At 69.2% G+C, this 43,187-nt stretch carries 45 protein-coding genes; 15 read left to right on the top strand and 30 right to left on the bottom strand.

Annotation, left to right across the window (positions count from 1 at the left end):
* A partial coding sequence (locus tag Q7T09_RS05945) for an ATP-binding cassette domain-containing protein (protein WP_304698427.1) occupies positions 1-1,130 on the bottom strand: 1,130 nt, incomplete at its 3' end.
* Positions 1,131-1,295: 165 nt separating this feature from the next.
* Between Q7T09_RS05945 and Q7T09_RS05940 the strand changes: the two genes are divergently transcribed.
* From Q7T09_RS05940 to Q7T09_RS05930, 3 genes are read left to right on the top strand one after another with little or no spacing between them, the layout of a single operon-like run.
* Entirely contained in the window at positions 1,296-1,970 is a 675-nt protein-coding gene (locus Q7T09_RS05940; protein WP_304698426.1) for a 2OG-Fe(II) oxygenase, read from the top strand.
* Between the two features lie 15 nt (positions 1,971-1,985).
* Positions 1,986-2,456 (top strand): DUF1203 domain-containing protein, encoded by a 471-nt coding sequence (locus Q7T09_RS05935; RefSeq protein WP_304698424.1) that lies wholly within the window; start codon positions 1,986-1,988, stop codon positions 2,454-2,456.
* Between the two features lie 59 nt (positions 2,457-2,515).
* Complete coding sequence (locus Q7T09_RS05930) at positions 2,516-3,733, top strand: dipeptidase (protein WP_304698422.1); 1,218 nt, start codon at positions 2,516-2,518, stop codon at positions 3,731-3,733.
* On the opposite strand, the gene Q7T09_RS05925 is transcribed toward Q7T09_RS05930, so the two are convergent.
* Both Q7T09_RS05925 and Q7T09_RS05920 read right to left on the bottom strand, forming a co-directional pair.
* Positions 3,730-4,986: an acyl-CoA dehydrogenase gene (locus tag Q7T09_RS05925; RefSeq protein WP_304698419.1), complete on the bottom strand. Its 1,257-nt coding sequence runs from the start codon at positions 4,984-4,986 to the stop codon at positions 3,730-3,732. The genes Q7T09_RS05930 and Q7T09_RS05925 overlap by 4 nt on opposite strands.
* A gap of 12 nt (positions 4,987-4,998) precedes the next feature.
* Entirely contained in the window at positions 4,999-6,123 is a 1,125-nt protein-coding gene (locus tag Q7T09_RS05920; RefSeq protein ID WP_304698417.1) for an acyl-CoA dehydrogenase family protein, read from the bottom strand.
* Positions 6,124-6,245: 122 nt separating this feature from the next.
* On the opposite strand from Q7T09_RS05920, the gene Q7T09_RS05915 reads away from it, so the two are divergent.
* The 4 genes from Q7T09_RS05915 to Q7T09_RS05900 all read left to right on the top strand — a co-directional run bounded on the left by Q7T09_RS05915 (position 6,246) and on the right by Q7T09_RS05900 (position 11,329).
* Positions 6,246-7,052 (top strand): enoyl-CoA hydratase/isomerase family protein, encoded by an 807-nt coding sequence (locus tag Q7T09_RS05915; protein WP_304698415.1) that lies wholly within the window; start codon positions 6,246-6,248, stop codon positions 7,050-7,052.
* 195 nt (positions 7,053-7,247) lie between these two features.
* Positions 7,248-10,148, top strand: a complete 2,901-nt coding sequence (gene uvrA / locus Q7T09_RS05910) for an excinuclease ABC subunit UvrA (protein WP_304698413.1) — start codon at positions 7,248-7,250, stop codon at positions 10,146-10,148.
* 64 nt (positions 10,149-10,212) lie between these two features.
* Complete coding sequence (locus Q7T09_RS05905) at positions 10,213-10,572, top strand: endonuclease domain-containing protein (protein WP_304698411.1); 360 nt, start codon at positions 10,213-10,215, stop codon at positions 10,570-10,572.
* A gap of 145 nt (positions 10,573-10,717) precedes the next feature.
* The gene (locus tag Q7T09_RS05900) at positions 10,718-11,329 is read left to right on the top strand and encodes a glutathione S-transferase family protein (RefSeq protein ID WP_304698409.1); all 612 of its coding nucleotides are present in this window, start codon (positions 10,718-10,720) and stop codon (positions 11,327-11,329) included.
* A 22-nt stretch (positions 11,330-11,351) separates the two neighbouring features.
* On the opposite strand, the gene Q7T09_RS05895 is transcribed toward Q7T09_RS05900, so the two are convergent.
* Positions 11,352-12,203: a hypothetical protein gene (locus tag Q7T09_RS05895; protein ID WP_304698407.1), complete on the bottom strand. Its 852-nt coding sequence runs from the start codon at positions 12,201-12,203 to the stop codon at positions 11,352-11,354.
* 133 nt (positions 12,204-12,336) lie between these two features.
* On the opposite strand from Q7T09_RS05895, the gene trmFO reads away from it, so the two are divergent.
* Positions 12,337-13,746 carry a methylenetetrahydrofolate--tRNA-(uracil(54)-C(5))-methyltransferase (FADH(2)-oxidizing) TrmFO gene (trmFO, locus tag Q7T09_RS05890; protein ID WP_304698405.1) on the top strand — a complete coding sequence of 470 codons (1,410 nt, stop codon included), beginning with the start codon at positions 12,337-12,339 and terminating at the stop codon, positions 13,744-13,746.
* Between the two features lie 3 nt (positions 13,747-13,749).
* On the opposite strand, the gene Q7T09_RS05885 is transcribed toward trmFO, so the two are convergent.
* The 7 genes from Q7T09_RS05885 to yajC all read right to left on the bottom strand — a co-directional run bounded on the left by Q7T09_RS05885 (position 13,750) and on the right by yajC (position 19,549).
* Positions 13,750-14,448: a squalene/phytoene synthase family protein gene (locus Q7T09_RS05885; RefSeq protein WP_304698403.1), complete on the bottom strand. Its 699-nt coding sequence runs from the start codon at positions 14,446-14,448 to the stop codon at positions 13,750-13,752.
* Between the two features lie 67 nt (positions 14,449-14,515).
* Positions 14,516-15,121 (bottom strand): urate hydroxylase PuuD, encoded by a 606-nt coding sequence (locus Q7T09_RS05880; protein ID WP_304698402.1) that lies wholly within the window; start codon positions 15,119-15,121, stop codon positions 14,516-14,518.
* 173 nt (positions 15,122-15,294) lie between these two features.
* Positions 15,295-16,248: an aldo/keto reductase gene (locus tag Q7T09_RS05875; RefSeq protein ID WP_304698400.1), complete on the bottom strand. Its 954-nt coding sequence runs from the start codon at positions 16,246-16,248 to the stop codon at positions 15,295-15,297.
* 25 nt (positions 16,249-16,273) lie between these two features.
* Positions 16,274-16,633, bottom strand: a complete 360-nt coding sequence (locus Q7T09_RS05870) for an Mth938-like domain-containing protein (RefSeq protein ID WP_304698398.1) — start codon at positions 16,631-16,633, stop codon at positions 16,274-16,276.
* Between the two features lie 2 nt (positions 16,634-16,635).
* Positions 16,636-17,580 carry a protein translocase subunit SecF gene (gene secF / locus Q7T09_RS05865; protein ID WP_304698396.1) on the bottom strand — a complete coding sequence of 315 codons (945 nt, stop codon included), beginning with the start codon at positions 17,578-17,580 and terminating at the stop codon, positions 16,636-16,638.
* Positions 17,581-17,591: 11 nt separating this feature from the next.
* Positions 17,592-19,187 carry a protein translocase subunit SecD gene (gene secD / locus Q7T09_RS05860; protein WP_304698395.1) on the bottom strand — a complete coding sequence of 532 codons (1,596 nt, stop codon included), beginning with the start codon at positions 19,185-19,187 and terminating at the stop codon, positions 17,592-17,594.
* 11 nt (positions 19,188-19,198) lie between these two features.
* A complete protein-coding gene (gene yajC / locus Q7T09_RS05855; protein WP_304698394.1) occupies positions 19,199-19,549 on the bottom strand; it encodes a preprotein translocase subunit YajC in 351 nt (116 codons plus the stop codon).
* Between the two features lie 118 nt (positions 19,550-19,667).
* Here yajC and Q7T09_RS05850 point away from each other — a divergent pair, with 118 nt between their 5' ends.
* Positions 19,668-20,507: an ATP-binding protein gene (locus Q7T09_RS05850; protein ID WP_304698392.1), complete on the top strand. Its 840-nt coding sequence runs from the start codon at positions 19,668-19,670 to the stop codon at positions 20,505-20,507.
* 131 nt (positions 20,508-20,638) lie between these two features.
* Here Q7T09_RS05850 and Q7T09_RS05845 read toward each other — a convergent pair whose 3' ends face one another.
* The 12 genes from Q7T09_RS05845 to Q7T09_RS05790 all read right to left on the bottom strand — a co-directional run bounded on the left by Q7T09_RS05845 (position 20,639) and on the right by Q7T09_RS05790 (position 32,175).
* Positions 20,639-22,480, bottom strand: coding sequence for a LysM peptidoglycan-binding domain-containing protein (locus Q7T09_RS05845; protein WP_304698390.1), 1,842 nt, complete (start codon positions 22,478-22,480; stop codon positions 20,639-20,641).
* Between the two features lie 104 nt (positions 22,481-22,584).
* The gene (locus Q7T09_RS05840) at positions 22,585-23,256 is read right to left on the bottom strand and encodes a protein-L-isoaspartate(D-aspartate) O-methyltransferase (protein WP_304698388.1); all 672 of its coding nucleotides are present in this window, start codon (positions 23,254-23,256) and stop codon (positions 22,585-22,587) included.
* Positions 23,257-24,033 carry a 5'/3'-nucleotidase SurE gene (surE, locus tag Q7T09_RS05835; protein WP_304698387.1) on the bottom strand — a complete coding sequence of 259 codons (777 nt, stop codon included), beginning with the start codon at positions 24,031-24,033 and terminating at the stop codon, positions 23,257-23,259.
* Positions 24,030-25,310, bottom strand: coding sequence for a serine--tRNA ligase (serS, locus tag Q7T09_RS05830; protein WP_304698386.1), 1,281 nt, complete (start codon positions 25,308-25,310; stop codon positions 24,030-24,032). Before serS ends, surE begins: the two co-directional genes overlap by 4 nt.
* A 318-nt stretch (positions 25,311-25,628) precedes the next feature.
* On the bottom strand, positions 25,629-26,519 hold the full coding sequence (tatC, locus tag Q7T09_RS05825) for a twin-arginine translocase subunit TatC (RefSeq protein ID WP_304698384.1): 891 nt from the start codon (positions 26,517-26,519) through the stop codon (positions 25,629-25,631).
* Positions 26,516-27,031, bottom strand: a complete 516-nt coding sequence (tatB, locus tag Q7T09_RS05820; protein ID WP_370689210.1) for a Sec-independent protein translocase protein TatB — start codon at positions 27,029-27,031, stop codon at positions 26,516-26,518. Before tatB ends, tatC begins: the two co-directional genes overlap by 4 nt.
* A gap of 73 nt (positions 27,032-27,104) precedes the next feature.
* Positions 27,105-27,308 (bottom strand): twin-arginine translocase TatA/TatE family subunit, encoded by a 204-nt coding sequence (gene tatA / locus Q7T09_RS05815; protein ID WP_304698383.1) that lies wholly within the window; start codon positions 27,306-27,308, stop codon positions 27,105-27,107.
* A gap of 351 nt (positions 27,309-27,659) precedes the next feature.
* Positions 27,660-28,301 carry an SMC-Scp complex subunit ScpB gene (gene scpB / locus Q7T09_RS05810; RefSeq protein WP_304698382.1) on the bottom strand — a complete coding sequence of 214 codons (642 nt, stop codon included), beginning with the start codon at positions 28,299-28,301 and terminating at the stop codon, positions 27,660-27,662.
* Entirely contained in the window at positions 28,298-29,107 is an 810-nt protein-coding gene (locus tag Q7T09_RS05805) for a ScpA family protein (protein WP_304698381.1), read from the bottom strand. Before Q7T09_RS05805 ends, scpB begins: the two co-directional genes overlap by 4 nt.
* Positions 29,104-30,126 (bottom strand): beta-N-acetylhexosaminidase, encoded by a 1,023-nt coding sequence (gene nagZ, locus Q7T09_RS05800; RefSeq protein ID WP_304698380.1) that lies wholly within the window; start codon positions 30,124-30,126, stop codon positions 29,104-29,106. Before nagZ ends, Q7T09_RS05805 begins: the two co-directional genes overlap by 4 nt.
* A complete protein-coding gene (locus tag Q7T09_RS05795) occupies positions 30,123-30,896 on the bottom strand; it encodes an SPOR domain-containing protein (protein WP_304698379.1) in 774 nt (257 codons plus the stop codon). Before Q7T09_RS05795 ends, nagZ begins: the two co-directional genes overlap by 4 nt.
* Before the next feature lie 100 nt (positions 30,897-30,996).
* Positions 30,997-32,175 carry a deoxyguanosinetriphosphate triphosphohydrolase gene (locus Q7T09_RS05790; RefSeq protein WP_304698378.1) on the bottom strand — a complete coding sequence of 393 codons (1,179 nt, stop codon included), beginning with the start codon at positions 32,173-32,175 and terminating at the stop codon, positions 30,997-30,999.
* Between the two features lie 79 nt (positions 32,176-32,254).
* Here Q7T09_RS05790 and erpA point away from each other — a divergent pair, with 79 nt between their 5' ends.
* Positions 32,255-32,587, top strand: coding sequence for an iron-sulfur cluster insertion protein ErpA (erpA, locus tag Q7T09_RS05785; RefSeq protein ID WP_304698376.1), 333 nt, complete (start codon positions 32,255-32,257; stop codon positions 32,585-32,587).
* Here erpA and Q7T09_RS05780 read toward each other — a convergent pair.
* The 3 genes from Q7T09_RS05780 to Q7T09_RS05770 form a co-directional block, all read right to left on the bottom strand.
* Positions 32,584-33,630 carry a PepSY domain-containing protein gene (locus Q7T09_RS05780; protein ID WP_304698374.1) on the bottom strand — a complete coding sequence of 349 codons (1,047 nt, stop codon included), beginning with the start codon at positions 33,628-33,630 and terminating at the stop codon, positions 32,584-32,586. The genes erpA and Q7T09_RS05780 overlap by 4 nt on opposite strands.
* Positions 33,630-35,774 (bottom strand): TonB-dependent receptor, encoded by a 2,145-nt coding sequence (locus Q7T09_RS05775; protein ID WP_304698372.1) that lies wholly within the window; start codon positions 35,772-35,774, stop codon positions 33,630-33,632. The genes Q7T09_RS05780 and Q7T09_RS05775 overlap by 1 nt, the downstream gene beginning before the upstream one ends.
* A 78-nt stretch (positions 35,775-35,852) precedes the next feature.
* A complete protein-coding gene (locus tag Q7T09_RS05770; RefSeq protein WP_304698370.1) occupies positions 35,853-36,191 on the bottom strand; it encodes a hypothetical protein in 339 nt (112 codons plus the stop codon).
* A 171-nt stretch (positions 36,192-36,362) separates the two neighbouring features.
* On the opposite strand from Q7T09_RS05770, the gene xth reads away from it, so the two are divergent.
* The 5 genes from xth to Q7T09_RS05745 all read left to right on the top strand — a co-directional run bounded on the left by xth (position 36,363) and on the right by Q7T09_RS05745 (position 40,435).
* On the top strand, positions 36,363-37,142 hold the full coding sequence (gene xth, locus Q7T09_RS05765; protein WP_304698369.1) for an exodeoxyribonuclease III: 780 nt from the start codon (positions 36,363-36,365) through the stop codon (positions 37,140-37,142).
* A 296-nt stretch (positions 37,143-37,438) separates the two neighbouring features.
* Positions 37,439-37,798 carry a hypothetical protein gene (locus Q7T09_RS05760; RefSeq protein WP_304698367.1) on the top strand — a complete coding sequence of 120 codons (360 nt, stop codon included), beginning with the start codon at positions 37,439-37,441 and terminating at the stop codon, positions 37,796-37,798.
* Positions 37,795-38,601: a DUF2145 domain-containing protein gene (locus tag Q7T09_RS05755; protein ID WP_304698366.1), complete on the top strand. Its 807-nt coding sequence runs from the start codon at positions 37,795-37,797 to the stop codon at positions 38,599-38,601. Before Q7T09_RS05760 ends, Q7T09_RS05755 begins: the two co-directional genes overlap by 4 nt.
* 43 nt (positions 38,602-38,644) lie before the next feature.
* Entirely contained in the window at positions 38,645-39,346 is a 702-nt protein-coding gene (locus Q7T09_RS05750) for a hypothetical protein (protein WP_304698365.1), read from the top strand.
* Positions 39,347-39,742: 396 nt separating this feature from the next.
* On the top strand, positions 39,743-40,435 hold the full coding sequence (locus tag Q7T09_RS05745) for an NnrU family protein (protein ID WP_304698363.1): 693 nt from the start codon (positions 39,743-39,745) through the stop codon (positions 40,433-40,435).
* Positions 40,436-40,607: 172 nt separating this feature from the next.
* Here Q7T09_RS05745 and Q7T09_RS05740 read toward each other — a convergent pair whose 3' ends face one another.
* From Q7T09_RS05740 to Q7T09_RS05725, 4 genes are all read right to left on the bottom strand, one after another.
* Positions 40,608-40,934 carry a DNA-binding transcriptional regulator gene (locus Q7T09_RS05740; protein WP_304698362.1) on the bottom strand — a complete coding sequence of 109 codons (327 nt, stop codon included), beginning with the start codon at positions 40,932-40,934 and terminating at the stop codon, positions 40,608-40,610.
* Positions 40,909-41,301, bottom strand: a complete 393-nt coding sequence (locus Q7T09_RS05735) for a type II toxin-antitoxin system RelE/ParE family toxin (protein ID WP_304698361.1) — start codon at positions 41,299-41,301, stop codon at positions 40,909-40,911. The genes Q7T09_RS05740 and Q7T09_RS05735 overlap by 26 nt, the downstream gene beginning before the upstream one ends.
* 90 nt (positions 41,302-41,391) lie before the next feature.
* Positions 41,392-42,075, bottom strand: coding sequence for an aspartate/glutamate racemase family protein (locus tag Q7T09_RS05730; protein WP_304698360.1), 684 nt, complete (start codon positions 42,073-42,075; stop codon positions 41,392-41,394).
* Positions 42,076-42,355: 280 nt separating this feature from the next.
* Positions 42,356-43,187: dihydroxy-acid dehydratase (locus tag Q7T09_RS05725; RefSeq protein WP_304698359.1), on the bottom strand; the 832-nt coding region annotated here is incomplete at its 5' end.

The raw sequence follows: 43,187 nt of genomic DNA, 5'->3' as shown, positions 1-43,187 counted from the left end.
GTGGTCTTGCCCGCCTCGTTGGGTCCCATCACCGCCACCCGCTCGGGCCCCGTCATCCGCAGGTCGAAGGCCAGCGGCCGTCCGCCGGGATGGGCGAAGGTGACCTCCTCGAAGGCCAGCACCGCCTTGCCGGCCGCCAGGCCGCTGGGCGGCAGGTCGAAGGCCAGGCGCCGCAGCCGCTCCACCTTGCCCTGCGCCTGGGCCAGGTCGTCGGCGGCCTGGGCGGCCAGCTTCTGGGCCAGGCGGTTTTCCCGCGCGCCTGAGTTTTCCGCCCGCTCGGCCATGGCGCCCAGCAGGATCTTCGGCGTCCCGCCCCGGTCGGCGAAGCGCTGGCCGGCGGCGTCGCGGCGGGCCTTCTTCTCCCGCGCCCCCTGGGCCTCGCGGGCGGTCCGGGCCGCCGCCTGCTCGGCGCTGGCCAGGCCTTGGGCGGCGGCGGCCTCCTCCTGGGCCTTGCGGGCCAGGTAGAGGTCGTAGTTTCCGCCATAGACCTTGGCGCCCAGGCTGGAGAGCTCGACGATGCGGTCCATCTGGCGCAGCAGGGCGCGGTCGTGGCTGACCACGATGGCCCCGCCCTTCCAGCGGGCCAGGACCTGGGCCACCAGGGCGCGGGCGGCCGCGTCCAGATTGTTGGTGGGCTCGTCCAGCAGGATCAGGTCGGGCGCCTGGACCAGCAGGGCGGCCAGCGCCAACCGCGTGGCCTCTCCACCGCTCAATGTCGGCGCATGTCGGTCGAGAGGGAGGCCGGCCAGCCCCACCGCCGCCAGGGTCTCGCCGAGCCGAAACTCCAGGTCCCACAAGGCCTTGGCGAAATCGTCCTCGTCGCCCTGCCCGGCCTCGATGCGCACCCGTCGGTCAATGTCGGCCCTGACCCCCAGCAGGTCGGCGACCGTGGCGCCGGCCGGCGGGCTCATCGCCTGGCGCAGGACCCCGATCTGGCCGCTGACGGTCACCGAGCCAGAGGCCGGCGCCAGCTCGCCCGCGATCAGCCGCAGCAGGGTGGTCTTGCCCACCCCGTTGCGCCCCACCAGGCCGGTGCGCTCGGCCCCGAAGGCCAGGCTCAGCTTGTCGAAAAGGCTTACGCCGTCAGGCGTTGCGTAGGAGAGACGCTCGAGGGTCAGATGGGCGGGCATGGGCGACCTTGGGGGCGTTGCGGACGAGGCGGGTCGGCATGCGCATGGTCGTCAGGCTCCTTCTGAGGCCCGCGGATATAGGCTGGGGCGAGGCCTCGCGCAATCCGGACCCGGCATCCCGGCGCCCCCTTGAGCCCGGCCGGCAAAGGCCCGACTCCTCCATCCATGACCACCGACATGTCCGACCTCGACACCTACGGCTGCGCCGTCCTGCCCGGCCTCCTGACCCCCTCCGAATGCCGCGACCTCGCCGCCCTCTATGGCCAGGAGGAAGGGTTCCGCAGCCGGGTGGTCATGGCCCGCCACGGCTTCGGCCGGGGCGAGTACCGCTACTTCAGCTACCCCTTGCCCGACCCCGTCCAGCAGCTGCGCGAGACCCTCTATCCGCGCCTCGTGGGCATCGCCAACCGCTGGAACGAGACCATGGGGATCGGCGTCCGCTACCCCTTGCGGCACAAGGACTTCCTCGCCCGCTGCCACGCCGCCGGCCAGGTCCGCCCCACCCCACTGCTGCTCCAGTACGGGCCCGGCGACTACAACTGCCTGCACCAGGATCTCTATGGCGAGCACGTCTTCCCCCTGCAGGTCGCCGTCCTGCTGTCGGCGCCCGGGACCGACTTCACCGGCGGCGAATTTGTCCTGACCGAACAACGGCCTCGCATGCAGTCCCGGGCCGAGGTCGTGCCCTTGGGCCAGGGCGACGCCGTGGTCTTCGCCGTCCACCACCGCCCCGTCCAGGGGACCCGCGGCCCCTACCGCGTCACCCTGCGCCACGGCGTCAGCCGCCTGCGCTCGGGGACCCGCCACACCCTCGGCGTCATCTTCCACGACGCCCTCTGATCTGGAGCAAACCCAATGGCCTTCACGATTTCCGGCCTCCCGGTCGAACCCTTCCAGCCCCTGTTTCGCCTCTCCGACGCCGAGCTGGCCCAGCGCCAGATCGTCCGCATGACCGCCGACGCGCCGGTCGGTTTCCCCTGCCGGATCCTGCTGGCCGACGCCACCCCAGGCGACAGCCTGCTGCTGCTGAACCACGAGCACCAGTCGGCCCCGACCCCCTATCGGAGCCAGCACGCCATCTTCGTCAACGAGGCGGCCACGGCCCCCGCCCGCTTCGTGGACGAGGTCCCGCCGGTGCTCACCGTGCGCAAGGCCATCTCGCTCCGCGCCTTCGACGCCGCCGGCATGATGCTCGACGCCGACGTGGTCCCGGGCCCTGAGGTGGAGGGCCTGATCCTGCGCCTGTTCGAAAACACGCAGGCGGCCTACCTGCACGCCCACAATGCAGGCCGCGGCTGCTTCGCCGCCCGCATCGACCGTAGCTGACCCTTGCGCGGCGGCCGGGATCGGCGACACCCTGCCCCCATCAGTTGGGGAGAGACGCCTTGCACCGTTTGACCGTTCCGCTCGCGATCCTGTGGGCGTCCTGCGCCCTGCCGGCCCTGGCGGCCCCTCCCGCCGCCGAGGCTCACAAGGCGGCCATCGTCCTCGACACCCACTTCGACACCCCCGCCAACTTCCACCGGGCCGGCTGGGACATCATGGACCGCCACTCGGTGGAGGCCGACGGCAGCCAGGTGGACTATCCGCGCATGGTGGAGGGCGGGGTCGACGGCGGCTTCTTCGCCATCTTCACCCCCCCGGGTCCGCGCACCCCCGAGGGCGACGCCAAGGCCCGCGACGGCGCCCTGCTGCGGGCCGTGGAGATCCACGAGATGGCAGCGAAACACGGCGCCCAGTTCGCCCTGGCCACCAGGGCCGAGGAGGCCGCCCCCATCGTCGCGGCGGGCAGGAAGGTGGTCTTCATGAGCATGGAGAACGGCCAGCCCGTGGAGGCCGACCTGACCCTGATGGCGACCTTCTACACTCTCGGGGTCCGCATGATGGGCCCGGTCCACTTCCGCAACAACGACCTGGCCGACTCCTCCACCGACCCCAAGGGCAAGGAATGGAACGGCTTGAGTCCCAAGGGAAAAGCCTTCGTCACCGAGGCCAACCGGCTGGGGGTGGTGATCGACGCCAGCCACGCCTCCGACGACGTCCTGGACCAGATTCTGGCCCTGTCCTCGGCCCCGATCATCCTGTCCCACTCGGGCCTCAAGGCGATCTTCGACAACCCGCGCAACATCGACGACACCCGGCTCAAGGCGCTCGCCGCCAAGGGCGGGGTCATCCAGATCAACGCCTTCTCCAGCTACATGGTCGCCACCCCCAAGATCCCCGAGCGGGACGCGGCCCTGGCCGCCCTGATGACGTCGGTGGGCTCCACCGGCCGCGACATGACTCCGGCCCAGCGCAAGGCCTTCCTGGACGGCAAGAAGGCCATCGACGCCCAGTGGCCGGTCCCTCGCGCCAATCTCGACGACTTCATGAAGCACATGCTGCACGCCATCGCGGTGGCCGGCGTCGACCACGTCGGGGTCTCCGGCGACTTCGACGGCGGCGGCGGCATCGAGGGCCTCGAGGACGTCACCGACTATCCGGCCATCACCGCCCGCCTGATGGCGGCGGGCTACGGCAAGGACGACGTCGCCAAGATCTGGGGCGGCAACGCCCTGCGCGTGCTGAAGGCCGCCGCCGACCTGCGCACCGCCAAGCCCTAGCCGCGCCCGCTGGTGGGGATGTCCTTGAAGGGCACGTCCTTGTCGACCCGGATGTCGCCCGGCAGGCCCAGCACCCGCTCGGCGATGATGTTGCGCAGGATCTCGTCGGTGCCGCCCTCGACCCGGGTGGCCGGCGAGCGCAGTAGCATGGCCTGGAACTTCTGCGCGGCCTGCGCGTGGCGCGGATCGTTGATGACACCGGTCTCCCCCTGCAGGTCGAGGGCGAACATGGCCAGCTCCTGCATCGAGGCCCCGGCCACCAGCTTGCCGATGGAGTTCTCGGGTCCGGGGGTCTCGCCCTTGGACAGCGCGCTGATCGCCCGCATGCCGGTGTATTTGAGCCCCGAGGCCTTGACCGCGTACTGGGCCAGACGCGAGCGGACCATGGGGTTGTCCACCGCCGGGCCGTCCTCGGTCTGCAGGTTCAGGCAATAGTCGAACAGTTCCGGGAATCCGGTGGGCATGCCCGAGCCGATCGACAGGCGCTCGTTCATCAGGGTGGTCAGCGACACCGTCCAGCCCTGCCCCACCGCCCCCAGGCGCTGGGCGTCGGGGATGCGGACGTCGGTGAAGAACACCTCGTTGAAGCCTGACTGGCCATTGGCCTGCTTGATCGGGCGGATCTCGACGCCGGGGGACTTCATGCTCAGCCAGAACATGGTCAGGCCCTTGTGCTTGGGCACGTCGGGGTCGGTGCGGGTGATCAGGATGCCGTAGTCGGAGTTCTGGGCACCGCTCGTCCAGATCTTTTGGCCCCGGATGATCCAGTCGCCAGTGCCGTCATTGGCCCGCTCAGCGCGGGTGCGCAGACCGGCCAGGTCCGAGCCGCCGGCGGGTTCGGAGAACAGCTGGCACCAGACCTCCTCGCCGGACGCCAGGGGCGGAAGGAGCTTCCTCTTTTGCTCCTCGCTGGCCCAGGCCATCAGCGTCGGGCCGCACATGCCGTGGCCGATGATGAACAGGCCGCCGAGCGAGCCATAGACTCCCTCCTCCTGGCCCCAGATCACCCGCTCGATGGGGGTCGCGCCGCGGCCGCCGTACTCCGGTGGCCAGTGCAGGCAGGCCCAGCCGGCGTCGGCCTTCTTCTTCTGCCAGGCCTTGGCCAGAGCGATGGGGTCGCCGCTGGTCAGGCCGGAATTACCGAAGGTGGCCTGCTTGAGCTCGGCCTCCAGTTCCTTGGGGGCGTTGGCGTCGATCCAGGCGCGGACCTGGGCGCGGAAGGCGGCTTCCTGGGGGGTGTCGTCGAAGTTCATGTCAGGTCCTCCTCAGGCCGCCGCGGGGGCGTCGTTGCGCCGGCGCATGCGTTCGATCAGCAGGTCTTCCCAGGTGGTCTGGGAGCCGAGGGCCAGGGCCAGGGCGTTGGCGCGGCGGTAGAACAGGTGGCAGTCGAAGGCCCAGGTGAAGCCCATGCCGCCATGCACCTGGATATTGTTCTTGGCGCAGTGCTGGTAGGCCTGGGTAGCCGAGACCCGCGCCGTGGCCGCCGCTACCGGCAGCTCCGGCGAGTCCGTCGAGAGCGCCCAGGCGCCGTAATAGGCGTTGGACCTCGCCAGGGTGGCGGCGACATACATGTCGGCCAGCATGTGCTTGATCGCCTGGAACGAGCCGATCTGGCGGCCGAAGGCCATGCGCTCCAGGGCGTAGTCGCGGGCCATCTCCAGGGCGCGGTCAGAACCGCCCACCTGCTCGAAGGCCATCAGCACCGCCGCGCGGTCCAGCAGGTCGCTGGCGAGCCGCCAGCCCTGGCCAGCCTCTCCCAGACGTTCGGCCGGGGCGCCGTCGAAGATGATCCGCGCCTGGCTGCGGGTCGGGTCGATGGTCTCCAGGGTCTCGCGGCTGACGCCCGGGCCGGCCAGGTCCACCAGATAGAGCGAGACGCCCGTCGCCTCCCGCGCGGCCACCACCGCGACATCGGCTACATCGCCGTCGGCCACCGGCATCTTGACCCCGGAGAGCTTGCCGCCCGCCATCTGAGCCTTGATCGTCCGCTCGGTCACCCGGCCGACGCCTTCGCCGAGCGCCAAGGTCCCCACCGCCGCGCCGGAGGCCAGCCTGGGCAGCCAGGCGGTCTTCTGCGCCTCCGTGCCCCACAGCATCAGGGCCTCGGCCGCCAGATAGATCGAAGACGCCATGGGGACCGGCGCATTGGCCCGCCCCAGTTCCTCGGCGATCACGCAGAGTTCCAGGTGGCCAAGGCCGACACCGCCATAGGCCTCGGGGATCGCCGCGCCGAGGAAGCCCATCTCGCCGAGCCCCTTCCACAGCGCCCGGTCATAGGGCTCCGGCCCCTCCAGGATGACGCGCACCGTGGCCGGCGAGCAGCGGTCGGCGAGGAACTTCCGCGCCTCGTCGCGAAGCTGCTTCTGTTCGTCGGAAAAATCGAAGTTCACCTGAACGCCTCCCTGTCGCGTCTCTTGGCGTCAAGCTGCGCGGGGTCCCGCTGGGTCAGTCAAAGCCCGGCTTGCCTGACGTAGGGATCGGGCGTTCAGCTTCCTCTCAAAGGGGAAACGCCATGTACGAGCATCTCGATCTGCGCGCCGACGGGGACGTCGTCTGGGCCACCATGAACCGCCCGGAGCGGCTGAACGCCCTCAACCGCAAGCTGGTGGAGGAGCTGCGCGACTTCTTCGTCGGCCTCTACTGGCGCCGCGACGTGCGCGTGGTGGTGCTCTGCGGCGCCGGCGGGGCCTTCTGCGCCGGCCTGGACCTCAAGGAGCGCTCCGGGTCCAACGACGGGGCGACGCGCTCGGTGGGCGCCGGCCTGACGGGCCAGAGGCAGATCAGCGAGATCGTCATCGCCATGCGCCGCTGTCCGCAGCCGATCATCGCCTGCGTCGACGGGGCGGCCAGCGGCGGCGGCTTCGCCCTGGCGCTGGCCTCCGACGTCCGCATCGCCACCCCGCGCACCCGGATGAACGCCGCCTTCATCCGCATCGGGCTGTCGGCCTGCGACATCGGGGTCAGCTACTTCCTGCCGCGCATGGTGGGCAGTTCGGTGGCCGCGGAATACATGCTCACCGGCCGCTTCATCGAGGCCGAGCGGGCCTATCAGCTCGGCCTGGTCAGCCGCGTCGTGGCGCCCGAGGCCCTGGAGGTCGAAGGGGCGGCCTTCGCCAAGGACATGCTCAACGCCACGCCGCTCGGCCTGCGCCTTACCAAGGAGGCCCTGAACCACGCCATCGACGCCAATGGCCTGGAGGCGGTGATCGCCATGGAGGACCGCAACCAGATCCTCTGCGCCCAGGACGACGATTTCGGCGAGGGCGTCCGCGCCTTCCTGGAAAAGCGCCCGCCGGTCTACGCTAAGCGGGAAGGCTAGGGTCTCCGATCACTGCTGACAGTTTTCGGCGCCTCGCGCGTTAGAGTCCGCGCGCGACCTGCGGCATGCGGAGGTCGGAGACAGACGTCTCGCGACGTTTGTTCGCCGATTGTTCCCATGCTATCCGTGAGTCCGTTCACTACATTAAACGGTCCCGTCGAGACCCTCGACGGGTGAAGAGCGTTTCAGGACAAGATGGCCGAACAGCTGAACTTCATCCGCGTGCGCGGCGCGCGGGAGCACAATCTGAAGAACGTCAACGTGGACATCCCGCGCGGCGAACTCGTGGTGCTGACCGGGCTGTCGGGCTCGGGCAAGAGCTCGCTGGCCTTCGACACCATCTACGCCGAGGGCCAGCGCCGCTATGTCGAGAGCCTCTCGGCCTATGCGCGCCAGTTCCTGGAGCTGATGTCCAAGCCCGACGTGGACCTGATCGAGGGCCTGTCGCCGGCCATCTCCATCGAGCAGAAGACCACCAGCCGCAACCCGCGCTCCACCGTCGGCACGGTCACGGAGATCCACGACTATATGCGCCTGCTGTGGGCCCGCGTCGGCGTCCCCTATTCCCCGGCCACCGGCCTGCCCATCGAGAGCCAGACCGTCTCCATGATGGTGGACAAGCTCGTGGCCCTGCCGGAGGGTGAACGGCTCTACCTGCTGGCCCCCGTGGTGCGCGGCCGCAAGGGCGAGTACCGCAAGGAGATCGCCGAGTGGCAGCGGGCCGGCTTCCAGCGCCTGAAGATCGACGGGGAGTTCTTCCCGATCGAGGACGCCCCGGTCCTGGACAAGAAGTTCAAGCACGACATCGACATCGTGGTGGACCGGCTGGTGACCAAGCCCGGCCTTGAGGGCCGCTACGCCGACAGCCTGGAGACAGCCCTGAAGCTCGCCGACGGCATCGCCGTGGCCGAATGGGCCGACACGGCGCAGGGCGAGGCCGAGCCTAGGCGCCTACTGTTCTCCGAGAAGTTCGCCTGCCCGGTCTCCGGCTTCACCATCAGCGAGATCGAGCCGCGGCTGTTCTCCTTCAACAATCCCTACGGCGCCTGCCCGGTCTGCGACGGCCTGGGGATGAAGCTGGCCTTCGACGCCGACATGGTGGTCCCCGACAAGGACAAGTCCCTGCACAAGGGGGCCGTGGCCCCGTGGTCCAAGGGCCCTTCCCCACTCTACACCCAGACCCTGCAGGCCCTGGCCCGCCACTACGGCTTCTCGATGGACGAGCCGTTCTGGAAGCTGCCGGAGCAGGCCCGCAAGGTGGTCCTCTACGGATCGGGAGCCGACAAGATCAAGTTCGTCTATGACGACAACGCCCGGAAGTACGAGGTCAACAAGACCTTCGAGGGCGTGCTGCCGAACCTGGAGCGCCGCTGGCGGGAGACCGATAGCTCCTGGGTGCGCGAGGAACTGGGCCGCTATCAGTCGGAGACGCCGTGCGAGGCCTGCGAGGGCTATCGCCTGAAGCCCGAGAGCCTGGCGGTGAAGATCGCCGGCCAGCACGTCGGCCAGGTCTCCCGCCTGTCGATCCGCCACGCCGAGGAATGGTTCACCGGCCTGGAGACCAGCCTCACCGACAAGCAGATGGAGATCGCCCGCCGGATCCTGAAGGAGATCAATGATCGCCTGCGGTTCCTGGTGAACGTCGGCCTGGACTACCTCAACCTCAGCCGCGCCTCGGGCACGCTGTCGGGCGGTGAGAGCCAGCGCATCCGCCTCGCCAGTCAGATCGGCTCAGGCCTCACCGGCGTGCTCTATGTGCTGGACGAGCCTTCCATCGGTCTGCACCAGCGCGACAACACCCGCCTGCTCACCAGCCTCAAGGGCCTGCGCGACCTGGGCAACTCCGTCCTTGTGGTGGAGCACGACGAGGAGGCGATCCTAACCGCCGACTACGTCATCGACATGGGCCCGGCCGCCGGCGTCCACGGCGGGGAGATCATCGCCGAGGGCACGGCCGCCGAGGTCATGGCCAACCCCAACAGCATCACCGGCCAGTACCTCTCGGGCGTGCGCGAGATCGCGGTGCCCCAGGACCGCCGGCCGATCTCCAAGAAGAAGGTGCTGCGCGTCATCGGCGCCACCGGCAACAACCTGAAGAACGTCACCGCCGAGATTCCGGCCGGGACCTTCACCTGCATCACCGGGGTGTCGGGGGGCGGCAAGTCCACCTTCACCATCGAGACCCTCTACAAGGCCGCCGCCCGCCGCCTGCACAACGCCTCGGACGTCCCGGCCCCGCACGAACGGATCGAGGGGCTGGAGATGTTCGACAAGGTCATCGATATCGACCAGTCACCCATCGGCCGCACCCCGCGCTCCAACCCGGCCACCTATACCGGCGCCTTCCAGCCGATCCGCGACTGGTTCGCCGGCCTGCCGGAGTCCAAGGCCCGTGGCTACGGCCCCGGCCGCTTCAGCTTCAACGTCAAGGGCGGCCGCTGCGAGGCCTGCCAAGGCGACGGGCTGATCAAGATCGAGATGCACTTCCTGCCCGACGTCTACGTCACCTGCGATGTCTGCCACGGCAAGCGCTACAACCGCGAGACTCTGGAGGTGCTGTTCAAGGGCAAGTCGATCTCCGAGGTCCTGGACATGACCGTCGAGGAGGCCGCCGACTTCTTCAAGGCCGTGCCGCCGGTGCGCGACAAGATGGATACGCTGAAGCGGGTGGGCCTGGGCTATGTCCAGGTCGGCCAGTCGGCCACCACGCTCTCGGGCGGCGAGGCCCAGCGGGTGAAGCTGTCGAAGGAGCTGTCGCGCAAGGCCACCGGCAAGACCCTCTACATCCTCGACGAACCCACCACCGGCCTGCACTTCGAGGACGTGAAGAAGCTGCTGGAGGTTCTCCACGAGCTGGCCGACCAGGGCAATACCGTGGTGGTCATCGAGCACAATCTGGACGTCGTGAAGACCGCCGACTGGATCGTCGACTTCGGCCCCGAGGGCGGCGACGGCGGCGGCGAGATCGTGGCCCAGGGCACGCCGGAGCAGGTGGCCGCCAGCTCCAAGAGCTGGACCGGCCGCTACCTGGCGGACCTCCTCAAGCGCCACGAGGACCGCCGCAAGGCCCGGGTGAAGAAACTGGTCAGCGCCTAAAAACCTCCCTCCCCTTTATGGGGAGGGACAGATCGCGAAGCGATCCGGGTGGGGAAGTCCGGCCATGCCCACGGCCCGAGCAAGACAGCTCCGCAACGCCATGACCCCGCCAGAGGTGCGCCTCTGGGCGCGCCTCAAGCGACTGCGCGTCCGTGGCTTCCATATCCGCAGGCAGGCGCCATTCCGCAGCTACTACCTGGATTTCGTTTGTTTCGATCGACGCGTCGTCATTGAGGTCGACGGCGGCCAGCATTCAGACGATGTCCAGGCGGCCCATGACGCCACGCGCGACAGGGTTCTTCGCCGGGAGGGATTTCGAGTCCTGCGATTCTGGAACAACATGGTCATGCACGACACCGATGGCGTGATGGACGCCATCGTCTTGACCTTGGAAGCCGCACCTTCGATGCGCTCCGGCGACTAGTGCCCCGGCCAACAAACTTCCCCACCCCGACGAGGCTACGCCTCGTCTGCCCCTCCCCATAAAGGGGAGGGAGGTTTCAACACTTCCCTCAAACAAATGTTTGAAATAGCGTCGGTTTCATTGTTTTGAGCATTGGAGTCGACCCATGAAGCTATACGGCGCGCCGAACCCGGCCCCCAATCCCCGCCGCGTGCGCATCTTCCTGGCCGAAAAGGGCATCGACCTGCCCGAGACCCCAGTCAACATGATGAAACGCGAGCACAAGAGCCCGGAATTCCGCGCCAAGAACTCCATGGGTCAGCTCCCCACCCTGGAGCTGGACGACGGCACGACCATCTCCGAAACCGTCGCCATCTGCCGCTATCTGGACGAGATCAATCCCGAGCCGCCGATGTTCGGAACCACGGCGGTGGAGAAGGCCCTGGTGGACCAGTGGATCCGGCGGATCGAGTTCACGGTGATGACGCCCGTGGGCATGTTCTGGCGCCACGCCCACCCGCGCACGGCCGCCCTGCTGACCCAGTTCAAGGACTTCGGGGAGTCCAACGCGGAGATCTACAAGGGCGCGCAGAAGTACATGAACCGCGAGCTGGAAGGTCACCAGTTCGTGGTGGGCGACACCTACACCATGGCCGATATCTGCCTGCTCTCCACCGTCGATTTCGCCGAGTGGATCGGCCTACCGATGGAGCCGGAGTTCAAGACCTTGAAGGCCTGGCACGACCGGGTCAGCGCGCGACCCAGCGCCAGCGCCTGATCGGAACGGACTCCGCTGGCCCTTAGGGCAAGGCGTCCCGCGGAGCGCCGGTCAGTTCGCGATAGGCCTCGGCCAGGGGCGAATAGATCATCACCACCTGCAGGATGGGCAGCAGCAGCTGGACGGCCAAGAAGGCGAAGAAGGCCACGATGGCGAGCGGGGCGAGGTTTGCGGGATTGGCGATGGCGTCCTGACCGCCGGCCATGGCGATGGCGGCGTAACTGATGATGCTGAACAGCAGCCAGACCATCAAATAGAAGATGAAGGCCAGGATGACCATGCCGAACAGGCTCCAGAAGTGGCCCTTGGTGAGCCGCCAGGAGTCGACGATGGCGATGCGGTGCTCGGCGAAGGTCATCGGGGTGGCCAGCGAGAGCCGCACCCCAACCCAAGTTAGCACGGCGAAGAGGACCAGGCTGACCATCCACCCGAGGGGGCCCCCGATGGTCAAGGTCCGGACGGATAACGCCCCAAACAACAGGTAGACGGGAACGAGGACGAGATTGACCAGGGTTAGGCGCAATTCGTCGGCGCCAAGTCGCAGATGCGCCAGCCCCTTCTCCGAGGGCCGCAGGGCCAGGCGGTAAATCCCTCCCATCAATATAGAGAAAAGGCCGCTAGCAACGAGGGTGATCAGAAGTAAAGCGATCCAATGTTGCTCCAGAACCGCACCAAAGGCCGCAGCGTCTCCAGACTGCAGACGACCGTCCTTCACGAACTTGATGAAGTCGGGCCCGAGTGCCACCACCATGATCATCGCGATGACCATGATGCCGACGAAGTAGACCAAGCTCCAGACCAGGATCGTGCCTGGCCGCTCGCGGGTGATTCTGAAGCCTTCCAGCGCCGACTCGCTCGGCGAAAACTTGGTCATGTCTGTCCTCTGGCCGCCCGTCTGAAAGACCAAACGAGTCAGCCGTCCCTTTGGCTGCGATCTTTGCGGTTGCGGCTCTTTCGCCGCAAGGCCTCCCTCGCGATCCGGGTCAATCGTTGCTACTTAGCCACGCATGAGCACCAAGATTGATCCCGTCCATGTGATCGGCGGCGGCCTGGCCGGTTCGGAGGCCGCCTGGCAGATCGCCCAGGCCGGCGTGCCGGTCGTCCTGCACGAGATGCGCCCCGTGCGCGGCACCGACGCCCACCACACCGACGGCCTGGCCGAGCTGGTCTGTTCCAACTCCTTCCGCGCCGACGACTGGACCGGCAACGCCGTGGGGCTGCTGCACGCCGAGATGCGCAGGCTGGACTCCATCATCATGTCCTGCGGCGACGCCCACCAGGTGCCGGCCGGCGGGGCCCTGGCCGTCGACCGCGACGGCTTCTCCCAGGCGGTCACCGCCCGGCTGGAGGCCCACCCCTTGGTCACCATCGCCCGCGAGGAAGTCGCCGGCCTGCCGCCGGTCGAGTGGGACAGCGTGATCGTGGCCACCGGCCCCCTCACCTCGCCCGCCCTGTCGGCCGCCATCCTGACCCTGACCGGCGAGGGGGAACTTTCCTTCTTCGACGCCATCGCCCCCATCGTGAACTTCGAGTCCATCGACATGGGGGTGGCCTGGCGCCAGTCGCGCTACGACAAGGAGGGTCCCGGCGGGGACGCGGCGGCCTATATCAACTGTCCCTTGGACAAGGATCAGTACGAGGCCTTCATCGACGCCCTGCTGGCCGGTCCCAAGAGCGAGTTCAAGGACTGGGAGAACGTTCCCTATTTCGACGGCTGTCTGCCCATCGAGGTGATGGCCGAGCGGGGCCGCGAGACCCTGCGCCACGGGCCGATGAAGCCGGTGGGCCTGACCAACGAGCACAATCCGCAGGAAAAGGCCTACGCCATCGTCCAGCTCCGCCAGGACAATGCGCTCGGCACCCTGTGGAACATGGTGGGCTTCCAGACCAAGCTGAAGCACGGCGCCCAGACCGACATCTTCCGGATGATCCCAGGCCTGGAGAAAGCGGTCTTCGCCCGGCTCGGCGGCCTGCACCGCAACACCTTCCTCAACAGCCCCAAGCTGCTGGACAACCAGCTCCGGCTGAAGGTCGAGCCGCGCCTGCGGTTCGCCGGCCAGGTGACCGGGGTCGAGGGCTATGTGGAGAGCGCCGCCATGGGGCTGCTGGCCGGTCGCCTGGCCGCCGCCGAGCGCCTGGGCGCGCCCATCGCGGCGCCGCCGGCCACGACAGCCCTAGGAGCCCTGGTGGGGCACATCACCGGCGGCCACCTGGAGGGCGGCAAGGGCTCCTTCCAGCCGATGAATATCAATTACGGCCTGCTGCCGCCGGTCGATGGCGTGGCCAAGCGCGACGAGACCGGTCGCAGGTTGGGCGCCAAGGAGAAGAGCCGCGGCAAGAAGCTGGCGGTGGGGGAGCGCGCCCTGGCCGACCTGGAGGCCTGGGTCACGGGCGAAACGAAGATCGCCGCCGAATAGGTCTCACACCTTCCCGCGCGCCACGGCCAGGAACAGGCGCAGCCGCGCCTCCAGCTCCGAGGGCCGCCGGCCCCTCGCCCGCACCCGCGAGAGGGTGGCCTGGGCGATGGCCGGGAAGGCCGGCGCCGACAGGCCCGCGGCGTCCTTCAGCGCCCGATCCAGGATGGGGCCGACGTCGGGGCCGGCCAGGCCCGCCGTGGCGATCAGGCGGCCGATGGCCCAGGCGCGACCGCCGGCCTGGGCCTTGGCGAGATCGGCGGTCGGATCGAGGATCAGGGCCGCCAGGACCGCGGCGTTTCCCGCCGTGCCGTCCGCCCACTCCAGGGCCTCCCCCAGCTTCATCGGCTCGGCGCTGAGCTCGCGGGAGCGGGCGTCGATCATCGCCTCCAGCCGCGCCCGCGCCAGGCCGTGGCGGCCGATGGCGCGGGCCAGGGCGAGCGCCGTGGGATGCTTGCGCACCGGCCGGGCCTCGAACACCTCGTCCAGCACCTCCCGCCACCAGGTCAGGCGAATCTCGCCCATCAGCGGGTTGGAGGCCACCCGGGGCGCGCGGGCCAGCTCATGGTCGAAGGCGTACAGCGCGATGACGTCGGCGCGAGCCGCGGGATCGGCGATGAACCGGCTGGCCAGCCAGCGGTCGGGGTCGACGCGGCCCACCAGGGCGTCGAGGTCGTTCGGATCGTGAGCGTCGTCCTCGGACATGTGGGTCCTGAAAAGCAAAAGGCCCGCCGGTTGGGGCGGGCCTTCCGATTGTATCTGCTCCCCGGCCTCAGCCGAAGATGGTCTGGTTCATGGTCATGGTCACCAGCATCGGGATCGACAGCAGGGTGTTGGTCCGCGAGAACAGCATCGCCGTGCGGCCGGCCTTGGCCTTGGCGTCGGCGTCGGCTTCCACGAGGCCGAGCGCGATCTTCTGGTTGGGCCAGATGAAGACCCAGACGTTGATGAACATCACCGTGGCCAGCCACATGCCCATGCCGATGAAGATGTGGCCGGTGTCGGCGAAGCCCTCGGTGGCGCCCAGGGTGAAGGCCTGGACCAGATAGCCGCGGTTGAAGGCCAGGATGACGCCCATCACCCAGGTGAACAGCGCCGCCCAACGGAACCAGAACAGCGCCGCCGGGGCGATGTACTTGGAGACCGCCGGCTTCAGCTCGGCCGGGATATTGGCCATCTGCGGGATTTGGACGAAGTTGAAGTAGTACAGAAGGCCGATCCACATGATGCCGAATAGCACGTGGAGGAAGCGGAACACCGCCTGGAAGAAGATCGCGTCGCCCGAGCCATAGTGGCTGAAGTAGCCGGCGAGGATGATCAGCGCGAGCACGCTGCTGACGAGAATGGTGTTGCGGAGATTTGCGAGAAGTCCAGCCATGAGTATCCCTCTACGATTCCTGCCCTGACCGTCAGCTATAAGGGGTTTCCATCGGGGCTGCTAGACCCTGAACGTTTCAGATGGACTCATCTGAAACGGCAAGAATGGTTTAGATTCAATATCTTAGAGCACGTCGGGCGGCGGAACCGGCATCCACCTCCGCCTGACGTGCTCTAGTTGCCCGAGACGCTGTCCACGGCGCCGAAGGTCGCCTCCAGCTGGGCCGAAATTTCCGCCGGCAGGGGCGGCGCGTTGATGGCCGCGATATTGGCCTCCAGGTGCTCGACGCTGCCGGTCCCGGTGAGGATGACGTGGGCGCCGGGCTCGTGTCGGCAGAAGCGGTAGGCCGCCTCCAGCTCCGAGGCGATCCCCGGATGCTCGCGCAGGAACTTGAGCGGATCGGCCGGGTCGACCGCGCCGGGCGGGACCTCGCCGCTGGCCAGCAGCTTGGCGACGGTATCGCGCAGGACGTCAGGATGGCTCAGCGCCCGACGCACGGCGAACATGATCAGGGTCCCGATGTCCTTGGCCTGGGCGGCCGGGAACACCGTGCGGCGCGCCGAGGGGTTCAGCAGGTTGAACCCCACCATGGCCACGTCGAAGTGGGCGTCGGGAACCGCCCGCGCCAGCATCTGGTGGCGGGTGTCGACGCCGAAGGCCTCGGTGATGCCGATGTGGCGGACCTTCCCGGCGGCCTGCTGGCGCTTCAACTCCGGCAGCAGGGTCTCCACGCACGCGTCGTACTGGGCCGACATCACGCCGTGCAGATTGAACAGGTCCACATGGTCGGTCCCCAGCCGCCGCAGGCTGCCCTCCAGGCTCTCGGTCAGGTCCTCGGGCGTCGCCAACTCGCCTTCCCGGCCGGGTCGACCGCCGGTTGGCGTGGCCTTGGTGGAGATGAAGACCTGATCGCGCCGCCCCTTCACCCCCAGACCGACCGCCTCCTCCGTGCCATAGAGCCGCGCGGTGTCGATGAAGGTGATGCCGAGGTCGATGGCGGCGCTGACCACCCGGGAGGCCTCCTGCGCGCTCGCGCCACCGCTCATGCCCAGGCGGGAATGGCCGCCGCAGCCCAGCCCCGCGGCGCTGACGACGGCGTTGGTTCGGCCGAGACGGACGGTCTGCATGGTGAGGCTCCTTAGGGGAGCCAGACTAGATCGCGATCAGGCCCGCGGCGAGCCTGCGGCCCTCGGCGGTGAGCACGTTGTACATTCGCGCCGCGGTGGGAGTGTCCATGAACTCCAGGCCGATGCCGGCCTTTGACAGGGCCTCGCGCACCGCCCTGGGCGGCAGGGCATTGGCGGCGCCGAGGCCGAGCAGGACGAACTCCACCTCGCGTGGGCCCGCCTCCAGCACCGGGGCCAGGGCCTCGGGCGTCAGCTCGGCCAGGCTGGCGACCGGCCAGGGCTGGGCCCGGTCCTTGACGATCAGGACGGAGCCCTCGTGGCGCGCGCCCGAGAGCCGGAACCCGCCGTCGCCATAGGCGTCGATGGAGGGCGCGTCGCGGGCCACCGCTAGGGTCGCGCGTTGGCCGGCTTGAGGGGCTCGGCCGGCTCGTCGCCGCGCTTGACGCCCCACAGCAGGATGATCGGCAGGGCGACGTAGATGGAGGAATAGGTGCCGATGATGATTCCGAACACCATGGTCACCACCAGGGGCCGCAGGACCACGCCGCCCAGGACCAGGGCGCCCGACAGGGCCAGGATGGCCGTCGAGCCGGTGATCAGGGTCCGCGACAGACGCTCGTTCTCGGACTTGTTGATCACCTCGGCCAGCGGGGTGGTCTTGTACTTGCGCAGGTTCTCGCGAAGGCGGTCGAAGGTGATGACCTTCTCGTTCATCGAATAGCCGATGACCGTCAGCAGGGCGGCGATCGAGGTCATGGAGAACTCGAAGCCGGTGACCGACAGAACGCCGAGCGTCAGCAGCACGTCGTGGAACACGGCCACCACGGCGCCGAGACCGAACTGCAGCTGGAAGCGGAACCAGATGTAGGCGAGCATGAGGGCCAACGCGATGCCGAGCGCCATGAAGCCGCTCTGCATCAACTCGCCGGAGACCTTCGGCCCCACCACCTCGACCTTCTTGAACTGGATGCCCGGGAAGGCCTTGGCCAGTTCGTTCTGGATCTTGGTCGCCCCGGCCACCGCGTTGACGTTCTCCGCGGTGCGGAACGACAGCATGGCGCCGTGGGAATCCCCCAGACCCTGGACCTTGGCGTCCTCGCCCCCGGCGGCGGCCAGGGTGGTGCGCAGCTCGGCGATGGGCGCCGGCCCCGGGGTGCGGACCTCGATCAGCGAACCGCCGACGAAGTCGATGCCCAGGTTCAGGCCCTTGGTGAGGAAGGACACGCCCGACAGGACGATGAGGATCGCCGAGAACGCCGCCGCATAGGGCGCGAGCCCCACGAAGTTGAAGTGGAATTCTCGCGGGAGAAGACGGATCAGGGGCCAACGCATGCGGAAAACCTTCAAACGATCGGCAGCGTCTTCGGCTTCGTGGCGCGGAACCACCAGCCGATGAGCAATTGGGTGATGACCACGGCGGTGAACACCGAGGTGACGACCCCGATCAGCAGGGTCAGGGCGAAGCCGCGGATGGGGCCGGCCCCGAACTGGAACATGATCAGGGCCGAGATGGCGCTGGTGATGTTGGCGTCGAGGATGGAGACCAGGGCCCGCTGATAGCCGTGCTCCAGGGCCGATATGGGCGAGCGGCCCGCATGGGCCTCGTCGCGCACCCGTTCATAGATCAGCACGTTGGCGTCCACGGCCACCGCCAGGGTCAGGATCAGGCCCGCGATTCCGGGGAAGGTCAGGGTGAACTGGAACAGCGACATGACGCCGAAGATCAGCAGCATGTTGACGATCAGGGCGAGCGCCGCGAACACCCCGAACAGGCCATAGGCCAGCACGATGAAGATGATGATCGCCGCGGCGCCGACGGCCAGGGACAAGGCCCCGGCCTTGACCGCATCGGCGCCCAGCTCGGCGCCCACGGTGTTCTGCTGCTCGACGTTCAGGGGCGCCGGAAGGGCGCCGGCCCGCAGCAGGATCGCCAGGTTGTTGGCGCTCTCGGCGGTGAAGTTGCCGCTGATCTGGCCCGACCCGCCGGTGATGGCGCTCTGGATGACGGGGGCGGAGATGACCCGGTTGTCCAGGACGATGGCGAAACGCTTGCCCAGGTTGGCGGCGGTGGCGTCGCCGAAGCGGCGGGAGCCCTGGCCGTTGAAGCGGAAATTGACCACCGCCTGACCCGTCTGGGAGTCGAAGGCCTGGTGGGCGTCGGTGAGCATCTCGCCGGTGACCAGGGCGCGCTTCTTGATCAGCAGCGCCCCACCCTCCTCGCTGGGCAGCAGTTGCGAGCCCGGGGGAATGCGGCCGGCGGCGGCCTCCTCCGGGGTGACGCTGTCGTCCACCATCTGGAAGGTCAGCTTGGCGGTCTGGCCGATGATGTTCTTGAGCTTCTCGGGGTCGCTCTCGCCCGGGGCCTGGACCACGATGCGGTCGACGCCCTGACGGCGGATGTCGGGCTCCTTGGTGCCCAGTTCGTCGATCCGGCGGCGGATGATCTCGATGGACTGCTCCACCGCCTTGCCGGCCTCGGCGGCCAGGGCCTGTTCGGCGAAGACGATGCGGATGCGCTGGTCGTCGCCGGAGCTGATGGTCACGTCACGGCCGCCCACCGCGCCCGCCAGGGGCGAGCCGACGCTCCGGCGCAGCAGGTTGGTCGCCGCCGTCAGCTGCTCGGGATCGGTGATCCGCACCGACACCGCGCCGGACACCTGGCCCAGGTCGGTGAAGTCGATCTTCTCGTCGCGCAGGACGGTGCGGACATCCTCGATGAGGTTGGTCAGCTTCTCGGCGCGCAGGGCCTTGGTGTCGACCTCCAGCAGCAGGTAGGAGCCGCCCTGGAGATCGAGGCCCAGGTTGAGCTTCTTGTGCGGCAGGAAGCTCGGCAAGGTGTCGAGCGTCTTCTGCGGAATCACGTTCGGCAGGCTGAACAGGATGCCGAAGATCACCGAAACCAGGACGGCGATCGTCCTCCAGCGGGACGGAGCGATCATTTACGGGGCTCTCAGGCCTTGGAGTCGTTGGCCGGGGCGGGCTCGCCCTTGACCCGGACGTCGGAGATCATCGACTTGACGACCTTGACGTTGACGCCCTGGGCGATCTCGACGCCGACTTCCTTGTCCTCGACGCGCACGACCTTGCCGATGACGCCGGAGTTCAGCACCACGGTGTCGTTGCGCTTCACGTTGGAAATCATCGCCTGATGGGCCTTCATCCGCTGCTGCTGCGGGCGGATCATCAGGAAGTAGAACAGCACGACCAGGCCGATGAGCGGCAGGAACTGCATCAGCATTTCCGTCGGCCCACCACCTGCGGCGGCGCCGGCGGTCTGAGCGAAGGCGGGGGTGGCGAACATGGTCTCTCCGAAGTCCGTCGTCGGGCCGGCGAAAAGCCGCCCGTTTTCAAGTCGGCGGAAGCTATGCGTTCGCCCCTCGTTTTGCAATGGAACGGCAGGACCGCTAAGCACCACGGCCATGGAATCTGAGCTGAAATTCGTTCTCGAGCGCATCGCCGCGGCCCTGGAGCGCCTGGCGCCCCCGGCGCGCGTCACTCCGGACTTCGAAGGGGCGCGGCTTTTCCGGCACGATCCGGCCACCCACGCCTTCCATCCGGCCCCGGATTACGCCCTGCCGCTCGCCGCCCTGATCGGGGTGGACGCCCAGAAGGCCCGGTTCCTGGAGAACCTGCAGCGGTTCACCGCCGGCCTGCCGGCCAACCACGCCCTGCTCTGGGGGGTGCGCGGCACGGGCAAGAGCTCGCTCGCCAAGGCCGCCTTCATGGCGGTGGCCGACGGTTCCCCGGATCTGAAGCTGGTGGAAGTCGACCGCGACCAGGTCACCGCCCTGCCCGCCCTGTTCGACATCCTGCGGGCGCGGCCCGAGCGCTTCGTGGTGCTCTGCGACGACCTCTCCTTCGAGGAGGGCGCCGCGGCCGCCAAGGCCCTGAAGTCGGCCCTGGAGGGCGGGGTCTCCGGCCCGCCAGCCAATGTGCTGTTCGTGGCCACCTCCAACCGCCGCCACCTGATGCCGCGGGCCCACGGCGAGGATCGGGGCCTGATCGCCACGGCCGAGGACGCCGAGGAGGAGGTCAGCGTCTCCGACCGCTTCGGCCTGTGGGTGGGCTTCCCGCCCATGGACCAGGCGACCTATCTGGAGGCGGTGACGGCCTACGCCCGCGCCCACGGCCTGATCGTCGCCGACCTGGAACGCCGCGCCCTGCAATGGGCCCAGCTGCGCGGCGGCCGCTCCGGCCGCGTCGCCTGGCAGTTCATCCGCGACCTGGCGGGGGAACTCGGCAAGGCGTTGCCGATGTAGGAAAGGCCTCCCTCCCCTTCATGGGGAGGGGCTGATCGCGAAGCGATCGGGGTGGGGAATACCGGCAAGACTCCCCCACCCGTCCGGCATTCCGCCGTCCACCCTCCCCATGAAGGGGAGGGAGAAAGTCCCTACCGTCCCAGCACCAGCTTCGGATCGATGGGCCGGGCGCGTTCGGTGGGCGCCGGGGCGTAGCGGACCTCGAAGTGCAGCTGGGGTTCGGAGACCCCGCCGCTGGTCCCGGCCTGGCCGATCTGCTGACCCTGGACCACCTTCTGCTGCATCTTCACGTCCACGCGGGCGAGATGGCCATAGGCCGTGACCCAGCCGTCCGCGTGCTTGATCAGCACCAGGTTGCCGAAGCCGGGCACCTGGTCGCCGGCATAGACCACATCGCCGGCCGCCGCGGCGCGGACGGCCTCCCCGGCATTGGCGCGGATGTTCAGGCCGTCGTTGCGCTGGCCCGTCCCCTTGGGCCCGAAGTCCGAGATGATGTCGCCCCGCAGCGGCCAGTTGAACCGGCCCCGGCCCTGACTGGTGATCTGGGCGTCGCTGAGCGGGCCCGAGGTCGCCGCCGGCGGCGTCGGGGAGGTGCGGTTGGGCGTCGGCGGCGGCGTCACCGGCGGCTGGGAGGCCGGCGGCGCATAGGGCCGGCTCGGCGGCGGCGTCACGGGCGTGGTGTCGCGCCGCGGCTCGGGCGGCAGGGTCACCGTCGTTCTGGTGGTCTCCTTGACCGGACCCTTGTCCTTGTAGCCGTCCGGCAGGCTGATCTTGCGGCCGGCCTTGATGGCGTCGCCGATTCTCATGTCGTTCTCGGCCGCCAGCGCCTTGGGCGTCACGCTGAAGCGCTTGGCGATCAGGGTCAGGGTGTCGCCCGACACGGCCACATAGGCCTTCACCGTGGTCTTGGGGCCCTTGAGCTTGTCCCCGGCGTGAAGGATGTAGGGCTCCTTCAGCTTGTTGTCGTCGGCCAGCTGCTTGCGGGTGGTGTCCATGGCGCGCGCGATGGCGTCCAGGTTCTGGCCGTTCTTGACGGTGTAGACCTGGGGCGGACCGGCCACCTCCACCAGCTTGCCGGTGACCATGGTCTTGGTGGTGGTGGTCGTGGTGGTCCGCGGCGCCTCGGGTTCGGGCTCCGGGGTCACGGCGGGCGGCGGGGTGTAGGCGGGCGGCCGCTGCTGCTGGGCCGGGGCCTGGGGCTGGAACGGCGTCGGGGCCGGCGACTGGACGCCCGAGCCCGGAACCTGGACCCGCACGGCCACCGTGGTGGGGCCCTTGTCCTTGAAGCCGTCGGGCAGGACCAGCTTGCGGCCGGCGACGAGCGGCTTGTCGACGCTCATGTCGTTGGCGTCGGCCAGGGCCTGGCCGGTGACCGAGAAGCGCCGGGCGATGGCGTAGAGGGTGTCGCCCGGCCCCACCACATAGGCCTTGGCGTCGCTGGAGGGCCCTTTGAGCGTCTTGCCGGGCCGCAGGACGTAGGGCTCCTTGAGGTCGTTGTCCTCGGCGAGCTGCTTGCGGGTCGTGCCCATGGAACGCGCGATGGCGTCGAGATTGTCGCCGCTCTTGACGGTATGGCTCTTGGGCGGGCCGGCGGCGTCCACCACCTTGCCGGTCACCGTCTGGCGCGTGACGGTCTGCATCACCGGCGGCGGCGGCTGGTACGGCGGCTGATAGGTCGGGGCGGGCGGCGGCGTATAGGGCGGGGTCGAGGGCGTCACATAGGCCGGGCCGCCCGGCACGGGCTCCAGCGGACGGCTCTCCACCTGGCCCGTCGAGGGGCCAGGCTGCGGCATGGGCCCCTGATCCTGGGGCTCCTGGGCCGGCGGCGCGGTCTGGGCGCCGGGGGGCGGCAGGCGCGTGGGGAAGTTGGGCCGGGGGGCCTGGGCGTCCTCGCCGAACGGCGCGGTCGTGCAGGCGCCAAGCGACGTCGCCGCCAACAGGATCAAGGCCGTTCGGGAATAAGAAAGCGTCATCGCCGCTCCGCTCTATGGGTTCGGAATCAGTCGAGGCGTCGGGCTTAATGATGGGTTAAGGACCCCATCACCGCCAACCCACAAACTCGTAAGGTTGTGGACGGCTAAAGCTCCCGGGCCACGCCGTCCAGAAGGGGTACGAACCGAACGTCGGTCAGGGCCTCGACGGTGAAGCCGCCCTTGCCGTCGCCGGTATAGCGTTTGAGGCTCTGGACGGGTCCCTTGCCGATCGGCGCCACCAGCACCCCCCCGGGTTTCAACTGCGAAAGCAAAGCCTTGGGCTCCTCCGGCGCCGCCGCCGTGACCAAAATGCGGTCGAAAGGCGCCTGCTCGGGCCAGCCCAGGCCGCCGTCGCCGAACTTGGTGATCACATTGGTGAGACCGAGCGCCTTGAAGCGGGCCTGCGCCTCCCCCATCAGGGTCCGGTAGCGCTCCACGGTGTAGACCAGCCGCGAGAGCTTGGAGAGCACGGTGGTCTGGTAGCCCGAGCCGGTGCCAATTTCTAAAACTCGGGCGCGGGGCTCCAGGGACAGGGCCTGGGTCATCAGGCCGACGATGAAGGGCTGGCTGATGGTCTGACCGCAGGCGATCGGCAGGGCCGAATCCTCCCAGGCGCGCTCCTGGAACAGATCCGGGGTGAACAGGTCGCGCGGCGTGGTCTCGATGGCGTTCAGCACGGCGGGATCGCTGACCCCCTGCGAACGCAGGTTCAGGATCAGGCGCGCCAGCCGCGTTTCAGGCGAGTCCTTCTCCGTCTTGGTCATTTCCACGCTCATCTACGCCCTGGGCGGCGTGCCGCCCAGCACGCCCTTCAGCCGATTGACCGTCTCAAGGTGAGTCAGGTCGATGTGCAAGGGCGTCACCGAAATCTTTCCCTCGTATATCGCCTTCAGGTCGGTTCCGTCGGCGGGCGAGGACCGCTCCTGCCGGAAACCCATCCAGTAGTAGTCCCGGTTCCGCAGGTCGGTGCGCTTCTCGGCATGGCGCACATTGATGTCGCGGAAGGTCTGGCGGGTGACCTCGACCTCGGTGATCTTCTCCACCGGCGCGGCCGGGAAGTTGACGTTGATGATCACGTCCTTGGGCCAGCCGGTCTCCACCAGCTTGGCGATGATGCCCGGCGCGAAGTGCTCGGCGGGCGCGAAGATGTCCTCATTGCCGGTGGGCCAGCCGGTCTGGGACAGCGCGATGGAGGGAACCCCCATGGCCATGCCCTCGATGGCGCCGGCCACGGTGCCCGACAGCGTCACGTCCTCGGCCAGGTTGGCGCCGCGATTGACCCCCGACAGCACCAGGTCGGGCTTGGCGCCCTCCATCAGCTCGAAGATGGCCAGCATCACGCAGTCGGTGGGGGTGCCGCTGGTGGCGAAGCGGCGGGCGTCCAGCTTCCGCACCCGCACCGGATCCGACAGCGTCAGCGCCCGGCTGGCGCCTGACTGCTCGTATTCCGGGGCGCAGATCCAGATGTCATCGGACAGCACCTTGGCGATGTTCTCCAGCGCGACCAGACCCTCGGCGTGGATGCCGTCGTCATTGGTCAGCAGGATCCTCACGCCTCGCCACCGATGTGGGTCAGGCCCGGCAGGTAGGGATGCAGGGCCTGGGGAATGGCGATCCGGCCCTTCTCGTCCTGATAGTTCTCCATCACCGCCACCAGGGTGCGGCCGACCGCCAGGCCCGAGCCGTTCAGGGTGTGGACGAAGCGCGTGCCCTTCTCGCCGGCCGCCTTGGTGCGGGCGTCCATTCGGCGGGCCTGGAAGTCGCCGCAGTTGGAGATCGAGCTGATCTCGCGATAGCGGCCCTCCGAGGGAATCCAGACCTCCAGGTCGACGCTCTTGCGGGCGCCGAAGCCCATGTCGCCGGCGCAGAGCAGCATGGTGCGGAACGGCAGGTTCAGGGCCTTCAGGATGGCCTCGCCGCAGCCGATCATCCGCTCGTGCTCGCCCTCCGACTGATCGGGGGTGGTGATCGACACCATCTCGACCTTGTAGAACTGGTGCTGGCGGATCATGCCGCGGGTGTCGCGGCCCGAGGCGCCGGCCTCCGAGCGGAAGCAGGGCGTGAGCGCGGTGAGCCGCAGCGGCAGCTCCTCCTCCGGGGTGATCTGTTCCCGCACCAGGTTGGTGAGCGACACCTCGGCGGTGGGGATCAGCCAGCGGCCGTCGGTGGTGTGGAACAGGTCCTCGGCGAACTTGGGGAGCTGATTGGTGCCGAACACCGCCTCGTCGCGCACCAGCAGCGGCGGCGACACCTCGGTATAGCCGTGTTCCTGGGTCTGGACGTCCAGCATGAACTGGCCCAGCGCCCGCTCCAGCCGCGCCAGCTGGCCCTTCAGCACCACGAACCGGGCCCCGCTCATGCGCGAGGCGGCCTCGAAGTCCATCAGGCCCAGCGCCCCGCCCAGGTCCACGTGATCCTTCGGCGCGGCGATGTGGTTCGGCTCGCCCCAGCGGCGCAGCTCGACATTGTCGTTCTCGTCCTCGCCCGCGGGCACGTCGGCCATGGGCAGGTTGGGCAGGGCGGCCAGCAGGTCGAACAGCTCGGCGCTGGCGGCCCGCTCGGCCTCGGCCTGGGCCGCGCCGGCGCCCTTCAGGGCCTCCACCTCGGCCATAAGGCGCAGGGCCTCGGCCTCGTTCTTCAAGGCCTTGGCCTGGCCGATCAGCTTGGAGAGCTCGTTGCGCTTGGCCTGCGCGGTCTCGGCGGCGGTCTTGGCCGCGCGGACCTTGGCGTCCAGCTCGATGGCCTGGGCCGCCGCCCCGGAGCGGCCCTTCGCAGCCCAGGCTTTTTCGTAAAGCTCAGGGGTTTCGCGAATGGCTCGAATGTCGTGCATGGGGTCCGCCGTAAGGTAAGCGGCTTTCTCTAGAGCGCGCCGCCCGTCGGGCCAAGCCCTAGGGGCCGCACGCCATTGGAATTGGCCTGTCGGTTTCCTTCTCCCCTTGCGGGTGGCCCTGCGGAGCAGGGTCGGATGAGGGGGCGAAAGGCCTCGCCAGCAAACCCATCACGTCATCCCGGCCGCAGCGAAGCGGAGAGCCGGGACCCAGGGGCCCAGCCCCGTCACCTGGGTCCCGGGTCTCCCCTGCAGGTCGCCCGGGATGACGGCTATTGTTCTGAGAGCGGAGCGCGACGCCTCATCAATTGCGTACGGCCCCTAGACCAGCGCCACGTCGGTGGAGGCGTCCTCGCGCTTGCGGCGGCGGTCGATGGCGGCCACGCACCAGATCGAGATTTCGTAGAGCAGGATGATCGGGGCGGCCAGCATGGTCTGGCTGATGGGGTCGGGCGGGGTGACGATGGCGGCCACCACGAAGATGCCGACGATGGCGTAGCGGCGACCAGCCCGCAGCTGCTTTGAATCCAGGATCCCGGCCATGCCCAGCAGGGTCAGGACCACCGGCAGCTGGAAGCACAGGCCAAAGGCCAGCAGCAGGGTGGTCACCAGGGTCAGGTAGTCCGACACCTTGGGCAGCAGCTCCACCGAGATCGCGCCGGCGCCGACGATCTGCTGCGAGAGCGAGAACCACAGGACGAAGGGCAGGATCATGAAATAGACCAGCGCCGCGCCCAGGCTGAACAGGGCCGGCGCCGCCACCAGGAACGGCAGGAAGGCGTGGCGCTCCTTCTTGTAGAGGCCCGGCGCCACGAAGCCGTAGATCTGCCAGGCCAGGATCGGGAAGGTCAGGATCACCGCCCCGAAGCCCGCCAGCTTGAGCTTGGTGAAGAAGAACTCCAGCGGGGCGGTGAAGACGAACTTCAGGCCCGCCCCGGCGACGCTGGGAACCTCCTTGAGGCCGATCAGGGCCAGCAGCAGGTCGAAGGGGCCGGCATGGCCGCCGCTGGCCTTCTGGGCCGCCATCAGCTGGGCGGCCACCTCGAAGGGGTGCAGCAGGGCGATATAGATCTGGGTGGCGAAGCCGAAGCAGATGGCGAAGCCGATGACGAGCGCGCCCACGCAGATGATCAGGCGTGAGCGCAGCTCGACCAGGTGATCCAGCAGCGGGGCGCGGGAGGCCTCGATCTCGTCGTCGATCCCGTCGCTCAAGACACCGTCCCCTTGGGGGCGCGGCGCGCGGCGGCGACGGTGGCGGGCTTCTTCTTGGGCGCGGCCTTGGGCTTGGTGGTGGCCGCGCTCGGCGCCCGGGGCTTGCGGGCCGCCTTGGGCTTGGCCGCGACGGGTTCCGGCGTCACCACCTCGGCCACCTCGGCCTCGCTGTACTGGTGGCTCATCGGTGGGTGGAACTGGATGCCCGAGCCCTGAAGGCTGTCGCCGATCTCATTGAAGACCTGGCTTATTTCCACATTCGAGGCTTCCGCGGCCGCCTGGTCGACCAACTGGCCGCGGCGCATGGCCTCGACCTCCTTGCGCAGGTCGTCGAGCTCCGACTGGCGGGCCATCTCGTCGAAACTGGCGCGGAAGTCGTCGGCCATGGAGCGCAGGCGCGCCACGAACTGCCCCAGCTTGCGCAGGAGCATGGGCAGATCCTTCGGCCCCACCACGATCAGAGCGACCGCGGCGATGACCAGCAGTTCCATCCCGCCGACTTCAGGAAGCATAGGCCACGCCTAAACGATCAAAACCCACGCCGATCAGGACCGGCGTGGGCGGATTTCCGGGAACGGCAGCCGATTAGCTGCGGGCTTCGTCTTTTTCGCTGGGCAGGGGCTTGGCGGCCGTCGAGGCCACCTCGTCGCCGTCCTTAAGGCCATCCTTGAAGGCGCGGATGCCCTTGGCGGCGTCGCCCATGATCCCCGACAGTTTCCCGCGGCCGCCGAACAGCAGCAGCACGACCACCGCCACGATGATCCAGTGGATGGGACCGAAAGCACCCATGAACTTACTCCTCTGCGTCAGCGGCCTCGCGGACCGCGCGCCAGTTGTGATCTTGCCGTCGAATATAGTCGCTTAGGTGACCGCGCGCCAATCGGATCGCAAGTGTTCGTACTCAATCGGAATGACATGTGAGTTCCTTCTCCCCTTGCGGGAGAAGGTGGCCCTGCGGAGCAGGGTCGGATGAGGGGTCGATAAACCTCTCGGGTTGGGGCGCTTCAACACATGTGGAGAGGGGAGCACGACCCCTCATCCGACCGGTCTCCGACCGGCCACCTTCTCCCGCAAGGGGAGAAGGGCGCCTTGGGGATCGCAGAATTGAGTCTGCGCTCCCCAAGAACCTCCCGCGACGGATCAGCGCTCTTCTTCCTCTCCGAGGAAGTCTGTGTGGAATTCGGGCGCCGCGTCGTCCTCCAGCGGGTCCTCCTCCAGGTCGACGCCGCCCGGATTGGGCAGGGCGAAGTCGGCGGGCAGGTCCAGGCTGAGCAGGCCCGCGGCCTTCATCTCGGCCATGCCGGGCAGGTCGGCCAGGGCCGCCAGGCCATAGTGCTCCAGGAAGGCGTCGGTGGTGCCGTAGGTGACGGGCCGGCCCGGCGTGCGCCGACGGCCGCGCATCCGCACCAAACCCAGCTCCAGCAGCACGTCCAGGGTGCCTCGACTGGCCTGGACCCCGCGCACGGACTCGATCTCGGCCCGGGTCACCGGCTGGTGATAGGCGATGATGGCCAGGGTCTCCTGGGCGGCCTTGGACAGGCGCCGGGGCTCCTCCCGCTCCTCGGTCATCAGGAAGGCGAGGTCCGGCGCGGTCTGGAAGCGCCAGCGGTCGGCCACGCAGACCAGCTCCACGCCACGCCCGGCATAGGTCGCCTGCAGGGCGGCGATGGCCGCCTCGACGTCTGAATTGGCCGGCAGGCGCTTGGCGATGTCGTCCAGGCTGAGCGGGCCGGCGGCGGCGAACAGCAGGGCCTCGACCTGGCGCTCGGCGGGATCGGTCACGCGGCGGCTCCCCGGCGAGCGCGCAGGAAGATGTCGGCGAAGGCCTCCAGCTGGCGGGCCTCCATGACCCCTTCCTTCACCAGCTCCAGGCTGGCCGAGAGGGTGGAGGCGACATAGGAGGCGCGGCTCGGGCCGGGTTCGGCGCCGGGGCGCAAGGGCGCGATGCCCTCCAGGGCGGTCCAGCGCGACAGGTCCGGCAGCATGTCGCGCAGCCGCTCGCGGGCCGCCTCCAGCGGATAGGCCTGGGGTGAGCGCGGGGTGTAGTGGCGGTCCTGTTCCTTTTTCCGCTGGGCGATATAGGCGCTCATCAGGCCGTAGAGGTCGCCCTCCAGGCGGTTGGACGGGATGATCTGGATCGCCTGGGGATCGCCGCGCAGGAAGACGTCGCGGCCCAGTTGCGCCCCTCCGCGCAGGGCGTCGGCGGACCGGCGCATGGCGTCGAGCTTGGCCAGGCGGAAGGCCAGCTGCGCGGCCATCTCCTCGGCCGGCGGCTCCTCGGCCTTGGGCCGTTCCGGCTTGGGCAGCAGCAGGCGGGACTTCAGATAGGTCAGCCAGGCGGCCATCACCAGATAGTCGGCGGCCAGCGAGAAGCGGATGCGCCGGGCCTGATGCACGAAGGCCAGGTACTGGTCGGCGAGCCGGGTGATCGACAGCTTCATCAGGTCGACCTTCTGGCTGCGCGCCAGGGCCAGCAGCACATGGAGCGGGCCCTCATAGCCCTCCAGGTCGATGATCAGGGCCTCGCCGTCCTCGGCCGCGGTGGCCGCGGCCTCGAAGTCGAGATTGGGCTGGAAGGTGTTGCTCAAGACCAGTGCCCCGCGAAGGCCGCGTCGAATCGCGCGCGGCCCTCCTCAACATCGAAGGGCTCGGGTGCGCGGGCGATGCGGCCCAGCGCCGCGCGGGCCCGCTGGGCGGCGCGGCCGGAGAGCGGACGGGTCCCGGCGATCACCTGCTTCATCTCGTCCATGTCGCCGTTGCAGTGCAGGACCACGTCGCAGCCGGCCGCCAGGGCGGCCTTGGCGCGGGTGGTGAAGTCGCCGCCCAGGGCCTTCATGGACAGGTCGTCGGTCATCAGCAGGCCGTCGAAGCCGATGGCCTTGCGGATCACCGTGCTGATGGCCCGCTTGGAGGTCGTGGCCGGGCCGCGCGGATCGACGGCGGTGTAGACGACGTGGGCGCTCATCGCCATCGGCATGTCCGACAGCACCCGGAAGGGGGCGAAGTCGCGGGCCTCGAGGTCTTCGTAAGCGGCGTCCACCACAGGCAGGTCGTGGTGGCTGTCGGCCATGGCCCGGCCGTGGCCGGGGATGTGCTTGATCACCGGCAGGACGCCCCCGGCGATCAGGCCCTCGCAGGCCGCGCGGCCCAGCTGGGCGACGCCCTCGGGGGTCTTCGCATAGGCCCGGTCGCCGATGATGTCGTGGGCGCCCTCGCCGGGTACGTCCAGCACCGGCACGCAGTCGACATTGATCCCCAGGGCCGAAAGGTCCTGGGCCAGCAGGCGCCCCCCCAGGCGGGTGATCTCCCGGCGCAGCAGGGGATCGTTGGCCGGCAGGTCGCCATAGGCCCGGCCGGGCGGATAGCGCCGCCAGTGGGGCGGCCCCAGGCGGGCGACGCGGCCGCCCTCCTGGTCGATCAGGATCGGGGCGTCGGGCCGCTCCACGCAGGCGCGGAGCTGATCGGTCAGGGCCCGCACCTGGTCGGGGCTGTCGACATTGCGCTTGAAGAGGATGAACCCCCAGGGGCGCACGTCGCGGAAGAAGGCCTGCTCCTCGCTCGAGAGGCTCAGGCCCGCGCAGCCGAGGATGGAGGCGCTGACGCTCACTTCACGAAGCAGGACTTGCCGGCGGCCTTGAGCTGATCGCAGAAGGCCGCGGCGTCGGCGCGGCTGGAGAAGCCGGTCACCGCGGTCCGATAGAGGGTGGCGCCGTCCTTCTGGATGGCCTCGACCCGCTTGCCTTTGCCCGCCGTGGCGCCCGGCGCGATCTTGGCCGCGTCGTTCCAGCCCTTGTCGGCCAGGGCCTGGGAGGAGAAGGCGCCGATCTGCACCGAGGCCGCGCCACCGGCGGCCGCCGCGGGCGTGGCGGCCGGCAGGTTCGGCTTCAGGGCCGGGACGGGCTTGGGCGCCGGGGTGACGGGCATGGCCGCGACCGGGCCGGGCGCGGGTCCGGCGGCCACGGGAAGGTTCGGCGCGGGCTTGGGGGCCGGCGGCGGAGTCACCACGGCCACCGGCGGCGCGGCCCGGGTCGCGGGCTGTTCCGGCGGGGCGGTGAAGTTGGGGGCGGTCGGCGCCGCGGCGCCCTCGGACGACTGGTAGATCTGCAGGCCCGCGGCGGGGTCCACCGGCTGGTCCTCGGCCGGCGCGGGGCCCTTGATGGCGCCGACGGGGGTCCCCACCGCCTGGGGCGCGGCGCCGGCCTGGCGCACGCCGGAGCGATAGAAGACGAAGATCGCCACCACCAGGCCGATCAGCACCAGGGCGCTGATGATCAGCATCATGGGAGCCGGCCGGGTTCCGCGCACCGGCTGGCGCGCGTCGAAGGCCAGGGGCGCGTCGGTCGGGGGCGTGTAGGCGCCGCGATCGGGGTTGGTCATCGAAGGCTCCCAAGGGAATCGGAAAGCGCGCGCGAAACGAATCGCACGGCCTTGGCGTCAGTGTATCGAAGGCCGGCGGGCTTCGAACCGCCGAGACGCCCTAATTCCAGACGTCGAGGTGGAAAAGCCTGCGGTGCTCTTCGATGGCGAAACGGTCGGTCATGCCGGCGATGTAGTCACACACCACCCGGGCGCGGCCGGCGTCGTCGCGGTTCTGCGACCGGGCGAACCACTCCGTCGGCAGGACATCGGGTTCGCTCATGAACAACTGGAACATCTCGGCCAGAATACGGCGGGCCTGGGAGCGGGTGCGATTGACCTTCCAGTGCCGGTACATCCGGTTCATCAGGAATTCCCGCAGCCGCCCCAGATCCTCCAGCATGTCGCGGGAGAAGGCCACCAGGGCGTGGTCGAGATGCCGCACGTCGTCGGCCGAGGCCACCTTGGACGAGATCGCCCGGCGCTCGGTCTCGGCCAGGACGTCGTCGATCATGGCCCCGATCATGCGCCGCACCGCCTCCAGCCGCACGATGCCGGGGTCGAGGTCGGGATAGTCCCTGTAGACGCTGGCCAGGATCGGCCCGATCAGCGGCACGTCCAGCAGCTCCTTCAGGTGGAACAGGCCCGCCTGCACCCCGTCGTCCACGTCGTGGTTGTTGTCGGCGATGTCGTCGGCCAGGGCCGCGCACTGGGCCTCGGCCGAGGCCCAGGTGTCCAGGCCCAGGTCGTACTCGGCGTCGAACTCCTTGATGGCGTTCCAGGAGGGCTGGGAAAGCTTGGCCGTCACCGGGCCATTGTGCTTGATCACCCCCTCCAGGGTCTCCCAGGTCAGGTTCAGCCCGTCCCAGCGCGGATAGCGGCGCTCCAGCTTGGTCACCACCCGGAAGGTCTGCACATTGTGGTCGAAGCCCCCATAGGGCTCCATCTGGATCTGCAGCTCGTCCTCCCCGGCGTGGCCGAAGGGCGGATGGCCGAGGTCGTGGGCCAGAGCGATGGTCTCGGCCAGGTCGGCGTCCAGGCCCAGCGCCGTGGCCAGCGACCGGGCCACCTGGGCCACCTCCAGGGAGTGGGTCAGGCGGGTGCGGAAGTGGTCGCCCTCGTGGGCCACGAAGACCTGGGTCTTCTCCTTCAGCCGCCGGAAGGCGGTGGCGTGGATGATGCGGTCGCGGTCGCGGGCGAAGGGGGTGCGGTTACGGCTCTCCGGCTCGACCACCTTGCGGCCCAGGGACAGGCCGGGGTCTTCGGCGTAGGAGACGCGGGGCGGAACCGTCAAAGCCATGTATGCTCGCAATCTGCGGTGGCCCCTTGGTCAGGGGCCCAGTCACCCTCATATAGGCCAGACCAGCGTTTTACACATCATGACCACATCAGACCTGACCCTCTCGCCGACCGCCGCCCAGCGGCTGCACCACCTCAGCCAGACCGAGGGCCACCCCGTCATGCTGCGCGTGGCGGTGGAGGGCGGCGGTTGCTCGGGCTTCCAGTACCAGTTCGCCCTGGTCAGCGAGCGGCAGGCCGACGACCTGGTGGTGGAGCATGACGGGGCCGCGGCCCTGGTGGACGAGATGAGCCTGATCCTGCTCAAGGGGTCGGTGATCGACTATGTCGACGAACTGGCCGGCGCCGAGTTCCGCGTCCGCAACCCCAACGCCAAGTCCAGCTGCGGCTGCGGCGTGAGCTTCTCCATCTAGCGGGACCGGGCCCAGGCCCGCCGCTGCTGGACCAGGAACGACCACAGGCCGAGCCCGCCCAGGGCCGCCAGGGCCAGTCCCCCCAGGAACACCACCAGGTCATAGAGTCTGCCGCCCACCGAGCCGGCGTGAATGGGGAAGACAACGTTCTGCAGCCGCGCGCCGGGCCCGAAGGCCTGGGCGTCCACCGCGCCGATCACCCGCGAGGTCGACGGGTCTATATAGACCAGGGTGCGGCCGTTGGGGTGCCACTCGGCTGGCTGCTTCATGCGGATGGCGGCGGGCGCCCCGGGCTTGGCCGGCCAGCTCGCCAGCCGCAGGGTCGCTTGCGGGAAGGCCGCCTGGGCGCCGGCCAGGGCCACGGGCCAGTCGATATCCCCCTCCCCCGCCAGCGGCGGCCTGGGCGCCTCGACCCCACCGGGCGCCACGGCGGAGAGCAGGGCCTTGCTGGTCTCGCTGAAGATGATCATGCCGCCGGTCAGGCACAGGATCAGCACCGGGACGGCCATGAGGATTCCCAGGTCCCGGTGCGAGGACACCAGGTCCCGCCGCGCCGTCGACCTGGGCCAGACGCTGCCGGCGAAGCTGCGCCAGGCCGGGAACCAGACGATCACCCCGGTCAGGCAGAGCACCGCGCCCGCCAGGCCCGACACCCCCACCACCATCTCGCCGCTCTCCCCGGCCAGCAGCCGGTGATGCAGCTGGAAGACCCATTGCTCGACCCGCTCGGTGTCGGTCCAGCGGGCCAGGATGGCGCCGTCGGCGGCGGCGTAGGCCATGCCGTCCTTCGGATAGGTCAGACGATGGACGCCGAGGTGGGGACCGGCGAACATCATGCTGCGCGGGCGACCCTCGGCCTCCACGGCCTCCGCCGCCGCCCCCAGGACGGCCGCGGTCGGGCTCACCGCCGCCCGCGCCTGCGGCACGGTCAGCTTCACCCAGTCCTCACGCAGCACCAGCAGGGAGCCCGAGAGGCCGAGCACCACCAGGACCAGGGCGAGGATCGCCCCGGCCCAGGCGTGCAGGGTGCGGATCAGGCCCATCAGAAGGCCCGCACGATCCCCAGGGTCACCGCGCGGCCTTGGCCGGCGAAGTAGCGGCTGTTGTCGGTCGGGTTGGTCGTGTCGCTGTTGTAGGTGATGTACTGCTCATCCAGCAGGTTGCGGATCCCCAGGCTGACCACGCCGAAGGGCGCGTTCCAGGCCGCCACCGCGTCCAGCAGCTCATAGCCCTCGAAATTGTTGGCCGTCGGCTGGCCCTGGAAGCTGCGGGCCTCGAAGACCTGGCCCTGCAGGCGGAAGTCGAAGGCGCCATAGGTGGCGTCGGCGGTGAGGGTCAGGCGGTCGGGGGAGATGTTGGCGCCGTCCAGGTCCTGGTCGACGCGGCCGTCGCCATTGCCGTCGGTGCGGCCCTCCAGGCGCGAATAGGCCGCCCCCAGGGTCAGCCAGTCGGCAGCCTTCCAGCGCAGGGTGGCCTCAAGGCCCTCGATCTCGGTGCGCTGGCGCTGCACGTCGAAGGCGCCGCCGGCGTTGAGCACCAGCAGGGCGCCCTTGTCCGAGGCCGAGGAGAACCAGGCCAGCGAGCCGTTCAGCGGCCCGCGGGCGAACTCGACCCCCAGCTCCACATTGTCGGAGACCACAGGGGCCACGTCCAGATAGGTGTCGACGTCGCGGCCCGAGGTGTTGATGGCCCGCAGCACCCGGCCGACGTCGGGCATGGTGAAGCCCTGGGCGTAGGAGACATAGGCTGTGACCCCGTCCTGGACCCGGAAGGTCCCGCCGACATTGGTCAGCACCTCGGTGAAGCTGGGCTCCCCGCCCGCGACCCGGGTGTTGCCCGACGAGGCCAGGGTGGTGAAATCCCCCACCTCCAGGGTGGCGTTCTCCTGCCGCACCCCGGCCGACAGGTGGAGGCGCTCGTCCCACAGGGCCTGGTGGACCTGCAGGAAGGGCGAGAGGCTCTTATAGGTGGTCTTGGGCACCCAGACCCGGTTGGTGAGCACCAGTTCCTGGTAGGTCTTGTCCTTCAGGCCGTCGAGGCCCGCCAGCACCTTCAGGCCGGGGACGGCCTCGAAGCCGCGCTCGTAATCCAGCTTGAAGCCCTGCTTCTGGGAGTTGTTGGCCGATTGGTCGAACAGGGCGCCGATCGGGGCGATGCGGACGTCCTGGAAGGCGCCGGTGATCGAGCCGCCGAACACGCCGTGATAGTCGTGGGCGAAGCCCTGGGCGGTCAGGACGCCGCCGAACAGGTCGCGGTCCTTGTAGGTGATCGCCGCCGAGGTGACCTCGTTGGCGGTTGGCAGGCCGGGCTGGACGCCGGGCCGGGCGCTGGCCGGCAGGCCGATGGCGCGGTTGCCGATCACCAGGACGTCGTCGTTGCCGCCCTCCAGCTCGAAGTGGTTGAGCATGGCCTCCAGGCGGCGCTCATCGCCCAGCTCGATCCCGGCCTTGCCGAACAGCGACCAGCTGTCGGAATTCTGCAGCTCGCCCTGGGTCGCGTCGATGCCGATCCGGCGGCCGTCGGCGTCGTAATAGCCGCCGCGGGTCTCATAGGCGGCGCCGGCCACGAAGTCCCATGCCCCGAAGTCGCGGCCCACCAGGCCGGCGGCCTTGTAACCGAAGCTGTCGTCCAGCACGCCCTCGTCGAAGCTGGTCTGGGCCAGGACCTTGCCGGTCCAGCCCTGGCCGGCCTTCGGGGTCGGCGCGGTGACGTAGTTGATCACCCCGCCGGTGGCGCCCACACCCTGGATGGCGTTGGAACCGAACACCACCTCGACGCGGTCGATGAAGAAGGGATCGATGGTGAAACCGTCGCGGCTATCGTCGCGCAGGGGCGTCGACTGCGGCACCCCGTCCACCAGATAGAGGGGCGAGCGGCCGCGCAGGGTCTCCCCGGCGCCCGACAGCTTCTGCCGGGTCGGCGAGAAGGACGGAACCAGGGCCGAGACCGCCTCCACCGCGCTCATCGACAGGGACTGCTGCACGCGCAGCTCGCTTTCGCCGATGATCTGGATGGTGGAGGGCACCGTGGCCCGGGGCGCTTCGGAGCGCAGGGCGGTCACCACCAGTTCGTCGACCGCCACCTCGTCCTGGGCCTGGGCCGGAACGATAACCCCCAGCAGGGCCAAGGCCGTTCCGCCGCACAACACCCTGCCCAGCCGTCCCATAAGCGTGATCCATTCTTGCAATTAATTCTCAATCGCTCTCATGGCAGAGGCGCCGGCGCGGGTCAACCGCGCGCCGCCACGAGCGGGCCGCGGCGAGGCTCAGCCGGGAATGAACTGCAGGATCGCCACCAGCACGGTCAGCCAGGCCAACGGCGCGGCCATGGCGGCCCAGGCCAGCGGCTCCCGGTCGCGCTTGAACAGCACCCAGGCCAGGAACGGGCCGATCAGGCAGACGATCCAGAACAGGACCATCAGCAGGAAGGCGATCCAGGCCAGGGGATTGAGGATATTGCCCTGGTGGTCGAAGATCAGGGGCGAGAACAGCGCGCCCACGGCCCCGATCGGGGCCAGGGCCAGGCAGGCGGCGGTCGCCACCCCCATCCAGATCATCTTGGCGCGGCGCGAAAGCCGCCGGCCCGGCTTGCTGGCCCCTGACATGGGGGCAAGGTCCCCGTCGCCCCGCCACGCGTCAAACTGAATCGCCGCGCGGGCGGCGTCCAGTTCGCCCCCCAGGCTAGCGGCCTGTCCTAGTTTGCTTGGCGATCCCTGCATCGAGGGGCTAGACGCAAGATCCACGCCAAGCCCTCCCAGCCACACCGCAGGACGCCCATGAAGATCGCCACCTGGAACGTCAACTCGGTCAACGCCCGCCTGGAGACCGTCCTGCGCTGGTTCGAGGAGGTCTCCCCCGACGTCGCCTGCCTGCAGGAGATCAAGTGCGTCGACGAGAAGTTCCCCGCCGAAGCCTTTGAACGGCTTGGCTATAACATCGCCGTCCACGGCCAGAAGACCTACAACGGCGTGGCCATCCTCTCCAAGACCCCGCTGGAGGACGTCCGCAGGGGCCTGCCCGGCGAGGACGGCGACGACCACGCCCGCTATATCGAGGCGGTGATCTCCGGCCCCACCCCGGTGAGGGTGGCCTCGATCTACCTGCCCAACGGCAACCCCATCGGAACCGAGAAGTTCGCCTACAAGCTGGCCTGGATGGCGCGCCTCAACGCCCACGTCCGGGAGTTGCTGGCCTATGAGGAGCCGCTGGCCCTGGTGGGCGACTACAACGTCATCCCCGAGCCCCGCGACGCCGCCAATCCCCAGAACTGGACCGACGACGCCCTCTTCCAGACCGAGAGCCGGGAGGCCTTCCGGGCGCTGAAGTGGCTGGGCCTCACCGAGGCCTTCCTGGAGATCGACGGATCGCCCGAGAGCTACACCTTCTGGGACTACCAGGCCGGCGCCTGGCCGCGGAACAACGGCATCCGCATCGACTTCGCCCTGCTCTCCCCCCAGGCCGCCGACAAGCTCACCGCCTGCGTCATCCACCGCGACGTCCGCGGCTGGGACAAGCCCTCGGACCACGTGCCGGTGGTGACGGAACTGGACCTGTAAGATGAGATAAGGGTGTCATCCCGGTTTCCGCGGCACGCGGAAGACCGGGATCGCGAAGCGACGGCGCAAAGCAGCCACCCATAGGCACCGATATCTCCGGCACGCCCGGCGCTTCTGGGGCCCGGACAAGCCCTGCGGACTTTCTGGGATGACACCTTGGGGAGACGCCCGCCCCGCAGACCCGACGCCCCCCAGGAGATCGCCCGCCTGTCAGCAACGGTTCAGCTTGCGAAAGCTTAACTGGCGAGATCAGGACGGCCTGGCTAAGAGGCCGCCCTCAACAGGAAAGACCCCCTATGCGTTCGCTTCCGCTTCTCGCCCTTGCCGCCACCCTGCTGGCCGCCCCCGCCTTCGCGCAGGACAGCGCCGCCGACGCCTCGGGCGCCTCGGCCGCGACCTCGGAAGCCGTGGGTCTGCTGGCCGCCTCGGGCGTGAAGACCGCCGTGGGGGTCTCGGCCCTGCCGGTCGGCATGGTGGGCGCGGGCTCGGTGGCGGGCGGTTCGGCCGTGGCCGCCAGCGGCGCGGCCTCGGTCGGGGTCGGCGGCGCGGTTTCCGAGATCGCCGACGCCTCGGGCAGGCTGGTGGTGGACGACCACGTCGTGGTCTCCCCCGATCCGGCCCCGGCCGTGCCCTTCGACACCCAGGCCAAGCAATGAGGCGCCTCGCCCTCGCCGCCGCCCTGGCCGGGGTCCTGAGCACGGGCGCCCTGCCCGCCGCCGCCCAGGACTCCTCGGCCCACGCCATCGCCCCGCACTTCACCGCCCCGGAGGCCGCCGGCTTCTCCAAGCAGGTGGAGCGCGACCTGGCCGCGCGCGGCTCCCGCCTGGCCATCGTCTTCCGCACCGGCCGGCCCCGCAGCCAGCTGCCGGAGGGGATCAGCTACACCCACGGCGGCTTCTGGGTGTACCGGACCATCAAGACCGCCGACGGCAGGACCCAGCAGGGCTACGCCGTCTACAACCTCTATGCCGGCGACGGCGTCGCCTGGCCCAAGATCGAGAGCCGGCTGGTCCAGGACTATCCCTTCGACTTCACCCGCGGCTCCACCGTCGACGACATGGCGGTGATCATCCCCTCGCCGGAGATGCAGCGCCGGATCATCGCGGTGATCGACAGCCCCACCTACCAGGCGGTCCACAACCGCCGCTATTCCCTGGTGGCCAATCCGTGGAAGCGGACCTACCAGAACTGCAACAACTTCATGCTCAACGTCATCGCCGCCGCCATCTGGGGGACCAGCGATCCCGACCAGATCACCGCCGACCTCAAGGCCCACTACAAGCCGACCCTGGTGAAGGCCAACGCCGTCCTGCGGCTGTTTGGCCCCATCGCCGACCAGCGCCTGCGCACCGACGACCAGCAGGGGCCGATCCGCACCGCGACCTATGAATCGATGGCCGAATTCATGCGCGAAAACAATCTGTTGGAAGCCACCTATTCCATCAACTACGCCCGGTGAGGCGAGGCTTCTCGCACGCCGCGAACCGCTCTAGCCTGGCGCCATGAACGACGTCGTCCGGCTCCTCCTGCTGCTCGCCCTGGCCGGGACCGCCGTGACCTTCGCGGGCTCGGCGGCCATCTGGTTCTTCGACGAGGAGCGGCGCATCGGCCGCGCCCTGCGGCGCGTGCTGAAGGGCGAGCCCGAGGCCCTGCTGGTGGCCAAGGGGCGCGGGCGTGGGGTCGGCTTCTCCTTCGCCACGGGTCTCGCCGCCGTGGCCTGGGATTCCGGCGCCTGGTGCCTGATCTACCGCATCGACGAGCTGATGGGCGCCGAGCTGATCATCGACGGCCAGGTGGTGGCCCGCGCCCACCGCGAGGAGCCCCGCCGGGCCCTGGACCAACGGGTCAGCCACGCGACCCGCGTCACCCTGCGGCTGATCTTCGACGACCCCCAGAACCCCGACTTCGAGCTGGACCTCTGGGTGGCGGGCGACGAGGCCCGCCGGGTGGCCGCCTCGCCGGGCGCCGCCGTGCTGGAGGCTAACCGCTGGTTGGCCCGGGCCGAGGCCATCCTGCGCCGCCCCCGGGCGCCCCACGTCCTGGCCGCCGCCTCCCCGGTCGTCGCAGCCTCGGTCGTCGCCCCGCCACCGGCCGCGCCGCCGCCCCAGGCCGAACTGCCCCCGCCCCAACCCCGCGCCGGCGCCGAACCTCCGCCCTGGGAGACGGACGACGATGACGACCTGGACGACGGCGAAGAACGGTAGGGCCTTGTCGGATTGATCTCGGGTTTCCTTCTCCCCTTGCGGGAGAAGGTGGCCCTGCGGAGCAGGGTCGGATGAGGGGTCGACAGTCTCCTCAAGCAAACCCACTCCGTCATCCCGGCCGCAGCGAAGCCCTCGGGTCCGACCTCTGGTCGGCCCAAGGATAAACTCCGCGCCGGGACCCAGGGGCAGCGGGCGTGGCCCCTGGGTCCCGGCTCGGCCTGGCGGCCGTCCGGGATGACGACAGTTGTTGTTCTGAAAGGGGAGCGCGCGCCCCCATCCGACCGGTCACCTTCTCCCACAGGGGGAGAAGGGTGCGCTCCACCCTCTCCCTCCACTCTAAACTTGACGCTGTAAATTAACGCGCGCACCCTCCCCTCAACCCAAGGGGAGGTTTCCATGACCAATCTGCTCGCCGCGGCGGCCTTCTTCATCCTGCTGCACCTGCTGGTCTCAGGCACGCGCCTGCGCGGCGCGCTCACCGGAACGATCGGCGAGGGCCCCTATATGGGCCTGTTCTCCCTGGCCTCGGCCGCGGGCCTCGCCTGGCTGGGCTTCGCCTTCGCCGACAGCCGCAACGCCGACTGGAACCTCGCCTACTGGGAGGTCACCCCGCTGACCTGGAAGATCCAACTGGGCGTCCAGGCCCTGGCCTTCCTGTTCGTGGTGGTGGGCCTGACCACCCCCAACCCCACCAGCGTCCGGCAGGAGGGCGCCCTGGACCGCCCCGACCTGGTCAAGGGCATGCTGCGGATCACCCGCCATCCCTTCCTGTGGGGCTTGGTCCTGTGGGCGGGCGGCCACCTGCTGGTGAACGGCGACCGCGCCAGCATCGCCCTGTTCGGCGGCCTGCTGGTCCTGGCCCTGTTCGGCACCGCCAGCATCGACGCCAAGCGCAAGCGGGCGCTGGGCGACAAGTGGAACGCCTTCGCCGCCCAGACCTCCAACATCCCCTTCGGCGCCATCCTGACCGGCCGCCAGACCCTGAAGCTCGGCGAGATCGGCCTCTGGCGCATCCTGGCGGCCATCGTCGTCTACATCGCCCTGGCGCTCGCCCACCCCTTCCTGTTCGGGGTCTCCGCGGTCTCCTGATCAGTGGGGCGGACCCGCCGCCCCAAAGCCCGCTCATCCCGGCGAAGGCCGGGACCCAGATTCATCAACCGATTCAGGCGTCTGGACTCAGGTCGTGACCTACGACCTGGGCCCCGGCCTTCGCCGGGGTGAGCGGGGGTTGTTTCACCCCAGCATGATCGCCATGCCCGCGTCACGCTATCGCCTGGAGCCCCTTCGCCCTGACCAGGTTCAGCAGCTTCAGCGACGGTCCGTCCGGCCGCTTCTCGCCGCGCTCCCACTTGCTCACGGCATCCTTCCGGACGTTCAGGTAGCTCGCGAACACCGGCTGGGACACCTGCTCGCGCTCCCGCAGCGCCTTGATCTCGTCCGGCGCCATGGGCGTCACCGGGGTCAGGCACATGACGTCGAACTCGCGCATGGTGGCCTTGTCGATGACGCCGGCGCGATGCAGGCCAGCGGCCGTCTTGTGGACCGTGCCGAGGATGCCGCTCTCAGTCTTGCTCGCCGTCTTCGCCATCGTTCCTGACCTCTGCAATCTCACCGGCGGCGCTCGCCTTCGCCAGGGCCTCGGCGTCGAGGCCAAGGAAGGTGGCGGCCAAGGCTTTCAACGCCTTGAGCTCCTTGGGCGTGACGTTCGCCTTCTCGTTCTTGGCGAAGCCGTGGACGAAGAAGCTGTGTCCGCCGACCTTGAACAGGATGATCGTCCGAAAGCCGCCGGACTTGCCGCCGCCTTCGCGGGCGATCCGCTGCTTGAAGACGCCGCCGCCGAGGTCGGCGTCCCATCGGCCAGACGCCACGGCCTTGGCCGCTTCGAGCAACTCCACGCTTCCCAAATCCGCCTTGCGGGCGAACCTCGAAAACTCCTTGGTCTTGTAGACGCTCATCGGGTCTCCGCACTTCACTAAGTATAGCTCTAGGAGCTATACATTTCAAGCACGTCATCACACCTTCCCCGAGCTAACCGAGGCATAGGTTCACCCCAGCGCGAATTCCACACCCGTCCGCGCATGCACCAGCGCCGTGTCCACCACCGGCACGCTCAAATCCTCCGGCGCCAGCAGCAGCCCGATCTCCGTGCAGCCGAAGATCACGCAGTCGGCCCCCTCCGCCCTGGCGATCATGGCCAGAACCTCGCCCTTCGACGCCGCCGACATCACCCCCTGGCAGAGCTCGTCATAGATGATGGCGTGCAGCCGGTCGCGGTCGGCCAGGTCGGGCACGATGGCCTCGACGCCCTGCCCCGCCAGCCGCCCGCGATAGAAGTCCTTCTCCATGGTGAACCTGGTCGCCAGCAGCAGGGGCCGCTTACACCCCGCCGCCTTCACCGCGTCCGCCGTCGCGTCGGCGATGTGGATCACCGGCACGGTCACGGCGGCCTGCACCTGGTCGGCCACCAGGTGCATGGTGTTGGCGCAGATCAGGATGGCGTCGGCTCCCGCCCCCTCCAGCCGCCGGGCGGCCTCGGCCAGCACCGCTCCGGCCCCGTCCCAGTCGCCCTCGGCCTGCATCGCCGCGATCCCGGCGAAGTCCACCGACCACAGCAGCAGCTGGGCCGAGTGCAGCCCGCCCAGCCGTTCGCGCACCAGGCGGTTGAGCTCCTGGTAGTAGAGGGTCGTGCTCTCGGCGCTCATCCCGCCGAGCAGGCCCAACGTCTTCATGACAGTGTCTCCGGGCTCACGATTCCAAGATGCTCCCCCTCTGGGGGAGCTGGCGGCGAAGCCGACTGAGGGGGACTTTGACTCTTGTTTTCGGGCGGCGACCGTCAACTACGTTGATCCCCCTCCGACACGCGCCTAACGGCGCGCGCCACCTCCCCCACATCGGCGCTACGCGCCTGGGGGAGGATCTAGATCACGCGAACCCGATGCCCTTGAGCCTACACGATCCCCCGGCGCAGGAGGGAGGCGAGGCGCCAACCCTGCTCCGAATGCCGCCCCCCTACAGATCCGCGTAGACGTGGCTCTCCCCCGCCGCGCCGGGATGGGTCACCGCGCCCTTGTGGGCCGGGCCGACGATCTGGGCGTATTTCCACAGGGCGCCGGAGCCGTAGTTGGTCACCCGGGGCTGCCAGTGGCGGCGGCGGTTCTCCAGCTCGATGGGGTCGACCTCGAGGTCGAGAACCCCGGCGTCGGCGTCGATGTGGATGATGTCGCCGTCCTGGATGAGCGCGATGGGGCCGCCCATCTGGGCCTCGGGGCCGATGTGGCCCACGCAGAGGCCCCGCGTGCCGCCGGAGAAGCGGCCGTCGGTGATCAGGGCCACCTTGTCGCCCCGGCCCTGGCCCGACAGGGCCGCCGTGGTGGACAGCATCTCGCGCATGCCGGGACCGCCGCGCGCGCCCTCATAGCGGATCACCAGGACGTCGCCGTCCTTGTAGTCGCCGGCCTCGACGGCGGCGAAACAGGCGTCCTCGCCCTCGAAGCAGCGGGCCGGGCCGCGGTGGCTGCGGTGGCTGGTCATGCCGGCCACCTTGACGATGGCGCCGTCGGGGGCCAGCGAGCCCCACAGCCCCACCACGCCGCCGGTGGGCGAGAGCGGCTCACTGACCTTGCGGATCACCACCTGGTCATCGCGCCATTTCACGTCCTTGACGTTCTCGGCGATGGTCTTGCCGGTCACCGTCATGCAATCGCCGTGGATGAAGCCGCCCTCCAGCAGGGTCTTCAGCAGCATGGGCATGCCGCCGGCCTCGCCCATGTCCTTGGCCACGAAGCGGCCGCCGGGCTTCAGGTCGGCGATGTGCGGGGTCCGCTGGGCGATCTCGGCGAAG

This window comes from Phenylobacterium sp. (assembly GCF_030645195.1).
Lineage (GTDB): Bacteria > Pseudomonadota > Alphaproteobacteria > Caulobacterales > Caulobacteraceae > Phenylobacterium.
The sequence above is the reverse complement of the archived record's forward strand: the minus strand, read 5'-3'. Positions and strand labels throughout refer to the sequence as shown.

Excerpts from the sequence above, each read along its gene's own strand:
- Q7T09_RS05795 (WP_304698379.1), bottom strand. The coding sequence starts at position 30,896 with ATGACCAACCCCGATCGCGGCGCCTACACGCCCCCGACCGACGCGCCC.
- trmFO (WP_304698405.1), top strand. The coding sequence starts at position 12,337 with ATGAGCACCAAGATTGATCCCGTCCATGTGATCGGCGGCGGCCTGGCC.
- erpA (WP_304698376.1), top strand. The coding sequence starts at position 32,255 with ATGACCACATCAGACCTGACCCTCTCGCCGACCGCCGCCCAGCGGCTG.
- Q7T09_RS05780 (WP_304698374.1), bottom strand. The coding sequence starts at position 33,630 with ATGGGCCTGATCCGCACCCTGCACGCCTGGGCCGGGGCGATCCTCGCC.
- Q7T09_RS05760 (WP_304698367.1), top strand. The coding sequence starts at position 37,439 with ATGCGTTCGCTTCCGCTTCTCGCCCTTGCCGCCACCCTGCTGGCCGCC.
- Q7T09_RS05730 (WP_304698360.1), bottom strand. The coding sequence starts at position 42,075 with ATGAAGACGTTGGGCCTGCTCGGCGGGATGAGCGCCGAGAGCACGACC.
- Q7T09_RS05745 (WP_304698363.1), top strand. The coding sequence starts at position 39,743 with ATGACCAATCTGCTCGCCGCGGCGGCCTTCTTCATCCTGCTGCACCTG.
- Q7T09_RS05900 (WP_304698409.1), top strand. The coding sequence starts at position 10,718 with ATGAAGCTATACGGCGCGCCGAACCCGGCCCCCAATCCCCGCCGCGTG.
- Q7T09_RS05885 (WP_304698403.1), bottom strand. The coding sequence starts at position 14,448 with ATGTCCGAGGACGACGCTCACGATCCGAACGACCTCGACGCCCTGGTG.
- Q7T09_RS05895 (WP_304698407.1), bottom strand. The coding sequence starts at position 12,203 with ATGACCAAGTTTTCGCCGAGCGAGTCGGCGCTGGAAGGCTTCAGAATC.
- uvrA (WP_304698413.1), top strand. The coding sequence starts at position 7,248 with ATGGCCGAACAGCTGAACTTCATCCGCGTGCGCGGCGCGCGGGAGCAC.
- Q7T09_RS05905 (WP_304698411.1), top strand. The coding sequence starts at position 10,213 with ATGCCCACGGCCCGAGCAAGACAGCTCCGCAACGCCATGACCCCGCCA.
- secF (WP_304698396.1), bottom strand. The coding sequence starts at position 17,580 with ATGCGTTGGCCCCTGATCCGTCTTCTCCCGCGAGAATTCCACTTCAAC.
- Q7T09_RS05770 (WP_304698370.1), bottom strand. The coding sequence starts at position 36,191 with ATGTCAGGGGCCAGCAAGCCGGGCCGGCGGCTTTCGCGCCGCGCCAAG.
- Q7T09_RS05880 (WP_304698402.1), bottom strand. The coding sequence starts at position 15,121 with ATGGCTGGACTTCTCGCAAATCTCCGCAACACCATTCTCGTCAGCAGC.
- yajC (WP_304698394.1), bottom strand. The coding sequence starts at position 19,549 with ATGTTCGCCACCCCCGCCTTCGCTCAGACCGCCGGCGCCGCCGCAGGT.
- Q7T09_RS05875 (WP_304698400.1), bottom strand. The coding sequence starts at position 16,248 with ATGCAGACCGTCCGTCTCGGCCGAACCAACGCCGTCGTCAGCGCCGCG.
- xth (WP_304698369.1), top strand. The coding sequence starts at position 36,363 with ATGAAGATCGCCACCTGGAACGTCAACTCGGTCAACGCCCGCCTGGAG.
- tatA (WP_304698383.1), bottom strand. The coding sequence starts at position 27,308 with ATGGGTGCTTTCGGTCCCATCCACTGGATCATCGTGGCGGTGGTCGTG.
- Q7T09_RS05845 (WP_304698390.1), bottom strand. The coding sequence starts at position 22,480 with ATGACGCTTTCTTATTCCCGAACGGCCTTGATCCTGTTGGCGGCGACG.
- Q7T09_RS05735 (WP_304698361.1), bottom strand. The coding sequence starts at position 41,301 with ATGAGCGTCTACAAGACCAAGGAGTTTTCGAGGTTCGCCCGCAAGGCG.
- Q7T09_RS05840 (WP_304698388.1), bottom strand. The coding sequence starts at position 23,256 with ATGAGCGTGGAAATGACCAAGACGGAGAAGGACTCGCCTGAAACGCGG.
- Q7T09_RS05935 (WP_304698424.1), top strand. The coding sequence starts at position 1,986 with ATGGCCTTCACGATTTCCGGCCTCCCGGTCGAACCCTTCCAGCCCCTG.
- Q7T09_RS05755 (WP_304698366.1), top strand. The coding sequence starts at position 37,795 with ATGAGGCGCCTCGCCCTCGCCGCCGCCCTGGCCGGGGTCCTGAGCACG.
- secD (WP_304698395.1), bottom strand. The coding sequence starts at position 19,187 with ATGATCGCTCCGTCCCGCTGGAGGACGATCGCCGTCCTGGTTTCGGTG.
- Q7T09_RS05740 (WP_304698362.1), bottom strand. The coding sequence starts at position 40,934 with ATGGCGAAGACGGCGAGCAAGACTGAGAGCGGCATCCTCGGCACGGTC.
- Q7T09_RS05850 (WP_304698392.1), top strand. The coding sequence starts at position 19,668 with ATGGAATCTGAGCTGAAATTCGTTCTCGAGCGCATCGCCGCGGCCCTG.
- Q7T09_RS05915 (WP_304698415.1), top strand. The coding sequence starts at position 6,246 with ATGTACGAGCATCTCGATCTGCGCGCCGACGGGGACGTCGTCTGGGCC.
- Q7T09_RS05925 (WP_304698419.1), bottom strand. The coding sequence starts at position 4,986 with ATGAACTTCGACGACACCCCCCAGGAAGCCGCCTTCCGCGCCCAGGTC.
- Q7T09_RS05940 (WP_304698426.1), top strand. The coding sequence starts at position 1,296 with ATGACCACCGACATGTCCGACCTCGACACCTACGGCTGCGCCGTCCTG.
- Q7T09_RS05750 (WP_304698365.1), top strand. The coding sequence starts at position 38,645 with ATGAACGACGTCGTCCGGCTCCTCCTGCTGCTCGCCCTGGCCGGGACC.
- Q7T09_RS05790 (WP_304698378.1), bottom strand. The coding sequence starts at position 32,175 with ATGGCTTTGACGGTTCCGCCCCGCGTCTCCTACGCCGAAGACCCCGGC.
- serS (WP_304698386.1), bottom strand. The coding sequence starts at position 25,310 with ATGCACGACATTCGAGCCATTCGCGAAACCCCTGAGCTTTACGAAAAA.
- tatB (WP_370689210.1), bottom strand. The coding sequence starts at position 27,031 with ATGCTTCCTGAAGTCGGCGGGATGGAACTGCTGGTCATCGCCGCGGTC.